The 55,027-nt window shown below is 72.7% G+C and carries 54 protein-coding genes (1 of these 54 cut by a window edge); 23 read left to right on the top strand and 31 right to left on the bottom strand.

Translation table 11 applies throughout. From position 1 onward, the window contains the following. The 3 genes from G407_RS0114995 to xylF all read right to left on the bottom strand — a co-directional run. Positions 1 to 563, bottom strand: partial view of an ATP-binding cassette domain-containing protein gene (locus tag G407_RS0114995; protein ID WP_029031465.1) — the 5' portion only. It extends 205 nt beyond the left edge of the window; the window shows 563 of its 768 coding nt (coding positions 1-563); it begins with the start codon at positions 561 to 563; the stop codon falls past the left edge of the window. Then, a complete protein-coding gene (locus tag G407_RS0114990) occupies positions 560 to 1,861 on the bottom strand; it encodes a sugar ABC transporter permease (RefSeq protein WP_029031464.1) in 1,302 nt (433 codons plus the stop codon). Before G407_RS0114990 ends, G407_RS0114995 begins: the two co-directional genes overlap by 4 nt. A 123-nt stretch (positions 1,862 to 1,984) precedes the next feature. After that, positions 1,985 to 3,016, bottom strand: coding sequence for a D-xylose ABC transporter substrate-binding protein (xylF, locus tag G407_RS0114985; RefSeq protein WP_029031463.1), 1,032 nt, complete (start codon positions 3,014 to 3,016; stop codon positions 1,985 to 1,987). Positions 3,017 to 3,240: 224 nt separating this feature from the next. On the opposite strand from xylF, the gene G407_RS0114980 reads away from it, so the two are divergent. Next, positions 3,241 to 4,527, top strand: coding sequence for an ROK family transcriptional regulator (locus tag G407_RS0114980; protein ID WP_043539888.1), 1,287 nt, complete (start codon positions 3,241 to 3,243; stop codon positions 4,525 to 4,527). Further along, on the top strand, positions 4,524 to 6,251 hold the full coding sequence (locus tag G407_RS27945; RefSeq protein ID WP_084327555.1) for a CRTAC1 family protein: 1,728 nt from the start codon (positions 4,524 to 4,526) through the stop codon (positions 6,249 to 6,251). The genes G407_RS0114980 and G407_RS27945 overlap by 4 nt, the downstream gene beginning before the upstream one ends. 26 nt (positions 6,252 to 6,277) lie before the next feature. On the opposite strand, the gene G407_RS0114970 is transcribed toward G407_RS27945, so the two are convergent. Then, positions 6,278 to 6,802, bottom strand: coding sequence for a disulfide bond formation protein B (locus tag G407_RS0114970; RefSeq protein ID WP_029031461.1), 525 nt, complete (start codon positions 6,800 to 6,802; stop codon positions 6,278 to 6,280). A gap of 142 nt (positions 6,803 to 6,944) precedes the next feature. Between G407_RS0114970 and G407_RS0114965 the strand changes: the two genes are divergently transcribed. From G407_RS0114965 to G407_RS27940, 4 genes are all read left to right on the top strand, one after another. Beyond that, positions 6,945 to 8,849 (top strand): peptidylprolyl isomerase, encoded by a 1,905-nt coding sequence (locus tag G407_RS0114965; RefSeq protein WP_029031460.1) that lies wholly within the window; start codon positions 6,945 to 6,947, stop codon positions 8,847 to 8,849. Next, positions 8,849 to 10,381 carry an anthranilate synthase component I gene (gene trpE, locus G407_RS0114960; RefSeq protein WP_029031459.1) on the top strand — a complete coding sequence of 511 codons (1,533 nt, stop codon included), beginning with the start codon at positions 8,849 to 8,851 and terminating at the stop codon, positions 10,379 to 10,381. Before G407_RS0114965 ends, trpE begins: the two co-directional genes overlap by 1 nt. A 126-nt stretch (positions 10,382 to 10,507) precedes the next feature. Then, positions 10,508 to 10,822 (top strand): SemiSWEET family sugar transporter, encoded by a 315-nt coding sequence (locus G407_RS0114955; RefSeq protein ID WP_245259096.1) that lies wholly within the window; start codon positions 10,508 to 10,510, stop codon positions 10,820 to 10,822. Then, the gene (locus tag G407_RS27940) at positions 10,822 to 11,922 is read left to right on the top strand and encodes a DNA topoisomerase IB (RefSeq protein WP_043539917.1); all 1,101 of its coding nucleotides are present in this window, start codon (positions 10,822 to 10,824) and stop codon (positions 11,920 to 11,922) included. Before G407_RS0114955 ends, G407_RS27940 begins: the two co-directional genes overlap by 1 nt. 2 nt (positions 11,923 to 11,924) lie before the next feature. Here G407_RS27940 and G407_RS27935 read toward each other — a convergent pair whose 3' ends face one another. From G407_RS27935 to G407_RS27925, 3 genes are read right to left on the bottom strand one after another with little or no spacing between them, the layout of a single operon-like run. Next, positions 11,925 to 12,845: a Brp/Blh family beta-carotene 15,15'-dioxygenase gene (locus G407_RS27935; protein WP_052341417.1), complete on the bottom strand. Its 921-nt coding sequence runs from the start codon at positions 12,843 to 12,845 to the stop codon at positions 11,925 to 11,927. Then, the gene (locus G407_RS30580; protein WP_052341416.1) at positions 12,842 to 14,068 is read right to left on the bottom strand and encodes a lycopene cyclase family protein; all 1,227 of its coding nucleotides are present in this window, start codon (positions 14,066 to 14,068) and stop codon (positions 12,842 to 12,844) included. Before G407_RS30580 ends, G407_RS27935 begins: the two co-directional genes overlap by 4 nt. Positions 14,069 to 14,078: 10 nt before the next feature. Continuing rightward, a complete protein-coding gene (locus tag G407_RS27925; RefSeq protein WP_052341415.1) occupies positions 14,079 to 14,972 on the bottom strand; it encodes a bacteriorhodopsin in 894 nt (297 codons plus the stop codon). A 239-nt stretch (positions 14,973 to 15,211) separates the two neighbouring features. On the opposite strand from G407_RS27925, the gene G407_RS0114930 reads away from it, so the two are divergent. Then, positions 15,212 to 15,955: a pyridoxine 5'-phosphate synthase gene (locus G407_RS0114930; protein WP_043539887.1), complete on the top strand. Its 744-nt coding sequence runs from the start codon at positions 15,212 to 15,214 to the stop codon at positions 15,953 to 15,955. Between the two features lie 211 nt (positions 15,956 to 16,166). Beyond that, on the top strand, positions 16,167 to 16,847 hold the full coding sequence (locus G407_RS27920) for a LabA-like NYN domain-containing protein (protein WP_052341414.1): 681 nt from the start codon (positions 16,167 to 16,169) through the stop codon (positions 16,845 to 16,847). 48 nt (positions 16,848 to 16,895) lie between these two features. Here G407_RS27920 and smpB read toward each other — a convergent pair whose 3' ends face one another. Next, the gene (gene smpB / locus G407_RS0114920; protein WP_029031456.1) at positions 16,896 to 17,366 is read right to left on the bottom strand and encodes an SsrA-binding protein SmpB; all 471 of its coding nucleotides are present in this window, start codon (positions 17,364 to 17,366) and stop codon (positions 16,896 to 16,898) included. 7 nt (positions 17,367 to 17,373) lie between these two features. Next, a complete protein-coding gene (gene dapA / locus G407_RS0114915) occupies positions 17,374 to 18,276 on the bottom strand; it encodes a 4-hydroxy-tetrahydrodipicolinate synthase (protein ID WP_029031455.1) in 903 nt (300 codons plus the stop codon). A gap of 264 nt (positions 18,277 to 18,540) precedes the next feature. On the opposite strand from dapA, the gene G407_RS27915 reads away from it, so the two are divergent. Next, positions 18,541 to 20,493, top strand: a complete 1,953-nt coding sequence (locus G407_RS27915; protein ID WP_156917597.1) for a lytic transglycosylase domain-containing protein — start codon at positions 18,541 to 18,543, stop codon at positions 20,491 to 20,493. 21 nt (positions 20,494 to 20,514) lie between these two features. Here G407_RS27915 and lepA read toward each other — a convergent pair whose 3' ends face one another. The 5 genes from lepA to G407_RS0114885 all read right to left on the bottom strand — a co-directional run bounded on the left by lepA (position 20,515) and on the right by G407_RS0114885 (position 26,877). Next, positions 20,515 to 22,320, bottom strand: a complete 1,806-nt coding sequence (gene lepA / locus G407_RS0114905; RefSeq protein WP_029031454.1) for a translation elongation factor 4 — start codon at positions 22,318 to 22,320, stop codon at positions 20,515 to 20,517. Positions 22,321 to 22,597: 277 nt separating this feature from the next. Next, positions 22,598 to 24,349 (bottom strand): cisplatin damage response ATP-dependent DNA ligase, encoded by a 1,752-nt coding sequence (locus tag G407_RS0114900; protein ID WP_029031453.1) that lies wholly within the window; start codon positions 24,347 to 24,349, stop codon positions 22,598 to 22,600. Continuing rightward, on the bottom strand, positions 24,346 to 25,404 hold the full coding sequence (locus tag G407_RS0114895) for a ligase-associated DNA damage response exonuclease (RefSeq protein ID WP_043539886.1): 1,059 nt from the start codon (positions 25,402 to 25,404) through the stop codon (positions 24,346 to 24,348). The genes G407_RS0114900 and G407_RS0114895 overlap by 4 nt, the downstream gene beginning before the upstream one ends. A gap of 45 nt (positions 25,405 to 25,449) precedes the next feature. Continuing rightward, positions 25,450 to 26,397, bottom strand: coding sequence for a 4-hydroxybenzoate octaprenyltransferase (gene ubiA, locus G407_RS0114890; protein ID WP_029031451.1), 948 nt, complete (start codon positions 26,395 to 26,397; stop codon positions 25,450 to 25,452). Positions 26,398 to 26,403: 6 nt separating this feature from the next. Further along, positions 26,404 to 26,877 (bottom strand): hypothetical protein, encoded by a 474-nt coding sequence (locus tag G407_RS0114885; RefSeq protein ID WP_052341412.1) that lies wholly within the window; start codon positions 26,875 to 26,877, stop codon positions 26,404 to 26,406. 204 nt (positions 26,878 to 27,081) lie between these two features. Between G407_RS0114885 and G407_RS0114880 the strand changes: the two genes are divergently transcribed. Further along, positions 27,082 to 27,822, top strand: a complete 741-nt coding sequence (locus G407_RS0114880) for a 16S rRNA (uracil(1498)-N(3))-methyltransferase (protein ID WP_029031449.1) — start codon at positions 27,082 to 27,084, stop codon at positions 27,820 to 27,822. A 21-nt stretch (positions 27,823 to 27,843) separates the two neighbouring features. On the opposite strand, the gene map is transcribed toward G407_RS0114880, so the two are convergent. Further along, positions 27,844 to 28,626, bottom strand: coding sequence for a type I methionyl aminopeptidase (map, locus tag G407_RS0114875; RefSeq protein ID WP_029031448.1), 783 nt, complete (start codon positions 28,624 to 28,626; stop codon positions 27,844 to 27,846). Between the two features lie 80 nt (positions 28,627 to 28,706). Between map and gltX the strand changes: the two genes are divergently transcribed. Further along, positions 28,707 to 30,077, top strand: coding sequence for a glutamate--tRNA ligase (gene gltX / locus G407_RS0114870; RefSeq protein ID WP_052341411.1), 1,371 nt, complete (start codon positions 28,707 to 28,709; stop codon positions 30,075 to 30,077). A 9-nt stretch (positions 30,078 to 30,086) separates the two neighbouring features. Here the strand turns inward: gltX and G407_RS30575 are convergent, their stop codons facing one another. The 4 genes from G407_RS30575 to G407_RS0114850 all read right to left on the bottom strand — a co-directional run bounded on the left by G407_RS30575 (position 30,087) and on the right by G407_RS0114850 (position 33,510). Further along, entirely contained in the window at positions 30,087 to 31,055 is a 969-nt protein-coding gene (locus G407_RS30575) for a DUF2865 domain-containing protein (RefSeq protein WP_029031446.1), read from the bottom strand. Between the two features lie 175 nt (positions 31,056 to 31,230). Further along, positions 31,231 to 31,842: a hypothetical protein gene (locus G407_RS0114860; RefSeq protein ID WP_029031445.1), complete on the bottom strand. Its 612-nt coding sequence runs from the start codon at positions 31,840 to 31,842 to the stop codon at positions 31,231 to 31,233. Positions 31,843 to 31,972: 130 nt separating this feature from the next. Next, a complete protein-coding gene (locus G407_RS0114855; RefSeq protein ID WP_052341410.1) occupies positions 31,973 to 32,362 on the bottom strand; it encodes a response regulator in 390 nt (129 codons plus the stop codon). A gap of 341 nt (positions 32,363 to 32,703) precedes the next feature. Continuing rightward, the gene (locus G407_RS0114850) at positions 32,704 to 33,510 is read right to left on the bottom strand and encodes a response regulator (protein ID WP_029031443.1); all 807 of its coding nucleotides are present in this window, start codon (positions 33,508 to 33,510) and stop codon (positions 32,704 to 32,706) included. A gap of 167 nt (positions 33,511 to 33,677) precedes the next feature. Between G407_RS0114850 and G407_RS27905 the strand changes: the two genes are divergently transcribed. From G407_RS27905 to G407_RS0114835, 3 genes are all read left to right on the top strand, one after another. Next, positions 33,678 to 33,908, top strand: a complete 231-nt coding sequence (locus G407_RS27905) for a NepR family anti-sigma factor (RefSeq protein WP_043539885.1) — start codon at positions 33,678 to 33,680, stop codon at positions 33,906 to 33,908. After that, on the top strand, positions 33,905 to 34,456 hold the full coding sequence (locus G407_RS0114840) for a sigma-70 family RNA polymerase sigma factor (RefSeq protein WP_029031441.1): 552 nt from the start codon (positions 33,905 to 33,907) through the stop codon (positions 34,454 to 34,456). The genes G407_RS27905 and G407_RS0114840 overlap by 4 nt, the downstream gene beginning before the upstream one ends. Positions 34,457 to 34,622: 166 nt before the next feature. Next, positions 34,623 to 34,838: a hypothetical protein gene (locus tag G407_RS0114835; protein ID WP_029031440.1), complete on the top strand. Its 216-nt coding sequence runs from the start codon at positions 34,623 to 34,625 to the stop codon at positions 34,836 to 34,838. Between the two features lie 6 nt (positions 34,839 to 34,844). Here G407_RS0114835 and G407_RS0114830 read toward each other — a convergent pair whose 3' ends face one another. Further along, positions 34,845 to 35,702, bottom strand: a complete 858-nt coding sequence (locus tag G407_RS0114830) for an SDR family oxidoreductase (protein WP_029031439.1) — start codon at positions 35,700 to 35,702, stop codon at positions 34,845 to 34,847. After that, positions 35,699 to 35,995, bottom strand: a complete 297-nt coding sequence (locus G407_RS27900; protein ID WP_043539884.1) for a hypothetical protein — start codon at positions 35,993 to 35,995, stop codon at positions 35,699 to 35,701. The genes G407_RS0114830 and G407_RS27900 overlap by 4 nt, the downstream gene beginning before the upstream one ends. Positions 35,996 to 36,162: 167 nt before the next feature. On the opposite strand from G407_RS27900, the gene G407_RS0114820 reads away from it, so the two are divergent. After that, the gene (locus G407_RS0114820; RefSeq protein WP_029031438.1) at positions 36,163 to 36,636 is read left to right on the top strand and encodes a secondary thiamine-phosphate synthase enzyme YjbQ; all 474 of its coding nucleotides are present in this window, start codon (positions 36,163 to 36,165) and stop codon (positions 36,634 to 36,636) included. Between the two features lie 16 nt (positions 36,637 to 36,652). Here the strand turns inward: G407_RS0114820 and G407_RS0114815 are convergent, their stop codons facing one another. Further along, the gene (locus G407_RS0114815) at positions 36,653 to 37,741 is read right to left on the bottom strand and encodes a GGDEF domain-containing protein (RefSeq protein WP_052341409.1); all 1,089 of its coding nucleotides are present in this window, start codon (positions 37,739 to 37,741) and stop codon (positions 36,653 to 36,655) included. Positions 37,742 to 37,852: 111 nt separating this feature from the next. Next, positions 37,853 to 39,379: a DEAD/DEAH box helicase gene (locus G407_RS0114810; protein ID WP_029031436.1), complete on the bottom strand. Its 1,527-nt coding sequence runs from the start codon at positions 39,377 to 39,379 to the stop codon at positions 37,853 to 37,855. 171 nt (positions 39,380 to 39,550) lie between these two features. On the opposite strand from G407_RS0114810, the gene G407_RS0114805 reads away from it, so the two are divergent. Further along, a complete protein-coding gene (locus G407_RS0114805) occupies positions 39,551 to 40,249 on the top strand; it encodes an alpha/beta fold hydrolase (RefSeq protein WP_029031435.1) in 699 nt (232 codons plus the stop codon). Positions 40,250 to 40,270: 21 nt separating this feature from the next. Here G407_RS0114805 and G407_RS0114800 read toward each other — a convergent pair whose 3' ends face one another. From G407_RS0114800 to G407_RS0114785, 4 genes are all read right to left on the bottom strand, one after another. Beyond that, on the bottom strand, positions 40,271 to 40,546 hold the full coding sequence (locus G407_RS0114800) for a hypothetical protein (RefSeq protein WP_029031434.1): 276 nt from the start codon (positions 40,544 to 40,546) through the stop codon (positions 40,271 to 40,273). Positions 40,547 to 40,642: 96 nt separating this feature from the next. Beyond that, positions 40,643 to 41,002 carry a hypothetical protein gene (locus tag G407_RS0114795; RefSeq protein WP_029031433.1) on the bottom strand — a complete coding sequence of 120 codons (360 nt, stop codon included), beginning with the start codon at positions 41,000 to 41,002 and terminating at the stop codon, positions 40,643 to 40,645. Between the two features lie 160 nt (positions 41,003 to 41,162). After that, on the bottom strand, positions 41,163 to 42,476 hold the full coding sequence (locus G407_RS27895; protein ID WP_052341408.1) for an AMP-binding protein: 1,314 nt from the start codon (positions 42,474 to 42,476) through the stop codon (positions 41,163 to 41,165). 27 nt (positions 42,477 to 42,503) lie between these two features. Beyond that, positions 42,504 to 44,384, bottom strand: coding sequence for an extracellular solute-binding protein (locus G407_RS0114785; RefSeq protein WP_245259095.1), 1,881 nt, complete (start codon positions 44,382 to 44,384; stop codon positions 42,504 to 42,506). 228 nt (positions 44,385 to 44,612) lie between these two features. Between G407_RS0114785 and G407_RS0114780 the strand changes: the two genes are divergently transcribed. Then, a complete protein-coding gene (locus tag G407_RS0114780) occupies positions 44,613 to 45,326 on the top strand; it encodes an invasion associated locus B family protein (protein ID WP_029031431.1) in 714 nt (237 codons plus the stop codon). 79 nt (positions 45,327 to 45,405) lie between these two features. Here G407_RS0114780 and hspQ read toward each other — a convergent pair whose 3' ends face one another. Next, positions 45,406 to 45,735: a heat shock protein HspQ gene (gene hspQ / locus G407_RS0114775; protein ID WP_029031430.1), complete on the bottom strand. Its 330-nt coding sequence runs from the start codon at positions 45,733 to 45,735 to the stop codon at positions 45,406 to 45,408. 95 nt (positions 45,736 to 45,830) lie between these two features. Beyond that, on the bottom strand, positions 45,831 to 46,871 hold the full coding sequence (locus G407_RS0114770; protein ID WP_029031429.1) for an HpcH/HpaI aldolase/citrate lyase family protein: 1,041 nt from the start codon (positions 46,869 to 46,871) through the stop codon (positions 45,831 to 45,833). Between the two features lie 175 nt (positions 46,872 to 47,046). Between G407_RS0114770 and G407_RS0114765 the strand changes: the two genes are divergently transcribed. The 5 genes from G407_RS0114765 to G407_RS0114745 all read left to right on the top strand — a co-directional run bounded on the left by G407_RS0114765 (position 47,047) and on the right by G407_RS0114745 (position 51,374). Further along, positions 47,047 to 48,066, top strand: coding sequence for an AEC family transporter (locus tag G407_RS0114765; protein WP_029031428.1), 1,020 nt, complete (start codon positions 47,047 to 47,049; stop codon positions 48,064 to 48,066). A 20-nt stretch (positions 48,067 to 48,086) separates the two neighbouring features. Next, positions 48,087 to 49,196, top strand: a complete 1,110-nt coding sequence (locus tag G407_RS0114760) for a CaiB/BaiF CoA transferase family protein (RefSeq protein ID WP_029031427.1) — start codon at positions 48,087 to 48,089, stop codon at positions 49,194 to 49,196. A 128-nt stretch (positions 49,197 to 49,324) separates the two neighbouring features. Then, positions 49,325 to 49,993, top strand: a complete 669-nt coding sequence (locus G407_RS0114755; protein ID WP_029031426.1) for a response regulator — start codon at positions 49,325 to 49,327, stop codon at positions 49,991 to 49,993. 12 nt (positions 49,994 to 50,005) lie between these two features. Continuing rightward, on the top strand, positions 50,006 to 50,437 hold the full coding sequence (locus tag G407_RS0114750) for an ion channel (protein ID WP_029031425.1): 432 nt from the start codon (positions 50,006 to 50,008) through the stop codon (positions 50,435 to 50,437). 214 nt (positions 50,438 to 50,651) lie between these two features. Further along, complete coding sequence (locus G407_RS0114745) at positions 50,652 to 51,374, top strand: SDR family NAD(P)-dependent oxidoreductase (protein ID WP_029031424.1); 723 nt, start codon at positions 50,652 to 50,654, stop codon at positions 51,372 to 51,374. 17 nt (positions 51,375 to 51,391) lie between these two features. Here G407_RS0114745 and G407_RS0114740 read toward each other — a convergent pair whose 3' ends face one another. Continuing rightward, entirely contained in the window at positions 51,392 to 52,306 is a 915-nt protein-coding gene (locus tag G407_RS0114740) for a lipid kinase (protein WP_029031423.1), read from the bottom strand. A 149-nt stretch (positions 52,307 to 52,455) separates the two neighbouring features. Here G407_RS0114740 and G407_RS0114735 point away from each other — a divergent pair, with 149 nt between their 5' ends. Continuing rightward, the gene (locus tag G407_RS0114735; RefSeq protein ID WP_029029152.1) at positions 52,456 to 53,940 is read left to right on the top strand and encodes a TrkH family potassium uptake protein; all 1,485 of its coding nucleotides are present in this window, start codon (positions 52,456 to 52,458) and stop codon (positions 53,938 to 53,940) included. 9 nt (positions 53,941 to 53,949) lie between these two features. Here the strand turns inward: G407_RS0114735 and G407_RS0114730 are convergent, their stop codons facing one another. Beyond that, positions 53,950 to 54,900, bottom strand: a complete 951-nt coding sequence (locus G407_RS0114730) for a C45 family autoproteolytic acyltransferase/hydrolase (RefSeq protein ID WP_210163047.1) — start codon at positions 54,898 to 54,900, stop codon at positions 53,950 to 53,952. Positions 54,901 to 55,027 lie beyond the last annotated feature (127 nt).

Genomic DNA, 55,027 nt, shown 5'->3' with positions numbered 1-55,027 from the left:
GCCACCATCCGCGTCTCCTGCGGCCCGAGCGCCGCCGTGGGCTCGTCCATGATCAGGATCTTGGCGTTGAAGTAGACCGCCCGCGCGATGGCGACCGATTGCCTCTGGCCGCCCGACAAAGCCGAGACCGGGGCCGAGAACTTCCGGAAGTTGGGGTTGAGGCGGCCCATGATCCTGCGGGTCTCGGCCTCCATCTGCGCCTCGTCGATCATGCCGATCGCGTTCGTCAGCTCGCGGCCGAGGAAGAGGTTGGCGGAGGCGTCGAGATTGTCGGCGAGCGCGAGCGTCTGGTAGATCGTCTCGATATTGTGCCGGCGCGCGTCGCGCGGGTTGTTGATCTCGACCTTCTCGCCGTTGATCCGGATCTCGCCCGAATCCATCCGGTAGGCGCCCGAGAGGCACTTGATCAGCGTGGACTTGCCGGCACCGTTGTGGCCGAGCAGCCCCACGACCTCGCCGGGATAGAGGTCGACCGTGACCCGGTCGACCGCCTGGATGCCGCCGAAGGCGAGCGAGATGTCGCGCAGCTCGACGAGCGGCGTGCCGCGATCCGGGCTGCTCATGCCTTCCCTCCCGTGCGCTTGCGATAGAGGATGTCGACGAGGACGGCGACGACGAGCACCATGCCCACGACGATGTTCTGGAAGGGCGCGTCGACGCCCACCATCGCCATGCCGGATTGGAGCGACTGCATGATCAGCGCGCCCAGGATCGCGCCGTAGATCGTGCCGACGCCGCCGGAGAGCGCCGTGCCGCCGATCACCGCGGCGGCGATGACGCGCAGCTCGTCGAGCGTGCCGATGTCGTTCGTGTGGTTCGTCAGGCGCGCGGAGGCGACGACCGCCGAGAGCGCGCACAGGAAGCCCATCAGCGCGAAGACCTTGACCGTGAGCATGCGCGTGTTGATGCCCGACAGCTCGGCGGCGTCCGGGTTGCCGCCGGTGGCGAAGACGTAGCGGCCGAAGCGGGTCTTGCGGGAGACGACGGTCATCAGGACCGCCAGCACGATCAGCATCAGCACCGAGATCGGGATGCCGTAGCCCTGGGTAAAGCCTTCCGGAAGCACCTCGCCGCGGGCCACGAACATGCGCTCGAGCCGGCCGGAGGGGATCTGGTAGGCGACGAGGAGGGCGACGAAGCCGAAGATCGTGACCGCGATGAGCAGGCCGATCGCGCCCTCCGCCCAGAGCGGCTTCACCGGCATCTCGTGGGCGACCTTGTTGCGCCGCGAGGCGACCAGCGCCCACAGCGCCGCCACGGTGGCCACGAGGGCGAAGGCCCACGACAGCGTCTCGCCGAGCGTGCCGTTGATGCCGCCGAAGAGGAGGTAGTACTCGTTGAGCGGCCCGATCGTCTGGCCGCTCGTGAGGTACCATGCGACGTTGCGCCACACCAGCAGCCCGCCGAGCGTGACGATGAAGGCGGGAATCAGGAGATAGCCGACGAGCCAGCCCTGGAAGGCGCCGATGGCGGTGCCGGTCATCAGGCCGATCACGATCGCCAGCGCCGCCACCGTCGGGCTGTCGAGCCCCACCCCGAGGAGGTCCGGCAGGATCGCGGTCTGGGCCATCGCCATCACCGCCGAGCTGGTGGCGAGCAGCGAGCCGACCGAGAGATCGATGTGGCGCGTGACGATGATGAAGACCATGCCCGTCGCCATGATGGCCACCGAGACGGTCTGGATCGTCAGGTTGAAGATGTTGCGCGGAGTGAGGAAGCGCCCGTCGGTGATGAAGTTGAAGGCGAGGCACAGCACCACGAAGGCGCCGATCATGCCGAGCAGGCGCGTGTCGATCTCGAGCGCGGCGAAGACGCCCTTCTTCTTCTGCGTCGCGGGGGCGTGGGCGGTGGCGGCGGTCATCGGCGCGTCCTTCGCGGAGGGGCCTCTAGGTCGTCGAGGGTCGCGCCCGCGCGGCCCGGGCCGAAGGCGTCCCGCCGGAGCGGGACGCCTCGCGGGAGGCCGCGCGGTGCGTGGTGTCGCGGATCAGTTGCAGGGGGCCGGGCCGTTCTCGACGCCCTGGCAGAGCGCCTCCTGCGAGATCCAGCCGGCGTCGACGACGACGTCGAGGTTGTCCTGCGTGATCGGGACCGGCTCCAGGAACTTCGCCCACAGCGTGGTGCCGCCCGGCGAGGTCCACTGCTCGGCGCCCTCGATGTCGGACATCTCGGTGCCCTGCGCCATCGCCACCGCGATCTCGCCGGCCTCGCGGCCCAGGTCACGGGCGTCCTTCCAGACGGAGACCGTCTGCGTCCCTTTGGCGATGCGGTTGAGCGCGGCGTGGTCGCCGTCCTGTCCCGAGACCGGGACCGTGCCGTCGAGGCCCTGGGCGGTCAGCGCCGCGACCGCGCCGCCGGCGGTGCCGTCGTTGGAGGCGACGACTGCGTCGACCTCGTTGTTCTGCGCGGTGAGGATCTGCTCCATGTTGCGCTGGGCGTTGGCGGGGAGCCACTGGTCGGTGTAGGCCTCACCGACGATGGTGATGCGCCCGGCGTCGATCGCCTCCTGCAGCACCTCCTGCTGGCCGCCGCGGAGGAAGTCCGCGTTCGGATCGGTGGGCGAGCCCTTGATCATGACGTAGTTGCCCTCGGGCTGGGCCTCCAGCACCGCGCGGGCCTGCATGCGCCCGACCTCGACGTTGTCGAAGGTCAGGTAGAACGCGCGCGGGTCCTCGATCAGACGGTCGTAGCCCACGACCGGGATGCCTTCGTCCGCGGCGGCCTGCACGGCCGGGCCGATGGCCTGCGAGTCCTGCGCCAGGATGATGAGGGCGTCGACGCCCTGGGCGATCAGGCTCTCGATGTCGGAGAGCTGCTTGGCCGAGGACGACTGGGCGTCCGCCGAGACGTACTCGGCGCCGGCCTCCTCGAGCGCGGCGCGGATGGCCGCCTCGTCGGTCTTCCAGCGCTCCTCCTGGAAGTTCGACCAGCTCACGCCGACGGTGATCGGGTCCTGGGCGTGAGCGGCTCCAGCGAAGCCGACCGCGGCGACCGCGGCCATCAGTGCGAATTTGCGCATCGCGTTTCCTCCCGTAGCGCGCGACCCTTGTCGGGCCGCGTCCGGCCTTGCGCCGTGCCGCGCAGACTGTCGCGGATAATTTCAGTTGTCAAAATAAAAATGCCACTCCATCGTGCTCACCCTCAGGATAACGGGGCATGTTCTTCCCGCACTGCACAAAAATCGTTACAAACGCCCAAGACGTCACGGTTCGGGACAGGGCTTTAGTTCAGGAGCGGTAACTAATGCGCGCCGAGGCGGTCGCCGTGGGGAGCGAGGACGAGCGCCAGGGCGTCGGCCCGCTGCTGCGCCCGCTCGCCGAGGGCCAGCGGCCGCTGCGCCAGCAGGTGTTCGAGCGCATCCGCGCGGCGGGCACGCTCGCGCGGGTGCAGATCGCGAAGGACCTCGGGGTGAGCCCCGCGAGCGTCACCGCGGTCACGTCCGAGCTGATGGAGGCGGGGCTGATCGAGGAGGTCGCCGTCACCCGGGAAGGAGACGCGACGAGCCGCGGGCGCCCGCCCGTGGCGCTCGGCGTGCGGCCCGACGCGCGCCACGTCGCGGGGATCAAGATCTCCGATCGCGAGCACACGGCGGTCGTCGTCGACCTCGCGGGCCGCCTCGTCGCCTCCGCCAGCGTGACCGAGCGGCTCGGCGGCCGCAGCCTGGCCGACCTGCTCGAGGCGGCGGACGCGCTCCTCGCCCGCGTCTGCGGCGCGGCGGGCGTCGCGCGCGGCGATCTCAGCGCGGTCGGGCTCGGGGTTCCCGGCTTCGTCGACGCCGCCGCGGGCGTCGTGCACTGGTCGCCCGTGCTGCGCGATCGCGACGTGCCGCTGGCCGCCGCCGTGGCGGAGCGGCTCGGACTGCCGGTCCACGTCGACAACGACGCGAACCTGGTGGCGCTGGCCGAGCTCTGGTTCGGCGCGGGCCGCGCCCTGTCGGACTTCGCGGTCGTGACGATCGAGCACGGGGTGGGCATGGGCCTCGTGGTCAACCACCGGCTCTACCGCGGCGCGCGCGGGCTCGGCACCGAGCTCGGCCACATCAAGGTCCACCTCGACGGCGCGCTGTGCCGCTGCGGCCAGCGCGGCTGCCTCGAGGCCTACGTCGCCGACTACGCGCTGGCCCGCGAGGCGACGACGGCGCTCGACTGGAGCTATGCCGACGGGCGTCCGATGGGGGTCGTGCTCGAATCCCTGTTCGACCACGCCAAGGCCGGCAACGGGGCCGCGCGCTCGATCTTCCGGCGGGCGGGGCGCTATCTCGCGATCGGCCTCGCCAACGTCGTCAACCTGTTCGACCCCGATCTGATCATCCTCTCGGGAGAGCGCATGCGCTACGACTACCTCTACGCCGCCGACACCCTCGCCGAGCTCTCGAGCCTCGTCCTCCCGGCGAGCCGCCCGCTGCCGCCGATCGAGGTCCACGCCTGGGGCGACCTGCTCTGGGCCCACGGCGCGGCGGCGCTCGCGCTCTCGGCGGTGACGGACGCGATGCTCGGCGCCGGCGCTGCCAGGGAAGGCGCGCCGGCATGACGACCGCGACGTGCTTCGCTCCTCCCCCATCGGGGGAGGTGGATCGCCGCGCAGCGGCGAGACGGAGGGGGTGCGCCGCGAGGCGCGCTTCGGCGCAGCCGAAACCGGACGCCTCGAGCCGCGGGATCCCGCCCCCGATCCGCTGGACGGTTCGTCCCCGCCCCGAGGGGGCGGGAGCGGGGGCGGCCGTCGTCGCCCTCCTGCTCGTCCTCTTCGCCGACCCGGCGGCGGCCGCCGAGCCGCGCTTCGTCGATCGAGCGGGCGATCTCCCCGCGCCGCACGTCTACGACGGCGGCTGGGAGCACTTCGTCGGCGGCGGGGTGGCGGTGCTCGACTGCAACGGCGACGCGAAGCCCGACCTCTACGTCGCCGGCGGCGCGAACCCCGCGCGGCTCCTCGTCAACGTCACGGAGGGCCCCGGCGCGCCGATCCGCTTCGCCGAGGGGACGTCCGCGCCGACGCCCACCGGCGTCACCGGCGCCTATCCGCTCGACGTCGACGGCGACGGGACCCTCGATCTCGCGGTGCTGCGGGTCGGGCCGAACCTCCTCCTGAAGGGCGGGCCCGGCTGCGCGTTCGAGGACGCCACCGAGGCCTGGGGCTTCGACGCCGGCGACCGCTGGTCCACCGCCTTCTCGGCCACCTGGGAGGCCGGCCGCGACCGGCCGACGCTCGCCGTCGGCAACTACGTCGACCGCGCCGCTCCGGATGGCCCGTTCGAGGCCTGCGACGTCAACGAGCTGCATCGGCCCGAGGGCGGGCGCTACGGCGCGCCGATCCGGCTCGAGCCCGGCTTCTGCGCGCTCTCGATCCTGTTCTCGGACTGGCGGCGCGCCGGCGAGCCGGAGCTGCGGGTCTCGAACGACCGGCACTACTACGTGCGCGGCGGCTTCGAGCAGATGTGGCGGCTCGACCCGCTGGAGGAGCGCGTCGCCTCCGACGGCTGGCCGCGGATCTCGCTGTGGGGCATGGGCATCGCCAGCCGCGACGTCACCGGCGACGGGCTGCCGGAGGTGATGCTCACCTCGATGGGCGACCAGCTGATGAAGCTCAATCGCGGCGATGGCTGGGAGAACGCGCCCTATTCCCTCGGCACCTACGCCCAGCGCCCCTTCCTCGGCGACGACGGGCGGCCCTCGACCGGCTGGCACGCGGAGTTCGGCGACGTCGACAACGACGGGCGCGCCGACCTCTTCATCGCCAAGGGCAACGTCGACCAGATGCCCTCGAACGCCATGAAGGACCCCAACAACCTGCTCATGCAGACGCCGGACGGCAGCTTCGTCGAGCGCGCGGGGGAGGCGGGCGTCGCGACGACCGATCGCGCGCGGGGCGCTGCGTTCGCCGACCTCGACGGCGACGGGCGGCTCGACCTCGTCGTCGTCAACCGCCGCGCGCCGCTGGAGGTGTGGCAGAACGCGACGGAGGGCACCGGCGCCTGGCTCGCGGTCACCCCGCGCCAGGACGGGCCGAACGGCTTCGCGGTCGGCGCCTTCGTCGAGGTGCGCGCGCAGGGCGGGCAGGCGGTGCAGGTCCAGGAGGTCACCGTCGGCGGAGGGCACGTCGGCGGGAGGGCCGGGCCGCTGCATTTCGGCCTCGGCGATGCGCGGGCCGCGGAGATCCGGGTCGTCTGGCCCGACGGCGCGGTCTCGCCCTGGACGCCGGCGCCGCTCGGGGCCCGCATCGAGGCGTACAGGGCGGGGGAGGGGCTCGCGATCCGTTGAGCGGCCGGGAGCGTGGCGACCGTCGGTCAGATCCGACCGGCCGGGCGGCGCGCGCCCGCCGCGCTCGCGAGCGCCAGCCCGGCCAGCCCCGCCGAGATCAACGCGTTCCAGCCGGCCATCGAGAGACCCAGGAAGCGCCAGGCGGCCTCGGTGCAGGAGACGACACGCACCGTGTCGAGCTGGGCGAGGAAGTCGTTCATGGTCGCCGCCTGCGGCAGGCCCGCGCCGCCGCAGTCGGACGGGCCGGCCCAGAAGCCCCATTCGACGCCGGCGTGATAGGCGCCGAGCCCCGCCGACACCACGAAGACGAGACCGAGGACCGCGAGGAGCCCGCGGCCCACGCCCTCGCGCGGCGCGAAGGCGATCGCGAGGACGCCGAGAGGCAGGGCGATCCAGTACGGCCAGCGCTGGAGGAGGCACAGCGCACAGGGCTGGTAGCCGAGCCCGTACTGGAAGACGAGCGCCGTGGCGATCGTCGCGGCCGCGACGAGCGTGACGAGAAGCGCCACGAGACGGCGATCGCGCACGAGGGGCAGGGGCGAGGCGGTCATGATCGGGGTCGCGCTCCGGTGGGGACGGCCCGCGTCATAACCCGCGCCGGCCCGGCTTGGAAGCGGCGCGCCGCCGCGGGCGGGCTTTCGCGGAGACGTCAGATGCGCTAAGCGCTCCCTCCTGGAACACACGGGACGCCCCATGCTGCAGAACCTTCGCAATGTCGGAAAGACCTGGGTCGGCAAGGCCGTCGCCGGCGTGCTGTTCACCCTCCTGATCCTCTCCTTCGCCGTGTGGGGCATCGGCGACATCTTCCGCGGCGGGGCCTCCACCACCGTCGTGCGCGTCGGCGACACGGAGGTCGACGCACAGACCGTGCGCGACACCTACACGCGCCAGATCCGCCGGCTCTCCGCGCAGCTCGGGCAGCCGATCGGGCCGCAGGAGGCGCAGCTGTTCGGGATCGACCAGCAGGTGCTGGGCCAGATCGTCACCGAGGCGGTGCTGAACGAGCGCGCCGACACGCTCGGCCTGCGCGCCGGCGACACGCTCGTCGCCCGCTCCATCGCCGACGATCCGTCCTTCCGGGCGAACGGCCAGTTCGACCCGAACGCCTTCCGGCGCTTCCTGTCGCTCGCGGGCCTCTCCGAGCAGGCCTTCGTCGCCCAGCAGGCGCGCGAGCTCGAGCGGCGGGCGATCGTCGAGGCGGTCGGTGCGGGCCTCGACGCGCCGGTGACGGCGGAGGAGGCGTTCTGGCGCTACGAGATGGAGCGGCGCGACGCGGACTACCTCGTCCTGCCCGAGAGCCTCGCCGGCGAGATCGCCGCGCCCGACGAGGAGACGCTCGCCGCCTTCTTCGCCGAGCGCCGCGGCGAGTGGCGCGCGCCCGAGTACCGCACCGCCGAGGTGCTCGCGATCTCCCCCGAGGCGATCGCCGACCCGGATGCGGTCGACGAGGCCGCCGTGCGGGCGCGCTACGAGGCCGAAGCCGAGACCCGCTTCGGCACGCCCGAGCGCCGCGTGATCCAGCGCATTCCCTTCGCGAGCGCCGACGAGGCGGCGGAGGCGGCCGGGCGCGTGGCCGCCGGCGAGATCTCGTTCGAGGATCTCGCCGCCGAGCGCGCGGTCGCGCCCGACGTGTTCGAGCTGGGCACCCTCGCCCGCTCCGAGGTGCTCGACCCCGCCATCGCCGAGGCGGCCTTCGCGCTGGAGGAGGGCGCCGTGAGCGAGCCGGTGGACGGCCGCTTCGGGGCGGCGCTCGTGCGCGTCGCCGACGTCGTGCCGGCGGACGTACGGCCCTTCGAGGAGGTCGCGCAGGCGCTCCGCACCGAGATCGCGCTCGACCGCGCCACCGACCGCCTCCGCACCGCCTACGACGAGATCGAGGACCAGCGCGCCGCCGCGATCCCGCTCTCCGACATCGCGCAGGCACGCGGTCTCGAGCTCACCCGCATCGCGGCGATCGACAGCCGCGGCCTCGGGCCCGACGGCGCCCCGGTCGCTCTGCCCGCGCGCGAGGCGCTGCTTCCCGCCCTGTTCGAGACCGACATCGGCGTCGACAACCTCGCCATCCGCACCGAAGGCGGCGGCTACGTCTGGTACGACGTGACCGACATCGCCCCCGCGCGCGACCGCGAGCTGTCGGAGGTGCGCGAGGAGGTCGTCGCCGCATGGCGGAGCGAGCAGGTGGCCGATCTGCTCTCTGAGCGGGCGCGCGAGATCGTCGCGCGGCTCGAGGCCGGCGAGACGCTGGAGACGATCGCGCAGGAGACCGGCCTCGCGGTCGCCCAGGGTCGCGGCCTCGCCCGCGGGCAGGCGGCGGCGCCGCTCGACGAGGGCGCGGTGACGCGGCTCTTCGCCACCCGCGTCGGCGAGCCGGGCAGCGCGCCGCTCGGCGCGACCGAGCGCGTCGTCTTCCGCGTGCTGTCGGCCTCGGCGCCGGACTACATCGTCACCACGCCGCAGGCCGAGGAGATCGGCAGCCAGCTCGCGCAGTTCCTCTCCCAGGACGTGCTCGAGCAGTACCTCGCCTACCTCCAGGACGAGCTCGGCGCCGAGATCGACCGCGAGGCCTTCGAGGCGGCGGTGCGCGGAGGCGCCTTCTGATGGAGGTCGCCCCCGCCTTCGCCGAGGTCGCCGCGGCCTGGGAGGCGGGGCGGGCCTCGCTCGTCGCGACGCGGCTGGTCGCCGACCTGGAGACCCCGGTCGCGGCCTTCCTCAAGCTGCGCCGCGCGCAGGCCGGGCCGGCCTTCCTGCTCGAATCGGTCGAGGGCGGCGCCCAGCGCGGACGCTACTCGATGATCGGCGTCGCGCCGGATCTGGTCTGGCGCTGCCGCGACGGCGCCTGCGCGATCGATCGTGCCGCACTCTCGGGCGAGGGCCGCTTCGAGCCCGATCCGCGGCCGCCGCTCGAGAGCCTGCGCGCGCTCATCCACGAGAGCCGCATCCCCAAGGGCGACCGTCCGGGCGACGACCTGCCGCCGATGGCGGCTGGGCTGTTCGGCTATCTCGGCTACGACATGGTGCGCGAGATGGAGCGGCTCGGGGCGCCCAATCCCGACGCGCTCGGCGTTCCGGACGCGGTGCTCGTGCGCCCGACCGTCATGGTCGTCTTCGACGCGGTGCGCGACGAGATCAGCCTCGTCGCGCCCGTGCGCCCGCGGCCCGGCACCTCGGCGAAGGCGGCCTTCGAGAGCGCGCTCGCCCGGCTCGAGGCGGTGGTCGACGCGCTGGAGGCGCCCCTGCCCGCCGAGGCGCGCGCCGAGATCGCCGAGACCACGACGATCGACGTCGTCTCGAACACGCCGGACGAGGCGTACGAGGCGATGGTCGAGCGGGCGAAGGACTACATCCGCGCCGGCGACATCTTCCAGGTCGTCCTCTCCCAGCGCTTCGAGGCGGCCTTCCCGCTGCCGGCCTTCGCGCTCTACCGCTCGCTCCGGCGCATCAACCCGTCGCCATTCCTCTGCTATCTCGACTTCGAGGACTACCAGATCGTGGTCTCCTCGCCCGAGATCCTGGTGCGGGTGCGCGACGGCGAGGTGACCATCCGGCCGATCGCCGGCACCCGCCCGCGCGGCGCGACGCCGGCGGAGGACCGCGCGCATGCGCAGGACCTCCTGGCCGACCCGAAGGAGCGCGCCGAGCACCTGATGCTGCTCGACCTCGGGCGCAACGACGCGGGGCGCGTGTCCGAGCTCGGCTCCGTGCGCGTGACGGATTCGTTCTTCCTCGAGTACTATTCCCAGGTCATGCACATCGTCTCGAACGTGGTCGGGCGCCTCGACCCGCGCCGCGATGCGCTGGACGCTCTCGTCGCCGGCTTCCCTGCGGGGACCGTGTCGGGCGCGCCGAAGGTGCGCGCCATGGAGATCATCGACGAACTCGAGCGCGACAAGCGCGGGCCGTATGCCGGGTGCATCGGCTATTTCGGCGCCGACGGCGAGATGGACACCTGCATCGTGCTGCGCACGGCGGTGGTCAAGGACGGGCGCATGCACGTCCAGGCCGGCGCGGGCGTCGTCTACGACAGCGTCCCCGCCTCCGAGCGCGTGGAGTGCGTCAACAAGGCCAAGGCCCTCTTCCGCGCCGCCGAGGACGCGGTGCGCTTCGCCAGCCGGGCCCGGCGCGGGCAGTAGCGCGCGCTCCTCCCCGTCGCCGCTCTCCCCCTGGCCGCTCTCCACTTTGCCCGCGACGTCGCGGCGCGGAACGCCGGTCGCGCGCCGCCGTTCTCTCGGCTCCCGGAACCGAGCGAGGCGGCAGGCGTGCTGGCGTTCATCGAAGGAAACCTCCCCGTCGTCGTCGGCACGGTGGCCGGCCTCTGCTCGACGGTGAGCTTCGTCCCCCAGGTCTGGAAGTCCTGGCGCGAGGGCGACACCGAGGCGATCTCCAAGCGCATGTACGTGGTGACGGTCTCGGCCTTCTCCCTGTGGATCGTCTACGGGCTGATGATCTGGAGCCTGCCGATCATCGTCTTCAACGCGCTGAGCCTCGTCCTGTCGGGCTCGGTCCTCGTGATGAAACTGCGCAACCTGCGCCGCCGGCGCCGCGCCGACGCGCGCGTGGCCGGGACGCCGTGATGGGCGCGGCGGCGGAGGAAGCGGTCTCGGAGAGCGGGGTCGTCGACCCGGTCGACGCCGCCCGGAGCGCTGGCCTCACCTACGTCACCGACGAGGAGCCGGGCATCCGGCGGCGCAGGTCCGGGCGGGGCTTCACCTACGTCGATCCGAAGGGGCGCACGATCAAGGACCCCGACGAGATCCGCCGGCTGAAGTCCCTGGCCGTGCCGCCCGCCTATACCGACGTGTGGATCTCGCCGGACCCGAACGGGCACATCCAGGCGACGGGGCGGGACGCGCGCGGGCGCAAGCAGTACCGCTATCATCCGCGCTTCCGCGAGGTGCGCGACTCGACCAAGTTCGAGCACGTCGTCGCCTTCGCCGAGGCGCTGCCGGCGATCCGTGCGCGGGTCGACGCCGACATGCGCCAGCGCAAGCTCACGCGCGAGAAGATCCTCGCCACGATCGTCCACCTGCTCGAGACGACGCTGATCCGCATCGGCAATTCCGACTACGCGCGCACCAACAACACGCAAGGCCTCACCACGCTCGGCGCCGACCACGTCTCCGTGGAGGGCGACAGCCTGCGCTTCGTCTTCACCGCCAAGGGCGGCAAGGAGCGCCGCCTGAAGGTGCGCGACCGGCGCGTGGCGCGCACCGTCCGGATGCTCGAGGACCTGCCGGGGCAGCGCCTGTTCCAGTGGGTCGACGACGACGGCAACCGCCACGCGGTCGAGAGCGCGGACGTGAACGCCTACCTGCGCGAGATCACCGGGCGCGAGATCACGGCGAAGGACTTCCGCACCTGGGGCGGGACGGTGCTCGCGGCGACGGCGCTCAGGGAGTTCGAGGCCTTCGACACCAAGGCCGCCGCGAAGAAGAACCTCAAGGCGGCGATCGAGCAGGTCTCGTCCCGGCTCGGCAACACGCCGACCATCTGCCGCAAGTGCTACGTCCACCCGCAGGTGCTCGACGCCTATCTCGAGGGGACGCTCGTCGAGGCGGTCGGCCGCGAGGCGGGTCGCGCGCTGGCGCAGGAGCTCGACGGGCTCGAGCCCGAGGAGGCGGCGGTGCTCGGCATGCTGCGCGCACGGCTCGCGAGCGAGGCGCGCGCGGCCTGATCTCAGCCGTCGCCGGGCGTCGCCGCGCGCGGCACCGGCGCGAAGCCCCAGCCGCGGGCGCGCGCCGGCTCGACGAGCGCCATGTGCGGCACGGTGAGCGCGGCGAGCCCGACGAAGAGCACCTGCATCGCCCGCGCGTCGAGCGCGACGTCGGCGAGCAGGAACCAGGCGGCGCCCGCGAGCGCCAGCGTGCCGAGCATCGGCAGCGCCGCGATGGCGACGAGCGCCGCGGGCGCCGTCGTCTCCGCTGCCCGCGCCGTGCGCAGGACGTGGCGGGCGGAATGCATCAGGCAGAAATAGACCGCGAAGGCGACGAGCGGCGGCGCGAGGATCGCCACGACGCCCGTCGCGGCGAGCTCGAGCGCCGTGCGACCCCGGTCGCGGTGTGTCTCCCAGACGACGCTGCCGACGAGGAGGAAGACGACGGGCCAGGCGAGGCTCGCGAGCGCGCCGGCCACGAGGGCGCCCGGCTCGGGGCCGACGAGCAGGCCGAAGAGCCGCGCAACCGCGACCTCGTGGAGCAGCGACGGCAGGACGAGCGGGGCGGCGCCCATCGCGAGCCGGCTCGCGACGGCGACGCGGCCCTCCAGGTCGCCGGAGAAGTGGAGCGCCGAGGCGATCAGGAAGCCGCCGAGGAAGAGCACCGGTGCGAGCGCCCAGATCGCCACGACGAGCGCTGCCGCCGCCCAGTAGGCCAGCCCGAACAGAGCCCAGCGCCGGACGCCGGTGAGCCCCAGGAGCCGGCGGGCCCAGAGCGTGTCGAAGGCGCCGTGCGGGACGCCGAGCACCAGCACGAGCGCGCCAACGACGAGGATCTCCGTCGTCGGCGCGAGCGCGGGCAGCGCCGTCGCGCCGAAGCCGACGGCGAGCGCCACGGCGCCGTAGACGACCCCCTGTGCGCGGATGACGTCCTCGGCACTCATCGCGCGGGTTCCCCGATCCGTCCGCGGGCGGCGGCGCCCGCACGGGCGGGCGCGCGGTCGGGGGTCGCCAGCGTGCGCAGGAAGGGCGCCGGCGGCAGCGACGCCGCCATCGCCGCCGCATCGAGGAGGCTCGGCTCGTCCGAGAGGAAGCGCACGAGGCGCGCCGGCGGCGTGCGGCGAAACAGCGAGGCGAAGAGGTCGGGGCCACGCGCCGGGTCGGCGGCGAGCACGCGCACGAACAGGCGATCCATGAAGGCGAGGAGCCGGCCGTCCGGCGCCGCGGCAACCGGGCCGCGGCCGGCGAGGAGCGACGCCGAGCAGGCGTCCGCCCAGGCCTGGATGCGGCGGAAGGCGTAGCCGCTCGACGGGCGCGCGCCGCCCGCCATCAGGCCCGCGCGCACGAGGCCGGCTCCTGTCGGCCCGGGGAGCGGAGGGCCGAGGAGGCCCATCGGCAGGACGCCGTGCTCCTCGCGCAGCACGGCACCGCCGCGCCCGCCCGTCGCCTCGGCGATCGCGTCCGCGAGATCCGCCGCGAGCGCCGGCGGCGGCAGCGGGTCGGCGGCGAAGACCGTCGCCTCGACGAGCGCGCGGTCGGGCGCGAGGGGGAGGACGTAGGCGAAGGCGATCCGGTCGCCGCGGGGCGGGAGGAAGCGCATCAGCTCGACCGTGCCGGGATCGAACGAGGCGCGGTCGCAGGCGATCTCGCGCCCGTGGAAGCTCTGCCACAGCCGTGCCGCGCCCGGCGCCGGCCGGCGATCCGGGCGGGTGTCGACTACCGCGCCCGCGGTGACCGGGCCGGCGCTCGTCTCGACGCGCCAGAGGCCGTCCGGCAGTCGCGTCACGGCCGCGACCCGCGTCCCGGTGGCGAGCTCGACCCGCGGCGCGGCGGAGATCGCCGCGCGCGCCGCGTCGTGGAAGTCTCCGCCGCGGATCATCTGGTAGGGCGTCGACGGCGTCTCGGCCACGCCGCCGCGCCCCTCCCGCGTCGCGACGCGCACCCGCGACCAGGACCGCGCCACGATCCCCTCGTGCCGGTGGCGGCGCGTGCGCCAGAAGCACCAGGTGCGATCGTCGCCGAAGCGCGTGCCGGTGCCGCTGCCGCCGTCGCGCGCCTCGACGACGAGCGTGCGCGGGGCGGCGGGGCCGGCCTCGGCGAGGCGCTCCGCCAGGCTCGCGCCTGCGCAGCCGCCACCGAGGATCACGAGATCGCGATCGGGACGCATCGTCCGCTCCCTACTCGGCCGGCGCGGGCCGGTCCGAACCTCCGGCGCGCTGCGGGCGCTCCACGCGGTCCGGGTAGATCTCGCCGGCGACCGCGAGCGAGGGACCGTAGCCCTCCTCGATGGAGCGGTGCCGCGCGGCGCGCGAGAGCATGATGCCGAAGACGAGCTTCGAGGTGATGTCCGCCGTCGTGAACAGGACCTGGCGCACCACGACCGCCTCGTCCGACACCCACACCGCCGGCACGAGGTACGCGAGCGGATAGAGCGTCCAGGCGCACAGGAGGAGGATCCAGATGCGGCCGAACTCCGTCGACACCTGGTCCGACAGCCGCTCCGGCGGCCGGTGCGTGACCGTGTACACGAGCCAGAGGATGTAGACATAGAACACCGTCGAGACGCCGCCCCAGATCCAGAAGGGCGCGACCGCCTGCGTGTCCGAGAAGCCGGCGACGGCGGGCTCGTAGTACTGGCCGACGTAGCCGGTCCAGATCATCAGGAGACCGGCGAGCGTGAACTTGCCCCAGTTGCTCCAGAAGGCCCGCCCCGAGAAGCCGAGCACGACGAGGAGCTGGGTGAGCAGCATCGGCACGTCGATCGACCAATTGGCGTAGCGGTAGCCGTTGGAGAAGATCATCCCCTCGACGCGAGTCCAGGTCTGCGTCGCGGCCTGAAACTCGAAGCTGCGGTTCCACAGGAGCCAGAGCTGGAAGATCTCCAGCGCCGCCGACACCATGACGACCGCGGAGATGACGTTCGAAAGGCGGTAGCGCGGCGCCACGTTCTCGATCGTCAGCGCGAAATAGACGAGCCCGGCCAGGAAGGCCGCGACCGTCAGGGCGAAGATGTGGCGAATGACGTCGAACTGCCAGTAGCCGTATTCCAGGTAGTTCTCGAAATTGGGCATGTAACCTCCCGCCCGCTCGATCCCTCACAGGCGGGCGGCACCGGCGGCCGCCGGGAGCGACCGGAGCCGCGCCGCTCCGCTTCGATCGAGCCGCCAACGGCCGGGGAGGCGGATCCGTTCGATCGCGGGCCCTCTCCGTGCACGGATCGTCGTGCGACCCGCCGTCGCGCCGCTCGACATCCGCGCCGGGAGCGGTATGGTCCGCGCTCTTCGTGTCGTGGGTATCCTGGAGCTCGCCGATGGCCCGGCTCAGCGTCAACCTGAACAAGATCGCCCTCCTGCGGAACTCGCGGAAGACGGGCGTGCCCGATCCCGTGGCCTTCGTGCCGCTCGCCGCGCGCGCCGGCGCGCAGGGGATCACGCTGCATCCGCGGCCCGACGAGCGCCACGTGCGGCGCGCGGACGTCGACGCAATCGCCGCGGCGATGGCGGACCTGCGTCCCGCCTTCGAGCTCAACCTCGAGGGCTACCCGGACGCGCGCTTCCTCGAGATCGTGCGCGCGGTGCGGCCCGAGCAGGTGACCTTCGTGCCGGATGCGCCCGACGTCTTCACCTCCGACAAGGGCTTCGACCTCGACGCGGCCCAGCAGGCGCTCGTCTCCGACGCGCTCGCGGCCCTCGCCGGCGTCGAGACGCGCATCGTGCTGTTCGTCGACCCGGACCCGGCGGTGGTGCCGCGCGTCGCCGAGATCGGCGCGCACGGCATCGAGATCTACACGGGCTCCTACGCCGAGGCCTGGAAGGCGGGACGCCACGCACCGCTCCTCGACGCGGCCGCCAAGGCGGGGCTCGCGGCGCGCGAGCACGGGCTCGTGGTCAATGCGGGGCACGACCTGAACCTCGACAACATCCCGCCCCTCGTCGCCGCCATCCCGCACCTCGCGGAAGCCTCGATCGGCCACGAGCTGACCGCCGACGCGCTCGCGATGGGCTTCGAGAGCGCGGTGGCCGCCTACGCCGCGGCTCTGCGCGGCGAGAGCTGACGAGGCGCGCGCGGGCGGCGGGACCCGTCGGGCCGCCAAACTGCGCGCCTTGACACCGAAGGGCGCCGCGCGTCTAGTCGGCGCGGTATGTCTCCACGTCCGCGGCGACGAGACTGCCGTTGCGGAAGTTTCTAGGCCGCGGGACCTGCCGATTTCATCCGACGACGAATTCGTCCCGGGTCGCTCGATTGTCATTGGAGAGATTTCAGCCATGAGAGAGCAAGAACGTATTGCCGTGTTCATCGATGGCGCGAATCTCTACGCCACGACGAAGACGCTCGGCTTCGATATCGACTACAAGCGGCTCCTGAAGGAATTCCAGTCGCGCGGTTACCTGCTCCGGGCGTTCTATTATACGGCGCTCGTCGAGGATCAGGAGTATTCCTCCATCCGCCCGCTGATCGACTGGCTCGACTACAACGGCTATCGCGTCGTGACCAAGCCGACGAAGGAGTTCGTCGACTCGACCGGGCGGCGCAAGGTCAAGGGCAACATGGACATCGAGCTGTGCATCGACGCGCTCGAGCTGGCCGACAAGGTCGACCACATCGTGCTCTTCTCCGGCGACGGCGATTTCCGTTCGCTCGTCGAAGCGCTGCAGCGCAAGGGCGTGCGGGTGTCCGTGGTCTCGACCATCTCGACCCAGCCGCCGATGGTCGCCGACGAGCTGCGCCGCCAGGCGGACGAGTTCATCGATCTCGCCCATCTCCTGCCGAAGATCGGCCGCGACCCCGCCGACCGTCCGGCCAGGGACTATTCCGACCGCCCTGCACGCTTCCAGGGCACGCCCGGCAACACCGGCCTCGAGCGCCGCTACGGGATCCGCCAGGGCCAGGGTCCCATCGGCGGCGCCACCGGGCGCGTCGACGAGGACGAGGAATACGAGGACTGAGGTCGTGCCCGGGGCGCGCGGCCACCGTTCGCCTCGGGCACGATCGGGTCAGGAGCCCTTCAGGATGCGGGCCTTCTCGCGATCCCAGTCGCGCTTCTTCTCGGTCTCGCGCTTGTCGTGCAGCTTCTTGCCGCGGCCGAGACCGAGCTCGACCTTCGCGCGACCGCGCTCGTTGAAGTAGATCCGCAGCGGGATGACCGTGTAGCCCTCCCGCTGGGTGGCGCCGAGCAGCTTGTCGATCTCGCGGCGGTGGAGGAGCAGCTTGCGCGGCCGGCGCGGCTCGTGGTTGAAGCGGTTCGCCTGCAGGTACTCGGGAATGTAGGCGTTGTAGAGCATCAGCTCCTCGCCCGAGGGGCCGGCATAGCTCTCCCCGATCGTCGCCTTGCCGGAGCGCAGCGACTTCACCTCCGTGCCGGTCAGCACGATGCCGGCCTCGTAGGTGTCCGAGATCGAATAGTTGAACCGCGCCTTGCGATTGTCCGCCACGACGCGGTGGGAATGGGCGTTGTTCTGCGCCATCTGGCTCTCAGGTATTGATCAGCCCGGCCGCACGCATGGCATCGCGCACCGCCTCCCGCGCCGCGGGCGACGCGGGCACGAGCGGCAGGCGGACCTCGTCGGACATGCGGCCGAGCACGGACAGGGCGAACTTCGCCGGGGTCGGGTTGGTTTCGACGAACAGCGCCTGATGCAGCGGGAAGAGGCGATCGTGCAGCTTCAGCGCGGTCGCGGCATCGCCCGCGAGGCTCGCCTGCTGGAAGTCGGCGCACAGTCGCGGCGCGACGTTCGCCGTCACCGAGATGCAGCCGTGGCCACCATGGGCGTTGAATCCCAGCGCCGTCGAATCTTCGCCAGAAAGCTGTACGAAATCGGGACCGAGCACGGCGCGTTGGTGGCTCACCCGCACCATGCTGGCGGTCGCGTCCTTGACGCCGGCGATGTTGGGAAGCTCGTAGAGACGTGCCATGGTCTCCACCGACATGTCGATGACGGACCGGCCGGGGATGTTGTAGATCAGGATCGGGATCCCGACGGCGGCGTCGATCGCCTTGAAATGCTGATAGAGGCCCTCTTGCGTCGGCTTGTTGTAATACGGCGTCACCACGAGCAGCGCGTCCGCGCCGGCGCGCTCGGCATGGCGCGCGAAATCGATCGCCTCGGTGGTGGAGTTCGAGCCCGCGCCGGCGATGACGGGCACGCGGCCCTTCGCCTGTGCGACGGTGATCTCGACGACGCGCTTGTGCTCGTCGTGGGACAGGGTCGGGCTCTCGCCGGTGGTGCCGACGGGGACGAGGCCGGAGGAGCCGTTCTCGATCTGCCACTCGACGTGGGCGCGCAGCGCCTCCTCGTCGACGGCGCCGTCCGCGAAGGGCGTGACCATGGCGGGGATCGAGCCGCGAATGCGAGAGAGGACGGCATGGGCGGGCATGGAGACGCTCCGGACGATGCGGGGAGGTCCGCGCGGCGCGGGGCGCCGAGCGGGGGCACACACATAGCGCGCGGACGTCGCCCGCGCAAACGCGGCCTTCTCGCGGCGACGGCGCTCGCCGCGGCCCTCCTCGGTGGCTCGCTCGGCGTCCCCGCGGCGCTGGCCGCGACGCCGCTTCCCCCGCCGCGTCCCGACCGGGCGGAAGCGCGAGATCCTGCGGCTGCGCTCGCGCCGGTAACGACGCCCGGCGACGCCGAGGCGGTCGTGCGCGCGGTCTCGGAGATCGACCCGCGGCGCGTCGCGCTCGGCGAGATGCTCAACGCCTATGCCGAGGGACGCATCCTGCTCGGCGATACGCTGGCCGCCGCCTGGGAGACGCTCGTCGCGGGCGATCCGGCCGCGCGGGTCGCCGGCGAGTGGCTCGCGATCCGCGCCGGCGCGGTGCGCGACTTCACCCGCCTCTCGGCCTTCCTGAGCGACAATCCCGGCTGGCCGGAGACGGGCGTCGCCCGCCGGCGGGCCGAGGAGGCCCTCTTCGCCGCCCCGGCACGCCCGGAGGTGACGATCGCCTTCTTCGCGGGCGACCGGCCGCGCACGGCGGAGGGTGCGGTCGCGCTGGCCCGCGCCTTCCACGCCGACGGCGCCGAGGCCGACGCGCGCGCGCTCGCCCGGGAAACCTGGCGCGACATGCGGCTCGGCACCGCAGAGGAGACGGCGCTCGAGACGGAGTTCGGGGCGGCGCTGACGCTCGCCGACCACCGCGTGCGCTTCGAGCGCTACCTCTTCCGCGAGGACTGGACCGGTGCGCGGCGCATGCTGACGCGCTTTCCCGAGGAAGCTCGCGCGGACCTCGAGCTCCTGATCGACATCCGCCGCGCGGTCGTCGCCCGCGCCCGCGACGCGGAGGCGCAGCTCGACGCGCTTCCCGCGCGGCTGCAGGCCGAGCCGTCGGTCGTCTACGCGCGGCTCAAGCACCTGCGCTACCAGGAGCGCTACGACGAGGCCGCGCGTCTCCTCGCCGGGGCGCCGCGCGAGCTCGGGCTGATCCTGGACGGGGACGCCTGGTGGAACGAGCGGCGCATCGTCGCGCGCTCGACGCTGGAGGCCGGCGACAGCGCCCGCGCCTACGCCATCGCCGCCAACCACGCGGCGGAATCGCCCGCGGAGATCATCGAGGCGGAGTGGACCGCGGGCTGGATCGCGCTGCGGTTCCTCGACGCGCCGCAGGTCGCGGCGGGCCACTTCGCCCGCGCCGCCGAGGAGGCGACGCTGCCGATCTCGATCTCACGCATCGCCTACTGGCGCGGCCGCGCCGCGGCGGCGATGGGGGAGGCGGAGGCGGCGCGGGAGCATTATCGGGCCGCCGGCGAGCATCCGATCTCGTACTACGGCCAGCTCGCGCTGGAGGAGCTCGGCGAGACCCGGCTGCCGCTGCGCCGGCCCGAGGGCCTCGACCTCGCCGCCGCCCGCGAGCGGCTGTCGGAGGTGACTGCGGCGCGCGCCATCGCGCACCTGCACGAGGCCGGCTTCTCGGAGCGCACGATCCCGCTCTACTGGGGCCTCGGCGACACGCTCGACGATCCCGCGCTCGTCGCGGCGCTCGGCGAGGCGGCGGCGGAGCGCGGGGACGCCCGCGGGCTCCTGGCACTCGGGCGCGCCGCGGTGAGCCGCGGGCTGCCGCTCGACGTCTACGCCTACCCGACGCTGGGCATCCCGCCCTTCGAGCCGGCGACCGACGCCGTCGACCCGGCGCTCGTCTACGCCATCGCCCGCCAGGAGAGCGCCTTCCATCCGCAGGCGGTCTCGCACGCCGGCGCGCGGGGGCTGATGCAGCTCATGCCGGCGACGGCGCGCGCCACGGCGCGGCGCTTCGGCCTCTCCTACGCGGCCGACAGGCTGCTCTCGGATCCTTCCTACAACGCGACGCTGGGCTCGGCGCATCTCGCCGAGCTGATCGAGCGCTGGGGCGGGTCCTACATCCTGGTGTTCGCAGCCTACAACGCCGGCGGCGGCGCGGTGACGCGCTGGATCGAGCGCTTCGGCGACCCGCGCGGCGGCGGCGTCGACCCGATCGACTGGGTGGAGATGATCTCGTTTCCCGAGACGCGCAACTACGTCCAGCGTGTGATGGAGAACTACCAGGTCTACCGGCGCCTGCTGCACGAGGACCGGCCGCTCTCCATCCGCGCCGACCTCGCCCGCGGCGAGCCGGGGTGACCCCGGCTCGGCCGTCCGTCGTCAGCTGTCCATCTTCAGGGCGGCGATGAACGCCTCCTGGGGGATCTCGACGCGGCCGAACTGGCGCATCTTCTTCTTGCCCTCCTTCTGCTTGTCGAGGAGCTTGCGCTTGCGCGAGACGTCGCCGCCGTAGCACTTGGCGGTGACGTCCTTCCTCAACGCGCGGATGGTCTCGCGGGCGATGATCTTGCCGCCGATCGCGGCCTGGATCGGGATCTGGAAGAGGTGCTGCGGGATCAGGTCCTTGAGCTTCTCGCACATCACCCGCCCGCGGGCCTCGGCCCGGCTGCGGTGGACCAGCATGGAGAGCGCGTCCACCGGCTCCGCGTTGACCAGGATCGACATGCGCACGAGGTCGCCCTCGCGATAGTCGGTGATCTGGTAGTCGAACGAGGCGTAGCCGCGGGAGATCGACTTCAGCCGGTCGTAGAAGTCGAACACGACCTCGTTGAGCGGCAGGTCGTAGACGACCATGGCGCGCTTGCCGACGTAGTTGAGGTCGATCTGCACGCCGCGGCGGTCCTGGCAGAGCTTGAGCACCGCGCCGAGATGCTCGTCCGGCGTGAGGATGGTGGCGCGGATCCAGGGCTCCTCGATCGACTCGATCTTCATGACGTCCGGCATGTCGGCCGGGTTGTGCAGCTCGATGGTCTCGCCGTCGCGCAGGTTGAGCTTGTAGACCACCGACGGCGCGGTCGAGATCAGGTCGAGGTTGAACTCGCGCTCGAGCCGCTCCTGGATGATCTCGAGGTGGAGGAGCCCGAGGAAGCCGCAGCGGAAGCCGAAGCCGAGCGCCGCCGAGCTCTCCATCTCGTAGGAGAAGCTCGCGTCGTTGAGGCGAAGCCGCCCCATCGCGGCGCGCAGGTCCTCGAAGTCGGCGGCGTCGACGGGGAAGAGGCCGCAGAACACCACCGGCTGCGCCGGCTTGAAGCCCGGCAGCATCTCGCTCGTCGGGCGCTTCGATTCGGTGATCGTGTCGCCGACGCGGGTGTCCGCCACCTCCTTGATGGCGGCGGTGATGAAGCCGACCTCGCCCGGCCCGAGCGCCTCGAGCGGCTGCATCTTCGGCCGGAAGACGCCGACGCGGTCGACCTCGTACTCGGCGTCGGTGCCCATCATCTTGATGGTCATGCCCTTGCGCAGCACGCCGTCCATGATGCGCACGAGCACGATGACGCCGAGATAGGGGTCGTACCAGCTGTCGACGAGCATCGCCTTGAGCGGCGCCTCCCGGTCGCCCTTCGGCGGCGGCAGGCGCTGGACGATGGCCTCGAGCACCTGGTCGACGTTGAGCCCGGTCTTGGCCGAGATCTGCACGGCGTCGGAGGCGTCCAGCCCGATCACGTCCTCGATCTGCTCCTTGACCCGCTCGGGCTCGGCGGCGGGCAGGTCGACCTTGTTGAGGACGGGCACGATCTCGTGGTCGGCGTCGAGCGCCTGGTAGACGTTCGCGAGCGTCTGCGCCTCCACGCCCTGCGAGGCGTCGACGACGAGGAGCGAGCCTTCGCAGGCCTTGAGCGAGCGCGAGACCTCGTAGGCGAAGTCGACGTGCCCGGGCGTGTCCATCAGGTTGAGGATGTACGTCTTGCCGTCCTTGGCCTGGTACTCCAGCCGGACCGTCTGCGCCTTGATCGTGATGCCGCGCTCGCGCTCGATGTCCATCGAGTCGAGCATCTGCTCCTGCATGTCGCGTTCGGCGACGGTTCCGGTCAGCTGGATCAGGCGATCCGCGAGCGTCGACTTGCCGTGGTCGATGTGTGCGACGATGGAGAAGTTGCGGATGGTGTCGAGGGTCTCGCGGGTCATGGGTATCCGGGCCGGGCACGCCGTCGCGCGCCGATGAGCTAGCGTGCCCCGGAGATAGCAGCGACCACCGGGTTCGCCAAGGGGAGCCGGGGACGCAGCAGACGATGCTTCTCCTCCCCCATCGGGGGAGGTGGATCGGCGCGAAGCCGACGAGACGGAGGGGGTGCGCCGAAGGCGCTCTTCGGCGAAGCCGAAACCACCAACATCGGCACCACGGGACCCCGCCCCTGGCTCGCTCCGCGAGCCGTCTCCGCCCCGAGGGGGCGGGAGCGGGCGCTCACCCGCCCGTCGGGTGCTGCTCCGTCTCGCCCTTCGCCAGGATCGCCTCGAGCGTCTCCAGCCGGTCGGCCTCCGCGGTGGGCTTGTCCCAGCGGATGCGCGAGACGCGGGGGAAGCGCATCGCCACGCCGGACTTGTGGCGCGTCGAGCGCTGGAGGCCCTCGAAGGCGATCTCCAGCACGAGGCCTGTCTCGGCCGTGTGCGTCACCTCGCGCACCGGGCCGAAGCGGTTCGTGGTGTTGTTGCGCACGAAGCGGTCGAGCTGGGCCAGCTCGGCGTCGGTGAAGCCGAAATAGGCCTTGCCGACGGGCACCAGCTCCGCCCCGCCGCCGGCGGCGTCGCGCCAGACGCCGAACGTGTAGTCCGAGTAGAAGGACGAGCGCTTCCCGTGCCCGCGCTGGGCGTACATCATCACGGCATCGACGGTGTAGGGCTCGCGCTTCCACTTGAACCACAGGCCCTTGGGGCGGCCGGGTACGTAGGGGCTGTCGAGACGCTTGACCATGACGCCCTCGACGGCGTCCGCATCCGCGCCGGCGCCGTGGGCGGCGGGGTCCGCGCGCGCCGCGGTCAGCGCGTCCCAGCTCGCGAAGGGCACGAGGGGCGAGAGGTCGAGGCGCTCCGGCGCCCGGCGCGCGACGAAGGCCTCGAGCCGCGCGCGCCGCTCGGCGAAGGGCAGGGCGCGCAGGTCCTCCGCGCCTTCCGCCAGGAGGTCGTAGGCGCGAAGGTGCGCCGGGTACTTCGTCATCAGGGCGTTCGAGACGCTCTTGCGGTTGAGCCGCTGCTGGAGGACGTTGAAGCTCTGCACGCGACCCTCGATCAGCACCAGCAGCTCCCCGTCGATCGCCGCCTCCATGCCGGCGAGCGCCGCGACGAGATCCGGGAAGGCGCCCGACACGTCCTCGCCGGTGCGCGAGTAGAGCCGCGTCGTGCCGGCGAACGATGCCGCCTGGACGCGGATGCCGTCCCACTTCCATTCCGCGGCGAAGCCGTCCGCGTCGAGCGTCTCGAGGTCCTCGAGCTCGAGGGGATGGGCCAGCATCGGCGGGCGGAAGGGCGCGGGATCGCGCGAGACCGGCCGCGGCCCGCGCCCCTCGACCCAGGCGAAGAGGTCGATGTAGGGCGGCGCGAGCCCGTGCCAGACCTCCTCGATCGCGTCCGGCTCCATCTCGCCCAGCGACGCGAGCGCCGTCTTGGCGAGGCGGGCGGAGACGCCGATGCGCAGCGATCCGGTGATGAGCTTGAGCAGCGCCCAGCGCCCGGTCTCGCCGAGCGCGTCGAGCAGGCCGGCGAGGCGGGCGGGAAGGTCGGACTTCGAGGTCGTGGCGAGCGTCTCCACCACCTCGGAGAGGGAGGGGGGCGGCGGGCGGTTGTGGCCCGGCACGGGATGTGCCGCCGACCGTGCCGACCTGCGCGATGCGCTCCCCTCTCCACGAGGGAGAGGGGAGTTCCGTCGGGATTCCGGCGGCGCATCCGCGGGCGCCGGCCAGAGCAGCGCCGTCGTCTCGGCGAGGTCGCCGACGTAGGAATAGGACATCTCGAACAGGACCGGGTCGCAGCGCTCCTGGATCAGCGCGCGGATCAGGTTCGGCTTCGCCTCGCGGAAGGACAGCTCGCCGGTGAGCGCAGCCAGCGCGAAGCCGCGCTCCGGGTCCGGCGTCGCGCGGAGATAATCCGCGATGAGGCGGATCTTGGCGTTGCGGCGGCTTTCGTAGACGAGCCGGTCGAGGAGGGCGGCGAAGGCGTTCACGGGGAGGCCTCGCTCTCCACCGCGGCGGCGGGGGCGGCGAGGTCGCCGCTATCCTCCCCCTCGTCGCCGTAGCCCAGCATGTGCAGCGGGCGCGCGGAAATCCCCTGCGTCCCGCACCAATGCACCAGCGCGTCCTCCTGCCCGTGGGTGACCCAGACCTCCCCGGCACCGGTCTCGAGGATCGAGGCCTTCAGCTCGTCCCAGTCGCAATGGTCCGAGATCACCATCGGCAGCTCGACGCCCTTCTGCCGGGCGCGGGCGCGCACCCGCATCCAGCCCGAGGCGAAGGCGGCCACGGGGTCGGGGAACTTGCGGGCCCAGACCTCCTGGATGGCGGAGGGCGGGCAGAGGACGACCTCGCCGGCGAGCGTCGCCCGGTCGGCGGCGGCGACCTTCACCACCTCGCCCAGCGGCACGCCCAGATCCTCGTAGAGCCCGCAGAGCTTCTCCATCGCGCCGTGGATGTAGATCGGCCGGTCCCAGCCGGCCTCGCGGAGCAGCGCCATCACCCGCTGCGCCTTGCCGAGCGCGTAGGCGCCGACGAGATGCGCGCGCTCCGGGAAGAGGGCGAGCGAGGCGACGAGCTTGTCCACCTCCGCCCGCGCGTCCGGGTGGCGGAAGACCGGCAGGCCGAAGGTCGCCTCGGTGATGAAGACGTCGCAGGAAACGATCTCGCAGGGCAGGCAGGTCGGGTCGTAGCCGCGCTTGTAGTCCCCCGAGACGACGAGCCGCGTGCCGCCGGCCTCGATCACGATCTGCGCCGAGCCGAGCACGTGGCCCGCCGGCACGAAGCGCACGGCGACGTCCCCCTGCCGGATCGTCTGCCCGAGCGCCGCCACCTGCGTCGCCCCGGCGAAATCCTCGCCATAGCGCACCGCCATGATCGCGAGCGTCTCGGCGGTGGCGAGTACGGCGCCGTGGCCGGCGCGGGCGTGGTCGGAATGGCCGTGGGTGACGAGCGCGCGCGGTACCGGCCGCACGGGGTCGACGTGGAAGCCGCCCAGCGGGCAGTAGAGGCCCTGGGGCGTGAGGGTGAGGATGTCCGTCGCGCGCATGCCGGGGGATATGGGGCGCCGGCGCGGGATCGGCAGCCCCGCGGCTCAGACGAGCGCGGCGAGCACCAGCCCCACGAAGAGGATCAGCCCCGCGTCGCGGTTGGCGCGAAACAGCATCAGCGAGCGGCGTCCGTCGGAGGGGTCCAGCGTCGCGACCTGCCAGGCGAGGTGGGCCGCAAAGGCGGCGAGGCCCGCCCAGGCGAAGGGGCCGGCGCCGACGAGGGCGAGCGCGCCGGCCATCAGCGCGATCGAGGCCGCGTAGCACACGCCGATCGCGAGCCGCACCCGCGCGCCGAAGAGGCGGGCGGAGGACTTGATGCCCGCGATCTCGTCGTCCTCGATGTCCTGGAGCGCGTAGATCGTATCGTAGCCGACGACCCAGGCGATCGCGGCCGCGTAGAGCAGGACCGGCGCCGCCGCGAGCGAGCCGAAGGCCGCCGCCCAGCCCATCAGCGCGCCCCAGGAGAAGGCGAGGCCGAGCACGATCTGGGGCAGCCAGATCACCCGCTTCATGAAGGGGTAGGTCAGCACGATCGCCACCGAGGCGAAGCCCGTGGCGACCGCGAACCAGTTGAACTGGAGCAGCACGGCGAGGCCGACCGCGCACTGGGCGAGCACGAAGGCGGAGGCGCCCGTCAGGCTCACCCGGCCCGACGGCAGCGGCCGGTCGCGGGTGCGGGCGACGCGGGCGTCGAGATCGCGGTCGACGATGTCGTTCCAGGTCGAGCCCGCGCCGCGCATCGCCACGGCGCCGATCAGGAACAGGGCGAGGTGCCAGGGATCGGGGTACGGCGCCCCGGCGGCGAGCGCCGCGAGGGCTGCGGACCACCAGCAGGGCAGGAGCAGCAGCCACCAGCCGATCGGCCGCTCGATCCGGGCGAGGCGCAGGTAGGGCCGCGCCGAGACCGGCGCGATCCGGTCCGCCCAATGACCGGTGACCGCGTCCGGCAGCGACCGGTCCGCACCGCCGCGGAAGAGCCCCCCTCTACGCACGGCGGATCACAGCGCGCCCTGCGGGATCGGGAAGCGGCCGGTGAGGCCCGGTCCGCCGAACTGGTTCGACTCGGCCGCCTCGCGGGCCTGGCGCTCGGCGTTGTTGAGCTGCGCTGCGACGCGGCAGGCGTCGGTGCGCATGCCGCCGACGCGCTCGTGGTCCTGGCGGACGTTCTGGGCGAAGTCGTTGGGGATCTGGCACCAGGCCTGGTTCTGGTCGATGAAGTCGACGAGCTTCTGGCCGTTCTCCTCGAGCGCGCGCAGCGCCGAGCAGGCGGGGCGCGGATCGACGTTCTCCTCGCCGAGCGCCTCGAGGCGCTGGACGATGGAGCGGCGCTCCTCGAGCAGCGGCCCGACGCTCCCGCAGACGTCGGCCTGCGCGTGCGCCGCGGTCGGCACCAATGCCGGCGCCGCCGCGCCGAGCGCGAGCGCGAGCGCGACGGCGAGCGTCGCGATGGAGATCCGGGTCCTCGTCGCCATGGTCCTCGCCAGGAGCCGTCCGCCCCTGCCCCTCGCGCGCGGGAGAGCGCGCTCGCTTGCATCAACGCATCGTCCGCGAGATACCAGATCCCGTACCGGCACGCCAGCGGGCGTGCCGTCGCGGACGCCCGGCTTCCACACCACGCCAATGTGGCGAGATTGCCGTTCGCGTTCCATGTTCCCATCCCTTGCCGGAGCCGGACCTTGGCCGCCTACGATTTCGCCGCCGCGCGCCTCCATCTCGACGCGCCCCTCGCGCTCGGCGCGCGGCTCGCGCTCGACCGGGCGCAGGCGAACTATCTCCTCAACGTGCTGCGGCTGGGCGCGGGCGCGGACGTGCTCGTGTTCAACGGCCGCGACGGCGAATGGCGCGCCCAGGTCCAGCCGGAGGGCCGCAAGAGCGCCACGCTGCTGGCGCTGGCGCAGACCCGGCCGCAGACGCCCCCGCCGGACCTCGCTTGGCTGTTCGCCCCGCTCAAGCACGCGCGGCTCGACTACATGGCGCAGAAGGCGGTGGAGATGGGCGCGGGCTCGCTGCGGCCCGTGCTCACGCGCCGCACGCAGGCGGGCCGCGTCAACCTCGAGCGCATGCGCGCCAACGTGATCGAGGCGGCCGAGCAATGCGGCGTCCTCTCGCTGCCGCCCGTCCACGAGGAGGCGAAGCTCGACGCGGCGCTCGCGGCGCTCGAGCCCGAGCGGGTGCTCGTGTTCTGCGACGAGGACGCGCCCATCGCCGACCCGCTCGCCGCGCTCGCCGCCGCGCCGGACGGGCCGCTCGCCGTGCTGATCGGGCCCGAGGGAGGCTTCGATCCCGCCGAGCGCGAGACGCTTCTGGCGCGCGAGCGCGTCGTGCGATTGTCGCTCGGCCCCCGCATCCTCAGGGCCGACACGGCCGCCGTCGCGGCGCTGGCCCTCGTCCAGGCGGCGCGGGGGGACTGGCGCTGACGCGCTGCGGGCGTCGCCGGCTCACCCGGGCAGCGTGAAGATCTCCACGCCGTCCTCGGTCACGCCGACCGAGTGCTCGAACTGAGCCGACAGCGACCGGTCGCGGGTGACGGTGGTCCAGCCGTCGGCGAGCGTCTTCACCTCGGCGCGGCCGGCGTTGAGCATCGGCTCGACGGTGAAGAACATGCCGGGCTCGAGCCGCACGCCCCGGCCGGGCAGGCCGTAGCTGAGCACCTCGGGCGGGGCGTGGAAGGCGCGGCCGAGCCCGTGGCCGCAGAACTCGCGCACGACCGTGTAGCCCTTCGCCTTCGCCACCGCCTCGATCGCGGCGCCGACGTCACCGAGCGTCGCGCCGGGGCGTACCCGGGCGATTCCGGCCATCATCGCCTCGTGTGCGGCCGCGACGAGGCGGCGCGCCTTCACCGAGGGCTCGCCGACGCTGAACATGCGGCTCGTGTCGCCGTGCCAGCCGTCGAGGATCGGCGTCACGTCGATGTTGAGGATGTCGCCCTCGGCGAGGATCTTGCCGTCGTCGGGCACGCCGTGGGTGACGACGTGGTTCACCGAGATGCAGGTCGCGTGGGCGTAGCCGTGGAAGCCGAGCGTCGCCGGCACCGCGCCATGGTCGCGCATGAAGCCCTCGCAGAGCCGGTCGAGCGCGCCGGTGGAGACGCCCGGGCGGACGTGGGCCGTGATGAAGTCGAGCGTCGCCGCTGCGAGCCGCCCGGCCCGCCGCATCGCCTCGAACTCCTCCGGCCCGTGCAGGGGGATGCCCCGCGGGCGCTTCTCGCGTACCTCGTCCATGTCCTCTCCTTCGGATCGCGGCGACCATATCACGCGCGCCGCGTTTGTCGCCCGTCCCTCGACGCGCTAGAGACGGGCGCATGACCGCCCCGACCAGCACCGCCTCGACCTCGCCCGCACCCGTCCTGCGCTTCGCGCCCTCGCCGACGGGCCTCCTCCACATCGGCAACGCGCGCACGGCGCTCCTCAACGCGCTCCTGGCGCGCCGGGAGGGCGGCACCTTCGTGCTGCGTCTCGACGACACCGATCGCGAGCGCTCCAGGGAGGAGTACGCGCAGGCCATCGTCGCGGACCTGGCCTGGCTCGGCATCCCGCCGGACGTCACCGTGCGCCAGTCCGAGCGCATCGCCCTCTACGACGCGGCGGGGGAGCGGCTGAAGGCGGCGGGGCGGCTCTACCCGTGCTTCGAGACGCAAGACGAGCTCGAGCGCAAGCGCCGCCTCCAGCTCGCCCGCGGCCTGCCGCCGATCTACGACCGCGCCGCGCTCGCGCTCTCAGGGGAGGACCGCGCGCGGCTCGAGGCGGAGGGCCGCCGGCCGCATTGGCGCTTCCGGCTCGACCACCGCGCCGTCGCCTGGACCGACCGCGTGCGCGGGGAGGTGAGCGTCGCGTGCGACTCGCTGTCCGATCCCGTGCTCGTGCGGGAGGACGGCAGCTACCTCTATACGCTCCCCTCCGTCGTGGACGACGCGTCGCTCGGGGTGACGCTCGTCGTGCGCGGGGAGGACCACGTCACCAACACCGCGGTGCAGATCCAGATCTTCGAGGCGCTGGGGAACGCCGTGCCCGCCTTCGGCCATCACAACCTCCTCACCACGGCCGGCGGGGAGGGGCTGTCCAAGCGCCTGGGGCACCTGTCGCTGCAGGGGCTGCGCGAGGCGGGGCTCGAGCCGCTCGCGGTCGCCGCCCTCGCGGTGCTCGTGGGCTCGTCGGACGCGGTGCGCCCGGTCGCGTCGCTGGAGGAGCTCGCGGCGCTCGTCGACCTGGGTCACGTGTCGCGCGCGCCCGCCCGCTTCGACGAGGCGGAGCTCGCCGCCCTCAACGCGCGGATCGTGCACGAGATGTCCTTCGAGGCGGTCGCGCCGCGGCTCGCCGCGATGGGCGTCGGCGGCGGCGCCGCCTTCTGGGAGGCGGTGCGCGGCAATGTCGGCACGCTCGCCGAGGCGCGGGACTGGTGGGACGTCGTCGCGGGCCCGGTCGTGCCTGTCGTCGAGGATGCGCCCTTCTGTGCCCGCGCGGCGGAGGCGCTCCCGCCCGAGCCGTGGGACGCGGGCACCTGGAAGAGCTGGACGGACGCGGTGAAGGCGGCGACCGGCGCCAAGGGCCGCGCGCTGTTCATGCCGCTGCGCAAGGCGCTCACCGGCCGCGACCACGGCCCGGAGCTCGCGGCGCTGCTGCCGCTGATCGGCCGCGACAAGGCGGCGGCGCGGCTCGCCGGGGACACGGCCTGAGGCGACGCCTCATGCGTCGGGTGCGGGGATCACCTCGGGCGCGACGACGCGCACGCGCCGGCGGCCGTCGCGCGTCTCGATCTCGCGCCACTCCCCCTCCGCGATCCCGAAGAAGGGGATCGACACGCCCGGGCCGCCGGGCACCGGCGCCGCGGGCGCGGTCTCGCGCGGCTGCGACAGCTCCCGGGCACGGGCCTCGTCGACGATCTCCGCGCCGCCGCCCAGCAGCGCCTCCGCCTGCGCGAGCGCCTCGGACCAGCTCTGGCCCGGCACGCGGCAGGAGCACGCCGCGTCGTGCGACCGGCGGAACGCCAGCGCATTGGGCAGCGCCATGTAGGACTGGCCGTCGGCGGAGATCGCCTGCTCGATCGACGCGCCCTGCGGCTTGTAGAACAGCGCGGTGGGGGCGGACGGGCACTGCGCCTGGCACAGCGCGCCGGCCTCGCGCGAATCGCGCGGCGTGCTCGCGAGCGGGAAGAACGAGCCGTCGCAGGTACGCACGCACACGGCCTGTCCCGCGATCGGCCGGGCCTCGTCGGGAAAGCCCGGGCCGTCCATGAAGGGCTCGTTCGGCTCGATCCAGGTATCGAGGACGCCCGGCTGCCCGCCCGGGACCCCGCCGGGGCCCTGCGGCGTGCAGTACTGCTCGATCGCCGAGAGGAGCGCGGCACGCCGCTCGTTGCCCGAGCGCGAGGACTCGACGAGCAGGCGCTGGTAGTTCGCTTCCATGGCGCCGAGCCGCTCGTCGGCGGCGGCGCATTCCGGCGAGGTCGGCGCGCCGAAGATGAGGAAGCGCGACCGCCCGCAGTCGAGGCTCTGCACGTAGCGGCGCATCTGCTCGAGCTCCATCGCCTGCTGGCGCGCGAGCGCGCCGTAGTCGCGCCCGCCGCCGGCGTCGATCTGCGCGAGCTCGGCGCGGTAGCGCGTGCACGCGTCCTGCGCCAGCGCCGCCGCCGGCAGGAGGAGGGAGATCGCCATCGCGAGTGGGCCGAGAAGGGAGCCGATAAGTGAGCCTTGCCGCATCGCACCGCCGTGGTCGTGGCGCGCGCCCGCGATTCGCGGGCCGCATCGCAGGACCCTTATAGCGCCCCGGATGGCCGCAACATGAACGAATGGCGCCGATGGCCGGGCACGGCGTGCGGTCCCCGCCGCGTCAGAGCGAGGCGAGGCACAGGGCACGCGCGGAAACCGCGCGGCCGCCCTGCGCGAGCGGGCTCACCGGGCTCTCGCAGCCGACGGCGAGGGTTTCGTCCGGCTCGGGCGTCTCGACCTCGCGGGGCGTCTCGACCTCGCGGGGCGTCTCTACCTCGCGGGGCGTGCGGCGGGGCAGCTGCTCCGGGAGCCGCGGCGCGCCGCCGGCGGGCGCGGCGAGGAGCCGCGGCAGGCCGGCGCCGCGCGCGACCGTCGTCGTGCGCTCCGCGGGATCGTGCTGCAGGACGAGGCGACCCTCGGTGTCGAGCACCGCGAGCGCGCCGCCGTCGAGGAGGACGATCTCCGAGGCTTCGAGATCGGGAGCCTGCAGATCGAGCGGCCCGGCGAGCGGGAGGGAGGGCCGGGCGAGCGCCGCCGACTTGCGGGCGCCCGCGCCCGACTGCTCCAGGACGTCCGCATGCGCGTCGCCGGGCACCGGCACCGAGACGAGGATCTCGAGGGCTCCTGCGAGCCGCGTCCAGGCGGCGCGCAGCTCGTGGGGCGCCGCGACCGCGCTCGTGAGCACGAAGGCGCCGAGATAGGTCGAGAAGAGGAGCGCGGCGAGGCGCAGCATGCCGAGGGCTCCGGCCGCGCGCCGGCTCCGGCGCGCTCTCGTTCAGGGTCACGGGAACATTGAACGGCGAAGCCGCGCGGTGGTTCCGAGGGGATGCGCCGGGGCGATGCTCCGGACGGCCGGCGCGCCGCTAGGCCGTGGCCAGCGCCTGCGCGAGAGCCTGGGCCAGCGCCTCGCGGGTGTAGGGCTTGCGCAGGCGCGGCACACCGACGAAGGCGGGGTCCGGGCCCGGGTCGGCGTAGCCGGAGGCGACCACGACGGGCAGGCCGGCCGCACGGGCGGCGCGCGCCACCGGCGTGCCGCTCTCCCCGTCGAGATCGAGATCGAGGACGAGCGCGCGCAGGTCCGTCCGGGCCGCGAGCAGCGTCTGCGCCGCGGTGGCGTCGCGCGCGACGAGCACCTCCTCGAAGCCGAGCTCGCGCAAGGTATCCGCCGTGTCGAGCGCGATGATGGCGCTGTCCTCCGCGAGGAGGATGCAGCCGAAGAAAGCCGCGCCGACGTTCTCGGTGCCTGCGACCAAGACATGCTCCCTGAATGGGACTCCCGAAAGGTAAGGCTTCACCATCGAGAAGGTTTCGCCGGCGGAACGTTTCGCCGGCGCGCCCGTTCACCGGCCACCTGGCCAGATGGTCCTCCCCGCATTCCCCTCGAGCTTGGCCAGCAACTTTTGCACGGATCGGTCCGGCCGATCCGTTTCTTTTTTTGCCGTCCCGCCGTCCGTCCATCGCGGGCGCGGCGCACGGCACGAAGCCGCACGTTACGATGCGACTGCGTACCATGCCACATCGCGGCGCAGGGTGCGTGCACGAAAAAGGGCCTCCCGCGGGAGGCCCTCGTCCGCACGCCCCGCGGCGACTCGGCTCAAGCCGAGGCGCGCTGGGGCCGGCTGCGGTGTGCGCTCTGCTGGAAGAACAGCGCCTGGCTGATGACCGCCGACACGTTCGCCGGCTGGAACGGCTTGGCGATGAGGAACGCGGGCTCCGGCCGCTCGCCGGTGAGGAAGCGCTCGGGATAGGCGGTGATGAAGATCACCGGGACCTGGAACGTGTCGAGCAGGTCGTTCACCGCGTCGAGCCCGGAGGATCCGTCGGCGAGCTGGATGTCGGCGAGGATCAGGCCCGGGCGCTTCGAGCCGGCGAGCGCGAGCGCTTCGTCGCGGGTGCGCGCGACACCGGTGACGTTGTGCCCGAGCCCCTCGACGAGCGCCTCGAGGTCCATCGCGATCAGGGGCTCGTCCTCGATGATCATGATGTCGGTGACGATGTCGGCGGCGAGCTCGCGGCCGGCCTCCTCCACGAGGGACCGCACCTCGTCGACCGGCACGGCGAGGACGCGGGCCGATTCCTCCTCGGAGAAGCCCTCGAGCGAGGAGAGCAGGAAGGCCTGGCGCGGCAGCGGCGTGATCTGGCCCAGCCGCGCCTCGGCGGGCAGGTCGCGCTCGACGCCTTCGGCGCGGCCGTTGACGGACAGCGAATTCCAGATGCGGGTGAAGACCCGGAACAGGTCGACCTTGATGTTGCCCTGGCGATCGATCGTCTCGGGTTCGCTCACGAGCGCCTCCAGCGTCGCGGCGACGTACGCGTCGCCCGCCTGCTGGCTGCCGGTGAGAGCGCGGGCGTAGCGGCGCAGGTACGGCAGGTACTGGACGACGAGCTGGGCTGTCGACATGCATATCCCCTTGTGGAGTCGCGGTTCGGCGTTGGTCCTGTCCGCCTCCAACGCGCGCGAGCCGAAAAGGTTCCCCCGATCGGCCCTGCCGATGGAACCCTTTGCCGGTCCAGGACGTTGGGGCCCGCGAGCGCTCGTTATCACGCCTCGAGGATGAGGGTCACGTAATGAAAGTCAACAAGGGCACGGGGGTCCACGAGCTCGGCTCGCGCGAGGTGCGCGGCAGAGAGCCGGGATCGGCATCGGCCGATCCGAGGCTCGACCGGGCCATACAGTCGCGCATCGGCGACCAGCTGCGGGCCATGTATTCCGAGCTGATGGATCAGCCGGTTCCCGACCGTTTCAAGGATCTGCTGGCGCAGCTCGAGAACCAAAACAAGACGGAGAACTCGCGATGACCCAGCCGGAACCGGCGCTGCGCGACGCCCTGCTCGCGGCCGTTCCGAGCTTGCGTGCGTTCGCGATCTCGTTGACGGGGCAGGTGGACCGAGCCGACGATCTCGTCCAGGACACGCTCTTGCGCGCCCTGTCGAACATCGATCGCTTCGAGCGCGGCACGAACCTGAACGCCTGGCTGTTCACCATCCTGCGCAACCTCTTCCACTCCGAGTACCGCAAGCGCCGCCGCGAGGTCGAGGACGCCGACGGCTCTTACGCCGCGCGCCTGAAGGCGCAGCCCGAGCAGGGCGCGCGTCTCGACTTCGAGGACTTCCGCGAGGCGCTCTCCACGCTGCCGCCGGACCAGCGCGAGGCGCTGCTGCTCGTCGGCGCGTCCGGCTTCTCCTACGAGGAGGCCGCCAACATCTGCGGCTGCGCCGTCGGCACGATCAAGAGCCGCGTGAACCGCGCGCGCTCGCGCCTGACCCAGCTCCTGGCGGTGGACGGCGACGAGGATCTCGGTGCGGATCGCATCACCCGCGCCGCGCTGCAGGCCGCCAGCGGCTGAGCGCCCGCAGGCACGGAGAGGCCCCGAAGAGAGCCGTGCGGGAGACCGCGCGGCTCTCGCGCGTTCGAGGCTTTTTTCTTTCGAGGCTTTCGTTTCACGACGGGCAAGCCTCGCCGTGAAACCATCGGGCGGCATCGGCGTTGGCCCGTACCGCAGGAGGCCGCACATGACGACCAGCGATCTGCTCACCCGATTCGGTGCCGTGTTCCTCGTCCTGGCGCTCGTCGCCTCCGCCATCGCCGCCGCGAGCCCCTCGGCCCTGCCGGGTGCGATCGCGACCATCGCCGGCGCGCTCGCCCTCACGACGCTGCTCTTCGCCCGGGTCGCGCCGGAGCGCCGACGCCGGCTCGCGCCCGTGCGCGCGCCCCGGCGTCGCTTCTGAGCGCGATCAGCTGCCGATCGCGTCTCCGCCGTTGGGGTGCAGGAACTGGCCCGTGACGTAGGAGCTGTCCGCGCAGGCCAGGAACAGGAAGCAGGAGGCGACCTCGTTGGGCTGGCCCGGCCGCCCCATCGGCGTCTTCGTCCCGAAGTCCTGCACGTGCTCGGCGGGGAAGGTCGCGGGGATCAGCGGCGTCCAGATCGGGCCCGGCGCGACACCGTTGATCCGGATGCCGCGCGCCGCGAGCGGCTTCGCCAGCGAGCGGGTCAGCGCCATGATCGCGCCCTTCGTCGCCGAGTAGTCGACGAGATGCGGCGAGCCGCGCACGGCGGTGACCGAGCCGCAATTGACGATGCGGCCGCCCGCGCGCATGTGCGCCAGCGCCGCCTGGATCATGTAGACGTAGCCGAAGATGTTGGTCCGGAACGTCGCCTCGAGCTGCTCGGGCGTGATGTCCTCGATCGCCTCGGTCACGTGCTGCTCGGCCGCGTCGTTGACGAGGACGTCGAGTCGCCCGAAGGCCTCGACGGTGCGCGCCGCCGCCTCCCGGCAGAAGGCGGGGTCTCGCACGTCGCCGGGAAGGCGCAGGCAGCGGCGCCCCTCGGCCTCGACGGCGGCCGCGGTCTCGGCGGCGTCCTGCGCCTCCTCCAGGTAGACGATCGCGACGTCGGCGCCCTCGCGCGCGAAGGACACGGCGGTGGCGCGGCCGATGCCGCTGTCGCCGCCGGTGATCAGCGCCGCCTCGCCGGCGAGGCGCCCCGAGCCGGGAAAGCGCGGCGCGTAGTCCGGCCGAGGCGACATGGCGTGCTCGCGGCCGGGCTGGGTCGGCTGGTGCTGGGCCGGAGGGCCCCCGCGCTCTGCGGTCATCGCGTCGCCTCCTGTCGCTGCGCGTGGTGCGGGTTGGGGTTCGTCGGTCCGCCGGGGAGGTGGTCGGGGGGCATGCGGCGACCGGGATCGCGCACGGTCGGATCGCCGTCCGGCTCGGGCTCGTCCTCCTCCGGCAGCGGCGGGACCTCGCCGGGCAGGCGACCGCCGGGTGGCAGCGGCGGCGGGCGCTTCGGCGGGTCCAGCGGCACGCTGCCCGGGTCGGGCGTTCGGTTGCCCGGCGCCAGCTCCACGCCGGCGAGCGGTTCCTCGAGGTTTCGCACGAGGCGATCCATGGCGGCCCTCCCGTCTCGATGTTCCGGGGGCTAAGCGCGGGCGTCGGACGGGGTTCCGCGGGAGTGGCCCGTCGGGAGGGGCACCGAGGGGAGGGGCCCGTTCGGGGTCGACCCGGGGGCGTCCGGCGCGCTAGGCTCGGTCACGGATCGGAGGAGAGGCGCGGGCGATGGCGGAGAGACGAAGCCGGAGCGGCGCCCCGCGGGCGCTCCATGCGGGCGCGGCGACGCGCCAGGCGATGTTCTCGACCACGATCGAGACGCCCGGCCCGGGCTTCGTCGAGATCACCCGCGAGGCGCGCGCCTGCGTGCGCGAGAGCGGCGTCACACACGGGCTCGCGACGGTCTTCTGCCGTCACACCTCGGCCTCGCTCGCGATCCAGGAGAACGCCGATCCGGAGGTGACGCGCGATCTCGTCGACGCGCTCGACCGGCTCGCCCCGCGGGACCGGCGCTGGCGCCACGGGTCGGAGGGGCCGGACGACATGCCGGCCCACGTCCGTGCCATGCTGACGGGTGCGTCGCTCGCCGTCCCCGTCCTCGACGGGGAGCTCGCGCTCGGGACCTGGCAGGGGCTGTATCTCGTCGAGCACCGCGACCGGCCGCATCGGCGCGAGGTCGTGCTCGTCGTGCAAGGGGCTTGAGTGCGGAGGATGCCGCTCAGGCGACCTCGGCCTGGGGCACCGCCTGGTGCGCCTCGTGCGCACCGGCGAAGTCGTCGTCGGTGTCGCAGACGGTGCGGTTGCGGCCGGCGCGCTTGGCGGTGAACATGCACTGGTCGGCGCGCTCGAGCAGCGACACCGCGGTGTCCCCCTTGCGCATGCCGGCGCAGCCCACCGAGATCGTCACCTTGCCGAGCGACTCGCCGGTGGAGCGCTTCACCAGCTCGCGGCTCATGACGCTCGTGCGCACGCGCTCGGCGGCGGCGCGGGCGGTCTCCACCGTGGTGTCGGGCAGGATGATGCCGAACTCCTCGCCGCCGAAGCGCGCGAGCGTCGCCTTGGTCTTCACCTGCTCGCGCATGGTCATGCCGACGAGACGCAGCACCTGGTCGCCGGTGAGATGGCCGTAGGTGTCGTTGAAGCGCTTGAAATGGTCGATGTCGATGACGATCAGCGCCAACGGCGCGCGCTCGACGATCGCCTGGTCGAGCGTCTTGACCAGCATCTCCTCGAAATGCTTGCGATTGGCGATGCCGGTGAGCGGATCGGTGAGCGACTCGATGCGCACGGCCTCCAGCGTCTCGCGCAGGACCTCGATCTCGCCGCGGGTCTCGCGCAGGCGCGCCTCGAGAGTCTTGTTGGTGGCGCCGACGTCCTTCGTCGCCGTGACGAGGGCGGCGACCAGCTCGCGGATGCGCCGCTTGTCGATGGTGATGGCGAGGTCGTTGGAGAAGGCTTCGAGCGATTCGCCGTACTTGGCGGTGGAGCCGAGCGCCATCTCGAGCATCTCCATCACCTCGTCGATCTCGCCGATGACGGTGGCGCCGGCCTTCTCCGCCTCCTGGGCGAAGCGCTGCGGCGCGAGATGCTCGTCGAAGAGGGAGGCGACGTCGTCGTCGCGCACGTGACCGCTCTGGGCGGCGATGCGCTTGATGGCGTCGTTGATGACCGGCTTCTGCCCGGTGACGTAGGTGTACCAGACCTCGTAGGACCGTGGGCTCGCAGACGAGCCGTAGGTCTTCATCAGATCCAGGGCGCGATGCCCTACCTGGAACGTCCGCTCGAGATCCTCACCAGCTGCCGTCATCTGTTCCATCCCGCAAGGCGCACAACCGATAATCTGGCGGCGCGTCGGCCCCGGGAACGCAGATTGGCTCCAAACAACGAAAAGTCGGTTAATGCTTACGCAGGCCGAATGCTATTTCTTCGACTTGATCACGACAGGCCGCAACAGGAAGGCGGGGATATGATCCCCGAAGCTCGGCGTGTCGAGCTGCTCCTCCTCGCGGCGCGCGCGGCCGCGCGCCGGCCGGGCGGTCCGCTCGGCGTCCCGCTGGGGTTCGCGCCGGGGTTCTCGCCTGGGCTCGCGCTGGGGCTCGCGCTGGGGTTCTCGCTTGGGCTCGCGTCGGGGCTCCGCGGGCTCGCGTTCCGGCGCGGGCGCGCGCACGGCCTGCGGCTCGGCAGCGCGGGCTTCGCCGGCGCTCTCGCGACGCCCGCCGCGCCGCGAGCGCGAGGGAGCCTCCTCCGCCTCGCCCCGTCCGCCGCCGCGGCGTGGGCCGCGCTCGCGGGAGGGACGCGCCGGGGCGTGCCCGGCCTCCGCCGTCGTCGGGCCGGACCAGACGACCGCATTGCCGATGAGCTTCTCGATCGCCGACAACGACCTCTCGTCCCCGGGCGCGACGAGGGTGAAGGCCGCCCCCGAGCGCCCCGCGCGGCCGGTGCGGCCGATGCGGTGGACGTAGTCCTCGGCGTGGTGCGGGACGTCGTAGTTGAAGACGTGGCTCACCATCGGGATGTCGAGCCCGCGGGCGGCGACATCGCTCGCCACCAGGATCGTCGCCTCGCCGGTGCGGAAGGACTCGAGCGCCAGCATGCGGGCGCGCTGGTCCATGTCGCCGTGCAGCGCCACCGCGTTGAACTTGTGGCGCTGGAGCGAGCGGTGGAGCACCGCGACGTCGCGCTTGCGGTTGCAGAAGATGATCGCGTTCTGCAGGTCGACGGCATCGCGGATCAGCCCGCGCAGCGTCTCGCGCTTGGCGGCCGGGTCCGAGCCGGTGGAGACGAGGCGCTGCGTGATCGTCTGCGCGGCCGAGGCCGGGCGGGCCACCTCGACCTTGACCGGGTTCGACAGGAACTTCTCCGACAGCCTCTGGATCTCCGGCGGCATCGTCGCCGAGAAGAACAGCGTCTGGCGGGTGAAGGGCGTGAGCTTCACGATCCGCTCGATGTCGGGGATGAAGCCCATGTCGAGCATGCGGTCGGCCTCGTCGATGACGAGGAGCTCGACGCCGGTCAGGAGCAGCTTGCCGCGCTCGAAATGGTCGAGCAGGCGCCCCGGCGTGGCGATCAGGACGTCGACGCCGCGGGTGATCTTCACGTCCTGGTCGCCGAAGGACACGCCGCCGATGAGCAGCGCCACGGAGAGCTTGTGGTTGACGCCGTAGCGGACGAAGTTCTCCTCCACCTGCGCCGCGAGCTCGCGCGTCGGCTCGAGGATGAGGGTTCGCGGCATCCGCGCCCGGGCGCGCCCGGTCTCCAGCATGGTGAGCATCGGCAGCGTGAACGCCGCCGTCTTGCCCGTGCCCGTCTGGGCGATGCCGAGCACGTCGCGCCGGGCGAGCACGTGGGGGATCGCTTGGGTCTGGATCGGGGTCGGCTGCGAGTAGCCCGCAGCGCCGACGGCCTGCAGGACCTTGTCGCTCAGCCCGAGTTCATCGAAGGACATGAAGATGGAGAACTCTCGCGGACGTGCCGCTTTCTTGACGTGCTCGCCCCGCACGGCGACGAAAGGGGCGGGCTTCTCGACATCCGCCCGCCGTGAGGCGGCGGCCGTGCGAGGGGACCATAGGTGCTCGAAACCCCTTGTCAATCGTCTGCAGGCCACGCGGAGGCCGAAATGGAACACTTCGTCCTGATTCCCGGCCTCCTGTGCACGGGAGCGCTGTTCGCGCCGCAGATGCCGGTGCTCGCGCGGCACGGGAAGACGCATGTCGCGGACACCACCCGGGACGACACGATCGCCGCGATGGCGCAGCGGCTGCTCGCCGAGGCTCCGGAGGGTCCGCTCTCGCTCGTCGGCCTGTCGATGGGCGGCTACGTCGCGCTCGAGGTCGCGCGCCGAGAACCGGGGCGCGTGCGGCGCCTCGCGCTCCTCGACACGAGCGCGCGGCCGGAGACGCCGGAGGCGAGCGAGACGCGTCGGCGGCTCGTGGCGCTGGCGCAGGCCGGGCGCTTCGAGGAGGTGATCGACCTGCTCTGGCAGCGCCTGCCGGCGCCGGACCGGCTCGCCGACGCGCGCCTGCGCGCGATCGTGACGGACATGGCCCGGGAGGTCGGGCCGGACGCGTTCGCCCGCCAGCAGCGCGCCATCATGGCACGCGCGGACCAGCGCCCGCTGCTGCCGAGCCTCGAGATGCCGACCCTCGTCGCCGTGGGGGAGAGCGATGCGATCACGCCGCCCGGGGTCGCCGAGGAGATGGCGGAGGCGATCGAATGGGCGACGCTCACGCGCATCCCCGCCTGCGGCCACCTCTCGACGCTGGAGCGGCCGGAGCGGGTCGAGGCGGCGCTGGAGGCCTGGCTCGGGGCGACCTGATCCGCCGAGGGCCGGCGCCGATCACCGGGCGGGGGCGTCGCCGCAGGGGTCGAGGCGCACGCGATCGAGACCGAGCGAGCCCGTGATCAGCGGCTCGCGCCCGACGTCGCGGTCTGCGGCGAGCCGGGCGAGCGCGTCGCGGTCGAAGCCCTGCGAGACCCAGTCGGCGGCGATCCAGCTCAGCGCGCCGACGACGATCACGATCTTGAGCGTCGTGAAGATGATCGAGGGACGGCCCGAGCCGAACATGAGCGCCTCCAGCGCGGACTTGAGAACGGAGGCATCATGCGCGCCCATGGTTAAGGTGGGCTTGCCGGCAGGCGCGAATTTCGAGCGATCGGGGGCGGGCCCGACACGCGGCGGGCTCGGTGTCCGACGTGCCGCGACCGAGAGTCAGCGCGCGGGGCCCGCGAAGGCGCCGGTGCCGACCTGGCTCTCGAGGATGCGGGCGAAGGCGCCGGACGCCGAGAGGCTCGCCGCGTCGACGACGATGACGGGCGGCCCGGCGTCGCCGCGGCGTTCGGACAGGCGGTCGGCCAGGTTCTGGAAGCGCGCCCGGGACGCGGCGCTGGCGCCGCGGGGGATCTGCACGACGATCGCCGAGGGCGTCGGGATCACGGCGAGGACCTCGTCGGCGGCGTCGAGCGAGGCCGTGACGGAGGCGTAGCCCAGCTCCGCGAGCTCCGCGGAGAGCGCGGCGTCGGCGTCGCGGTCGCCGTCGTCGACGATCAGGATGCGTTGGAGAGGGGTCATCGTCCCGGCCGGTCTCGCGACCCCGTCGTCCGGAGCCGACTCATCAACGCACATTTCGCATCACCGTTCCACCCCGAAAGCTCCGCACGGGCGCTGAAATTGTGCGCTGCGGCGTGCCGCCTGCGTCGTCGCCGGCGCCGCCGGTCGCCCGGCGCGGGGGTCAGGACACGCCGATCACGATCCCGGCGAAAACGTCCGCGCGCCAAGAGGTTTCGCGCCAGTCCGGCAGATCCGCCTCGACCTGCCCGCGCACGACCCGCCGCGCCTGCGTGGATGCGCCGCGCACCGAGAGGCGGCCCTCGTCGTCGCGGCGCACAAGCGGGTCCGCATCGGCCCCGGAGCGGGCGTCGAGGCGCAGCGCCACCTGCCCCCCGCGGGCCCGCGGGTGGGTGAGGAGCGCCCACGGCTCGAGCGCCAGGACGTCGACGATCGGCCCCGCGGCGGCGGCACGCGCCCGGAAGCGCGTCGGAGCGGCGTGCAGGAGGACGAGGCCCCGCACGCTCGCCGGCAGCGCCGTCGCGGCGAGCGCGCCCTCCATCCAGCCCGGCGCCACGAGCCGCGTCGGCTCCCCGCGCGCGAGGCTGGCGGCGAGCGCCGGGCCGTCGAAGAGCCCGTGCAGCTCGAGCGGCGCGCCCGTCAGGAGCGCGGCGACGAAGCCGGTGGCGAGGCCCATCAGGTCGTCGGGGGCGACGAGATGCACGATCCGCTCGTGCGGCTGGTACTGCGCGACCTCGAGGAAGGCGCGGGCCGCCGCGATCCAGGAGGAGGCCGGCCGAAACGCGGCCTCGATCTCCGCGCCCCGCAGCGCGAGGGTGACGATGCCGGGCTCGCGCGCCGCCGACCCCTCCGGGGTGCGGCCGGCCCTGTCGCCGGCGCTCTCGCCGCCGCCGGCGAGGATCGGGCGCTCGTCGATCATCACCCGGTCGAGATCGAGCACGCCGTCCGGGGGCTGCGGGCCGAAGGCCGTGACGAAGCGCAGGCCGTAATAGCCCATGGCGATGTCGCGGAAGGTCTCGGCGGGCTTGAGCGCGCCGACGGCGCTCTGCGTCACCACGGCGACCGCGCCGGTCGCCTCCACCGCACGGGCGAGGTCGTCGCGGGGCCAGGCGAGCGGCAGGAGGCAGGGCGTCAGGCCCGCGCGCTCCAGCGCGAGCAGCGTCAGCAGGGTCTCGGAGCCGGCGGGCAGGCATACCGCCACCGGGGCCTCCGGCGCCAGCCCGAGGCCCGCGAAGAAGGCCGCGAGGCGCTCGATCATCGGCAGCGCCGCGCCGTAGCTCCAGGCGATGCGCGGGCGCCCGCACCAGGCCTCGCGCCCCGCCTGGTCGACGAAGGCGAGCACGCCGGGCGTCTGCGCCGCGCGCTCCGCGAAAAGCCCGCCGAGCCCTGCCGGCCGCGCGGTCACCGCCGTCGCCGCCGTCGCGTGGTCGCGCGCGCCGCCCGCCTCCCGCGCACCCTCGATCGCCGTCGCCGCCATGCCCCCTCCCTCGCTGCGCACCCGCGCTCAGCCTCCGCTGCGGCGCCAGACCTCGATCGGCAGCCCGCGCAGCGGTGCCGGGTCCGGCCGCTCGAGGCCCGCGTCGTAGGCGAGCCAGGTGTTCGCCTGGATGTGGAGCGGCACGACGTAGATGCCCGAGATCAGCAGCCGGTCGAGCGCCCGCACGGCGTCGACGAAGTCGTCGCGCTCGGTGGCGGCGAGCATCGCCGCGATCATCGCGTCGATCCCCGGCTCGCGGGCGCCGGCGAAGTTCAGCGAGCCGGAGCGTTCGGCGGCGGCGCTCGTCCAGCGGTTGACCTGCTCGTTGCCCGGCGACAGCGAGGCCGGCCACGTCCACTGGATCATGTCGTAGTCGAAGTCGGCCAGACGGCGCCAGTATTGCGCGTCGTCCACGAGCCGGATCGACATGGCGATGCCGACGCGCCCGAGCGCATCGGCGAAGTTCAGCGCCAGCCGCTCCTGCTGGCGGTTGACCGCCAGGAACTCGAAGGTCATCGGCGCGCCGGTCTCGGCGTTGCGCATGACGCCGTCCTGGAGCCGCCAGCCGGCCTCGGCGAGGAGGCGCATGGCCTCGCGGATCTGGGCGCGGTCGCGGCCCGAGCCGTCGCCCGTCGGCGGCTGCCAGGTGCCGTCCATCACCTCCGGCAGGACCGCGTCGGCGAAGGGCGCGAGCAGCGCCTGCTCCGCCTCGCTCGCCGGGCGCCCACGGGCCGAGAGGTCCGACCCGTCGAAATAGGAGCCCGCGCGCTGGAAGAGGCCGAAGAGCAGGTTCCGGTTCACCCACTCGAAATCGTAGAGATGGCCCAGAGCCTGCCGCACGCGCCGGTCGGCGAAGATGTCCTTGCGCGTGTTGAAGACGAAGCCGTTCATCCCCTGCGGCGTGCGCTGGGGCACTTCCTCCTTGACGATGCGCCCGTCCCGCACCGCCGGGAAGTCGTAGCCGGTCGCCCAGCGCGTGGCGTCGCCCTCGACGCGCAGGTCGTAGACCCCGGTCTTGAAGCCCTCGAACATCGTGTTGGCGTCGCGGAAGAACTCGTAGCGGATCTCGTCGGGCTTGTTCAGCCCGCGGTTCACCGGCAGGTCCGCGCCCCAGTAGTCGTCGCGCCGGCGCAGCACGACGCGCTCGCCGGGCACGACCTGGGCGAACGCGTAGGGCCCCGAGCCGATCGGCGGCGTGAGCGAGGTCTGGTCGAAGGTCTCGGGATCGATCGTGTGGGTCGCGAAGATCGGCATCATCGCGATCAGCAGCGGCAGCTCGCGGTCGCCGCTGTCGCCGAAGTCGAAGCGGATCGTGTGGTCGTCGATCACCTCCACCGCGGCGACCTTGCCGAAGTTGCCGCGGAAGTAGGGCTTGCCCTTCTCGCGCAGGAGCTCGAAGGAGGTCTTCACGTCCTGCGCCGTCAGCGGCGCGCCGTCGGAGAAGGTGGCGCGGGGGTCGAGCGCGAACTCGGCGAACGAGCGGTCCTCGGGCATCACGACGCTGCGCGCGACGAGGCCGTAGAGCGTGAAGGGCTCGTCGAGGGAGCGCTGCATCAGGCTCTCCCAGACGAATTTCTGGGCGAGGTCCGGCGCCACGCCGAGCACGATCGTCGGGTTCAGCCCGTCGAACGTGCCCTGCAGCGCCATCGCGACGCGACCGCCCGTCGGCGCGTCCGGCGCCGCGTAGGGGAAATGGCTGAAGTCGGGGCCGAGCTCCGGCTCGCCGTGCATGGCGATGCCGTGGCGCGGCGCCAGCTCCTCGGCGGAATACCCGCTCGTGTCCTGGGCGGCCACCGGCGCGGCGATCAGTGTCGCGACCAGCCCTGCGGCGAGCGCCGCGCGGCGCAGGCCGGACGCGAGCGCGGGCAGGATCGTCGGCTGGCGAAGGGGGTGCGGGCGTGTGGGCACGAGGCTCTTCCTCCGTCGCGGCTTCGGGCGGGCGCGATTCGGCGCGTTTACGCTAGCATAGACGAGAATAGCGTTAACGACTGGAATATGCCGGCGCGAGCCGCTAAAAGGGCGCGGGCCGCGCCACGCCATCGCCTCAATGCGCGACGATGAGCGGCGCGCCCGGGCAGGACGAGCGCCTCGCCCGCCCCGCCACACCTTCCTCCGGACGTGAAAGAGGACTTCAGGATGTCGTTTCCGGCACGAATCGCGCGCAAGCGGGGCCTCGGCTTCGTGACCGCCCTCGCCGTGGCGGCCGGCGCGCTCGCGCCGCTCGCGGCCTCGGCCCAGACCGCCCCTGCCCCCGCCCCCGCCCCTCAGGCGCCCCAGCCCGGCCAGCCCAACGTGGTGCCGGTGGTGCCCGAGCCCTCGCAGACGGGCTGGACCAAGCTGTGCGGCCAGGACCAGGCGTCCGGCGCCGAGATCTGCTACACCACCCGCGACTTCGTCTCCGACCAGGGCCAGCCCGTGCTCGCGGTCGCGATCTACGACATCGACGCGCCGGAGGGGCAGGAGGACCAGCTCGTCGCCCGCTTCCTGATGCCGCTCGGCCTGCTGCTGCAGCCCGGCATCCGCTTCGCGGCGGACCAGAACGCGGCGACGAACGGCGCCTACGCGGTCTGCTTCCCGAACGGCTGCTTCGCCGAGGCGCAGATCACGCAGCAGATGGTCGACCAGATGAAGGCGGGCGCGAACCTCAACATCTCGGTGCAGAACCAGAACGCGCAGGTCGTGACCTTCCAGGTCCCGCTCACCGGCTTCACCGCCGGCTGGGACGGCGACCCGATCGACCCGGCCGAGCTCGAGGCCCAGCAGCGCCGCCTGCAGGAGGAGCTCCAGCGCCGCTCCGAGGAGCTGCGCCAGCGCCTCGAGCAGGAGAGCGGAGCCGCCGCCCCGCAGTGAGCGGCACCGCCCGCCGACGAGAGACGAGACGCCGGGCCTCGCGCCCGGCGTTTTTCGTGGCGAGACGGACGTCGGCGGCTCAATTCGCCGCCACCGCCTTCGCCCGGTAGCTTCCGTCCGCCCCGCGTTCGAACATGTTGGCGATCATCGGGTGGCGCAGGGGCTCGTCGGAGGTATCGGGCACGAGGTTCTGCTCGGAGACGTAGGCGACGTACTCCGTCTGCGCGTTCTCGGCGAGCAGGTGGTAGAACGGCTGGTCCTTGCGCGGGCGCATCTCGGCGGGGATGGCGAGCCACCATTCCTCGGTGTTGGCGAAGACCGGGTCCACGTCGAAGACGATGCCCCGGAACGGATAGATCCGGTGGCGCACGACCTGGCCGATGGCGAACTTGGCGACACGAAGCGTCATTGGCGAGCCTCACCTCCAGCCCGCCAAGATAGGCCGCGTGCGTCGAGCTTTCAAACCCGAGCGCGCGACATGCGCACGCGCGCCTCCGCCCGGCCTCAGAGCCCGTAGGCGGCGCCGAGCTCGGGGTCCTTGCGCGCCACGATTGTCGCCAGGTCGAAGATGACCTTCGCCTGCTTCCAGGTGGCATCGTCCTGCATCTTGCCGTCGATCATCACGGCCCCGGTGCCGTCGGGCATCGCATCGAGGATCTTCCTGGCGAACAGCACCTCCTCCACCTCCGGCGCGAAGACACGCTCGGCGATGGCGATCTGGCTCGGGTGCAGCGACCAGGCGCCGGCGCAGCCGAGGAGGTAGGCGTTTCGGAACTGCGCCTCGCAGGCGTCGGGGTCCGAGAAGTCGCCGAAGGGACCGTAGAACGCCGAGAGCCCGTTCGAGACGCAGGCGTCGACCATGCGCGCGATCGTGTAGTGCCACAGGTCCTGTTGGGCCGAGGCGCGCGGCGCATCGCCGCCGGGATCCGAGAGCACCCGGTAGTCCGGATGGCCGCCGCCGACGCGCGTCGTCTTCATGCCGCGCGATGCGGCCAGATCGGCGGGGCCGAGGCTCATGCCGTGCATGCGCGGCGAGGCGGCGGCGATGGCGTCGACGTTCTTCACCCCCTCGGCCGTCTCCAGGATGGCGTGGACGAGGATCGGCTTCTCCACCCCGTGCCGCGCCTCGAGCTGGGCGAGGAGCTGGTCGACGTAGTGGATGTCCCACGGCCCCTCGACCTTGGGCAGCATGATCACGTCGAGCTTGCTCCCCACCGCCGCGACGATCTCCATCACGTCGTCCAGGAACCAGGGGGAGTTCAGCGCATTCACGCGCGTCCAGAGCCCGGTGTCGCCGAAGTCGCTGTCGCGCGCCATGGCGATGAAGCCCGCCCGCGCCGCCTCCTTGGCGTCCGCGGGGATCGCGTCCTCCAGGTTGCCGAGGATCACGTCCACACGGCGGATCAGCTCCGGCACCTTGGCACGGACCTTCTCGACGTGGGGCGGCACGAAGTGGATCATCCGCTCGAGCCGCACGGGCAGCTCGCGGTAGGGCTCCGGCGCGCCGAGCGCGAGCGGCTGGTAGAAGCGGCGGGGGCTCTTCATGCGGATCTCCCATGGCTGGCGAGGAGAGGACATAGCCCGTGCCCGACCACGGGACCATTAGCCGATGGACGGCTGCCATGCGACCTTTGCGATTGCGGACCCGCCGTTTCCTTGCGAGAGAGGGCCCCGCGTCGCCAGCCCTCGCGCCTCCCCCGCGCAGCCTTCGGAAAAGCCCATGTCCGACCTCGTCGGGCTCCTCGACCTCCTCGCCCCCTTCTTCGGCCTGATCGCGCTGGGCTGGGCCTGCGGACGCTTCGTGCCGCGCCCGGCGAGCGGGCTGTCGTGGATGCAGTTCTTCCTCATCTACGTCTCGCTGCCGTGCCTGTTCTTCCGGCTGATCGCGGGCGAGCCGCTCTCCGAGCTGGCGAACTGGCCGTTCATCGCGGTCACCACGCTTTCGACCTACATCGCCTTCTCGATCGCCTTCGCGGTGGGCATGCTCGTGACCCGCGACATGCCGCAATCGGTGATGCAGGGGGTCGCGGGCTCCTACTCGAACATCGGCTACATGGGCCCGCCGCTCGTGCTCGCCGCGCTGGGGCCGGCGGCGAGCCCGCCGGTCGTCCTGATCTTCGTGTTCGATTCGCTCCTTCTGTTCTCGCTCGTGCCCTTCCTGATGGCGGTGGCGGGCGTCGAGAAGAAGGGCATGCTCGCCACCGCCGGCGAGGTCGCCTTCCGGATCGCGACGCACCCGTTCAACGTGGCGACGATGATCGGCGTCGGCGCGAGCTACTTCGCCTGGACGCCGCCCACCGCCATCGACAAGATGACGCTGTGGCTCTCGAACGCGGCAGCGCCCAGCGCGCTGTTCCTGCTCGGCGTGACGGTGGCGCTCCGGCCCGCGCCGGCGCCGGCGGCGCCGGCCGGGACGAAGACCGCGAGGCCCGGCGAGCGCGCGCGGAAGATCCCCGTGGAGGTGCCGATCCTCGTCGTCGTCAAGCTCGTCGTGCATCCGCTCATCGTCTGGGTGCTGCTCTCCGTGGTGGGCGACTTCGCCCCGCCCTGGGTGTTCGCCGCGATCGTGATGGCGGCGCTGCCGCCGGCGCTCAACATCTTCGTGATCTCGACCCAGTACGGCGTCGGCGTCGAGCGCGCCTCGGCCTGCGTGCTCGTGGGCACGATCGCGTCCGTCGTGACGCTGACGGGCTTCCTCTGGCTGATCGAGACGGGCATGCTCCCGCACGACCTGTTCTGAGGCCGGGAGGAGCCGACCGCATGGCCGCACGCCGCCTGCCGCTCGAGGGCGTCACCGTCCTCGATCTCTCGACCCTCCTGCCCGGGCCGCTCGCGACCCTCATCCTGGCGGAGGCGGGCGCGCGGGTGATCAAGATCGAGCGGCCGGGCGGGGAGGACATGCGCGGCTTCGCCCCGTTCGTCGAGGGTCGCTCCGTTCCCTTCGCCATGCTCAACGCCGGCAAGGAGATCCTCCCGCTCGACCTGAAGGATCCCGCGGACCGTGCGCGGCTCGAGGCCCTCGTGGGCGAGGCGGACGTGCTCGTCGAGCAGATGCGCCCCGGCGTGATGGACCGGCTCGGGCTCGGCCGCGACGCGCTCCGCGCGCTCAACCCGCGCCTGATCGTCTGCGCCATCACCGGCTACGGGCAGGAGGGGCCGCGGGCGGGGGAGGCGGGGCACGACATCAACTACCAGGCGCTCGGCGGCCTCCTTTCGCTGGCGCCGGGCGCGCCGGACCACCCGGCGACGCCGGCCGCGCTCGTCGCGGACATCGCCGGCGGCGCGATGCCGGCCGTGATCGACGTCCTGCTGGCGCTGCGCCTGCGCGACCTCACCGGCGAGGGGACCTTCCTCGACGTCGCGATGACGGACGCGATGGCGACCTTCGCCTGGCTGGCGCGGGCGCAGATGGCGGCGGCGGGGCGTGCGCCCGGGCCGCACGACGGGCTGCTGACCGGCGGAAGCCCGCGCTACGGGCTCTACGCCACGGCGGACGGCGGCTACGTCGCGCTCGGCGCGCTGGAGGACAAGTTCTGGGCGCGCGCCTGCGAGGGGCTCGGCCTCGCGCCGGAGCTGCGCGACGACGCCCGCGACCCCGCCGCCACCAAGGCGGCGATCGCGGCGATCGTCCGCGCCCGCGACGGCGCGCACTGGCGCACGAGTCTGGAGCCGCTCGATTGCTGCGCGACCGTCGTGCGCACGCTGGAGGAGGCGGCGTGCGACCCGCATTTCGTCGCTCGCGGGCTCTTCGCCGGGCGCGCGGAATGGGACGGGATCGCGATGCCGCTGTGCGACGTGCCGCTCGCGCGCGCGGTGCGGCGCGATCCCGACGCGCCGCGCAGGGTCGAGGCACCGGCGGAGCGGGGCTGAGCGGCGGCATGCGAGGCCGATTCGGCGTGCCTGCGTGTTCGCCCCCTCTTGCGCCGGCTGCGGAATTCCGCTTTCCGTCGCTCGAGGCCCGGCTCGGCCGGGCCGCGGGGCGGGTTCGGGAGGTGCGCGTGGAGAAGGCTGGCACGACGATCGTGATCGCGGACGACCATCCGCTCTTTCGCGGCGCGCTGCGCCAGGCCGTCACCGGCGTCCTCGCCGACGCGCGGGTGATCGAGGCGGGCGGGCTCGACGAGCTCACCGCGACGCTCGCCGACGTGTCCGACGTCGACCTCGTCCTGCTCGACCTGACGATGCCGGGCGTCCAGGGCTATTCCGGCCTCATCTACCTGCGCGCCCAGCACCCGGACATCCCGGTCGTGATCGTCTCGGCCAACGAGGATCCGGTGGTCATCCGCCGCGCCGTCGGCTTCGGGGCGTCGGGCTTCATCCCGAAGTCGCTCGACACCGCCGCCATCGGCGCCGCCGTGCAGGCGGTGCTCGCCGGCGACAGCTGGACGCCGCCGGACGTCGATCTCGCCGCGGACGACGACGACGAGGCGGCCGAGATCGCCAAGCGCATGGCGACGCTCACGCCCCAGCAGGTGCGCGTGCTGATGATGCTGTCCGAGGGGCTCCTCAACAAGCAGATCGCCTACGAGCTCGGCGTCTCCGAGGCGACCGTGAAGGCGCACGTCTCCGCCATCCTGCAGAAGCTCGGCGTCGAGAGCCGCACGCAGGCGGTGATCGCGGCCTCCAAGATCGGCGCGACGGCGAAGGCACCCGCGCCGATCGCCTGAGAGCGCCACGCCGTGCTCGCCACGCTCGCCATCGCGACGGCGCTCGTCTGCGCCACCGTCACGATCCATTACGAGATCCTGCGGCGCGTCTCCCTCGCGCTGCCGCGCCTGCGGCTGCGACGGCCGCTGCGCATCCTGGTGGTGATCGCGGCGGTGCTGCTCGCGCACCTCCTCGACGTTGTGCTCTATGCCGCCGCCTTCGCGGCGATGCACGACCACGGGGGGCTGGGGCGGCTCGAGGGGGCGCTGACGGGCGGCTTCTCCGACTTCGTCTACTTCTCGCTGACGAGCTACACCACGCTCGGCGTCGGCGATCTCTGGCCGACGGGCCCGATGCGGCTCCTCACCGGGATCGCGGCGCTCAACGGCCTCGTGCTGATCGGCTGGTCGGCCTCCTTCACCTACCTGGAGATGGAGGAGCTGTGGGGCCGCCGGCGCACGTGACGCCGAAGGCTCGTCTCGCACGCCGTTGCAGCCGGCAGCCGATGAACATCAGGTCGTCGCCTGGCTCATGCATGAAGCGCATGCGGATGCGGGATGCATATCGCGCCACATGCAGACGTGGCAGCCGCCCGCTTCCGTGCTAGCTTCCCGCTCGCTCCCTTCGGACGAGGCTCCCGTGCAAGAACCCCGCATTCCCAACGCTCCCCGCCGCATCATGCTCCTGACCGGAGCGAGCCGCGGCATCGGCCATGCGACGGTCAAGCGCTTCTCCGCCGCCGGCTGGCGCGTCATCACCGCGTCGCGCCACGCGTTCCCCGAGAACTGCCCCTGGGAGATGGGGCCGGAGGATCACCTCCAGGTCGACCTCTCCAGCGCCGAGGACACGATGCGCGCCATCGCCGACGTGCGCAGCCGGCTCGAGCTGGAGGGCGCCGTCCTGCACGCGCTCGTCAACAACGCCGGCATCTCGCCCAAGGGCCCCGGCGGGTCGCGGCTGAGCGCGCTCGGCACGCCCTTCGAGACCTGGGCGCACGTGTTCCAGGTGAACCTGTTCGCCACCGTGCTGCTGGCGCAGGGCCTGCGTGCGGAGCTCGAGCGGGCCCGCGGCTCGATCGTGAACGTCACCTCGATCGCCGGCGCCAACGTGCATCCCTTCGCCGGCGCCGCCTACTCCACATCCAAGGCCGGGCTCGCGGCGCTGACCCGCGAGCTCGCGAGCGATTTCGGGCCGCTCGGGGTGCGCGTCAACGCGATCTCGCCGGGCGAGATCGACACCTCGATACTCTCGCCGGGCACCGAGAAGATCGTCGAGCAGATCCCCATGCGCCGCCTCGGTACGCCCGACGAGGTCGCCAAGGCGATCTACTTCCTGTGCACCGACGCGAGCTCCTACGTGAACGGCGCGGAGCTGCACATCAACGGCGGCCAGCACGTCTGAGCTGCGCCTCGGCTCGGTCAGGGCGCGAACACGCGGATCGCCCGCGGCCGGATCGAGAAGCGCGCGGGCGTCGTCGCGACGATCTCGCCGTCGGCGTTGACGTCCCGCGGGGTGCGGGTGCGCACCTCGAAATCGACGCAGCGCTCCGTGCGCACGTCCGCCCAGGCCCCGTGGGCACCCTTGGCGAAGCAGCGCAGCATCAGCGCGAGGCGCCAGACGTTGCGGGTCTCGAGCGAGTAGAGGTCGAGCGTGCCGTCGTCGATCGCCGCCGTCTCCTCGACGACCATGCCGCCGCCGTAGTAGCGGCCGTTGCCCACCGCGACCTGGTAGGTCTTGGCGCGCACCTCGCCGGAGCCCGACACGATCGTCGCCGTGAAGGGCCGCGCCCGTATCGCCACGCGGATCGCCGCTAGCGCATAGGCGAGCCGTCCCCAGATGCGCTTGCGGCGCTTGCACAGGGCCTTGGCGAGATCCACGGAGAGCCCGATCGAGGCGACGTTGAGGAACGGCCGCCCGTTCACCACGCCGAGGTCGACGGGGCGCGTGAGCCCGGCGGCGACCGCGGCCATCGCGGCGACGGGGTCGGCCGGGAGGCCGAGCGTGCGGGCGAAGTCGTTGGCCGTGCCGCAGGGCGCGACGCCGAGCGGCAGGCCGGTCTCCAGGATGCCGGGCAGCGCCGCGTTCACCGTCCCGTCGCCGCCGCAGACGACGACCGCGTCGACCTCCCCCGCGCACCGCCGGATGTCGTCCGACACCTCGCGGGCCGCCGAGAACGTCTCCGCGAGCACCGCGATTCCGTGCCCTTCGAGGGCGGCGGCGACCGCGTCCAGGCACGCCGCGCCGCGCCGGCTGTGCGGATTGACGAGGAGGAGGACGCGGGCGGGACGACCGTGGGCGTCGGGGGCGGGCCGGCTCTCGGCGAGGACGGACATGGGAACGGGACTCCGGAGCGCGACGGCGCCACGAGCGTTATGGTGCGCGGCCGGTGGCTTTTGAAGGCCCGGCGACGACCACGGCTCGCCGGCGCTTCCACCGAGCCGGGTCCGTGCTAGAAGCGGCTCCGTTCACGCGAGCCGTTCCCATGCAGCGCACGAAGAGCCTCGGCCTCACCGTCCCCGCCCTCGCACCGGTCGCCTCGCTCGTCGGCGGGACCCTGCTCGCGCTGGCGGCCGCGATGGTGCTGCCGATGGCGGTCGATCTCTGGGCTCGAAACCCGGACTGGCGGGCCTTCGCGGTCTCCGCGGGCCTCACCGCGGGCGCGGGCGCGCTCCTGGTGGTGGCGGGGCGCGGAGGCCTGCGCGGCGGGCTGACGATCCGCCAGGCCTTCATCCTCACGCCCGCGACCTGGACGGCGGTCGCCCTGTTCGCGGCGCTGCCGCTCTACGCCTCGGACTATGCGCAGCTGCGCGACAGCTTCACCAACGCCTTCTTCGAATCGATGTCGGGGCTCACGACCACGGGCTCCACCGTGATCGTCGGGCTCGATTCGGCGCCGCCGGGCGTGCTCCTGTGGCGCGCGATCCTGCAATGGCTCGGCGGCATCGGCATCATCGCCACCGCGATCGCGATCCTGCCCGCGCTCGGGGTGGGCGGCATGCAGCTCTTCCGCACCGAGTCGTCGGATCGCTCCGAGAAGGTGCTGCCGCGGGTGCGCGACATCGCCGCCGCCATCGCTGCGGTCTATGTCGGCCTCACCGCCCTGTGCGCGGCGCTCTACTGGCTCGCGGGGATGACGCCTTTCGACGCGGTGGCGCACGCGCTCACCACCGTCTCGACGGGTGGCTATTCCACGACGGATCTCTCGATGGGCGGCTTCGGGCCCGGGACCCAGTGGATCGCCATCGCCTTCATGCTGGCGGGTGCTCTGCCCTTCGTGCTCTACATCCGCCTCCTGCGCAGCGAGGGCGCGGTCTTCCTCGACAGCCAGGTGCGCACGCTCGTCCTCCTCCTCGTCTGCGTCTCGACGCTGCTCGCCACCTGGCTCGTCGTCACGCACGGCTACGCGCCGGGAGAGGCCGCGCGGCACGCGGCGTTCAACGTCGTCTCCGTCGTGACGACGACGGGCTACGCCTCGACCGACTATCTCGTCTGGGGCAATCTCGCGGTCGGTCTCTTCTTCGCGCTGACCTTCATCGGCGGCTGCACCGGCTCGACCTCGGGCGGCATGAAGATCTTCCGCTTCGAGATCATGGCGCAGATGCTGCGCGCGCATTTCCGCCGGCTGATCTACCCGCACGGCGTCTTCCCGCGCACCTATGCGGGGCGGCCGCTGCCGGACGACGTCGTCGCCTCGGTGGTGGTGTTCTTCTCGCTGTTCTTCATCTGCTACAGCCTGATCACCCTGGTCCTGATGGCGATCGGCCTCGACTTCGTCACCGCGATCAGCGCCTCGGTGACGGCGCTCGCCAATGTCGGCCCCGGGCTCGGGCCGATCATCGGGCCCGCCGGCAACTTCGCGCCGCTGCCGGACGCCGCGAAATGGGTGCTCACCTTCGCCATGCTGCTCGGGCGGCTCGAGCTGTTCACGGTGCTGATCCTGCTCACGCCCGGCTTCTGGCGCGAGTGAAGCCCCACCTCAGCCCGGGATCTCGCGCGCGCCCTCCTCGAAGGCGCCGACGGCTTGAGACCACGCCGGCCGGTCCGGCCAGAGATAGTCGACGGCGCCGGCGGCGGGGCGAAGGACGGCGGTGTAGAACGTGCCCATCACGCCCGCGAAGTCGCGCCTCAGGATCGGCGGGGCGAGGAAGGCGCGGATCATCTCGGCGCGCCCGGTGCCGGGCGTCTCGCGCAGGCGGGTCAGCAGATCGCAGCGAAGCACCGTCTCGCTCGCCGCGTCCCCCGCCGGCCACTCCGGTGCGCGCTGGTGATTGGTCACCACCGGACGGTCGAGCACCAGGGGCTCGCGGTCCGGTGCGAGCATCGCCACGGCATGGGCGCCGGTGCGGTCGAGCACGACGATGTTCGTCGCCATGGCGGAGGGGATGCGCGTCAGCGCCGCGATCGCCTCCGGCACGGTGGCGCAGGTCTCGAGCACGTAGCGCACGAGCCAGGGATTGCCGAAGCCCGCCCCGACCACCGGCCGCCCGCCGAAGGTGAGCGCGGCGGCGAGGCCCGCGTCGTTGACGCCGTCGAGCGCGCCGAACAGCGCCTCGCTCGAGGCGATCACCGTCGGCCCGCCGGCCCAGCGGCCGTGCTGGAGCGTGCCCTCGAAGAATCCCGAGGTGAAGTCGTAGTTGCGGATCATCACCGGCTCCGCCTCCGGCGCGATCGCCACCGAACACCCGGTCACCACCGGCGGGGGCGCCCACCCGGTGAGGAGGGCGTGCGCGGCGGGATCGTCGCCCGCGAGCGCGCAGGCGCGCTCCCAGGCCGGGACGAGCTCGGGCATGTGCGCGGCGAGCGCGGCGCGGCGCGCGGCGAGGGGCGGGTCGTCGGCGGCGGGCGCGAACCAGGGGCGATAGCGCGGCCAGAGCGCCTCGAACCGCGCCTGCCACTTCGGCCCGGGCCGCTCCTCGGATATCGCCACGAGCCGCATCGCGCTCCCCTCCGGCCGGCGTTCGAGCCGGCAGCGTAGAAGAAGTTTTTCGCTCCGCGCAACCGGACCGCCGTTCTTGCGCGGTGCCCGCTTCCGGGCTAGCACGTCCGGGTGCCGG

Source organism: Salinarimonas rosea DSM 21201 (assembly GCF_000429045.1).
In the GTDB taxonomy this organism is placed as follows: Bacteria; Pseudomonadota; Alphaproteobacteria; order Rhizobiales; family Beijerinckiaceae; genus Salinarimonas; species Salinarimonas rosea.
The sequence above is the reverse complement of the archived record's forward strand: the minus strand, read 5'-3'. Positions and strand labels throughout refer to the sequence as shown.

Bases quoted from the DNA above. Each gene is read 5' to 3' on its own strand.
- gltX (WP_052341411.1), top strand. From the start codon at position 28,707: ATGACCGCCCCGACCAGCACCGCCTCGACCTCGCCCGCACCCGTCCTG.
- lepA (WP_029031454.1), bottom strand. From the start codon at position 22,320: ATGACCCGCGAGACCCTCGACACCATCCGCAACTTCTCCATCGTCGCA.
- G407_RS30580 (WP_052341416.1), bottom strand. From the start codon at position 14,068: ATGCGTCCCGATCGCGATCTCGTGATCCTCGGTGGCGGCTGCGCAGGC.
- G407_RS0114830 (WP_029031439.1), bottom strand. From the start codon at position 35,702: ATGACCGCAGAGCGCGGGGGCCCTCCGGCCCAGCACCAGCCGACCCAG.
- dapA (WP_029031455.1), bottom strand. From the start codon at position 18,276: ATGCCCGCCCATGCCGTCCTCTCTCGCATTCGCGGCTCGATCCCCGCC.
- G407_RS0114780 (WP_029031431.1), top strand. From the start codon at position 44,613: ATGTCGTTTCCGGCACGAATCGCGCGCAAGCGGGGCCTCGGCTTCGTG.
- G407_RS27905 (WP_043539885.1), top strand. From the start codon at position 33,678: ATGAAAGTCAACAAGGGCACGGGGGTCCACGAGCTCGGCTCGCGCGAG.
- G407_RS0114895 (WP_043539886.1), bottom strand. From the start codon at position 25,404: ATGCGCGCGACGGACATCCTCACCCTCACGCCCCAGGGCCTCTACTGC.
- G407_RS0114815 (WP_052341409.1), bottom strand. From the start codon at position 37,741: ATGACGGCAGCTGGTGAGGATCTCGAGCGGACGTTCCAGGTAGGGCAT.
- smpB (WP_029031456.1), bottom strand. From the start codon at position 17,366: ATGGCGCAGAACAACGCCCATTCCCACCGCGTCGTGGCGGACAATCGC.
- xylF (WP_029031463.1), bottom strand. From the start codon at position 3,016: ATGCGCAAATTCGCACTGATGGCCGCGGTCGCCGCGGTCGGCTTCGCT.
- G407_RS0114835 (WP_029031440.1), top strand. From the start codon at position 34,623: ATGACGACCAGCGATCTGCTCACCCGATTCGGTGCCGTGTTCCTCGTC.
- G407_RS0114770 (WP_029031429.1), bottom strand. From the start codon at position 46,871: ATGAAGAGCCCCCGCCGCTTCTACCAGCCGCTCGCGCTCGGCGCGCCG.
- G407_RS0114735 (WP_029029152.1), top strand. From the start codon at position 52,456: ATGCAGCGCACGAAGAGCCTCGGCCTCACCGTCCCCGCCCTCGCACCG.
- G407_RS0114885 (WP_052341412.1), bottom strand. From the start codon at position 26,877: ATGGCGACGAGGACCCGGATCTCCATCGCGACGCTCGCCGTCGCGCTC.
- map (WP_029031448.1), bottom strand. From the start codon at position 28,626: ATGGACGAGGTACGCGAGAAGCGCCCGCGGGGCATCCCCCTGCACGGG.
- G407_RS0114980 (WP_043539888.1), top strand. From the start codon at position 3,241: ATGCGCGCCGAGGCGGTCGCCGTGGGGAGCGAGGACGAGCGCCAGGGC.
- G407_RS0114820 (WP_029031438.1), top strand. From the start codon at position 36,163: ATGGCGGAGAGACGAAGCCGGAGCGGCGCCCCGCGGGCGCTCCATGCG.
- hspQ (WP_029031430.1), bottom strand. From the start codon at position 45,735: ATGACGCTTCGTGTCGCCAAGTTCGCCATCGGCCAGGTCGTGCGCCAC.
- G407_RS0114965 (WP_029031460.1), top strand. From the start codon at position 6,945: ATGCTGCAGAACCTTCGCAATGTCGGAAAGACCTGGGTCGGCAAGGCC.
- G407_RS27925 (WP_052341415.1), bottom strand. From the start codon at position 14,972: ATGCCCAATTTCGAGAACTACCTGGAATACGGCTACTGGCAGTTCGAC.
- G407_RS30575 (WP_029031446.1), bottom strand. From the start codon at position 31,055: ATGGCGATCTCCCTCCTCCTGCCGGCGGCGGCGCTGGCGCAGGACGCG.
- G407_RS27920 (WP_052341414.1), top strand. From the start codon at position 16,167: ATGAGAGAGCAAGAACGTATTGCCGTGTTCATCGATGGCGCGAATCTC.
- G407_RS0114765 (WP_029031428.1), top strand. From the start codon at position 47,047: ATGTCCGACCTCGTCGGGCTCCTCGACCTCCTCGCCCCCTTCTTCGGC.
- G407_RS0114805 (WP_029031435.1), top strand. From the start codon at position 39,551: ATGGAACACTTCGTCCTGATTCCCGGCCTCCTGTGCACGGGAGCGCTG.
- trpE (WP_029031459.1), top strand. From the start codon at position 8,849: ATGGAGGTCGCCCCCGCCTTCGCCGAGGTCGCCGCGGCCTGGGAGGCG.
- G407_RS0114850 (WP_029031443.1), bottom strand. From the start codon at position 33,510: ATGTCGACAGCCCAGCTCGTCGTCCAGTACCTGCCGTACCTGCGCCGC.
- G407_RS0114800 (WP_029031434.1), bottom strand. From the start codon at position 40,546: ATGGGCGCGCATGATGCCTCCGTTCTCAAGTCCGCGCTGGAGGCGCTC.
- G407_RS0114930 (WP_043539887.1), top strand. From the start codon at position 15,212: ATGGCCCGGCTCAGCGTCAACCTGAACAAGATCGCCCTCCTGCGGAAC.
- G407_RS27895 (WP_052341408.1), bottom strand. From the start codon at position 42,476: ATGGCGGCGACGGCGATCGAGGGTGCGCGGGAGGCGGGCGGCGCGCGC.
- G407_RS0114840 (WP_029031441.1), top strand. From the start codon at position 33,905: ATGACCCAGCCGGAACCGGCGCTGCGCGACGCCCTGCTCGCGGCCGTT.
- G407_RS27940 (WP_043539917.1), top strand. From the start codon at position 10,822: ATGGGCGCGGCGGCGGAGGAAGCGGTCTCGGAGAGCGGGGTCGTCGAC.
- G407_RS0114745 (WP_029031424.1), top strand. From the start codon at position 50,652: ATGCTCCTGACCGGAGCGAGCCGCGGCATCGGCCATGCGACGGTCAAG.
- G407_RS0114970 (WP_029031461.1), bottom strand. From the start codon at position 6,802: ATGACCGCCTCGCCCCTGCCCCTCGTGCGCGATCGCCGTCTCGTGGCG.
- G407_RS27945 (WP_084327555.1), top strand. From the start codon at position 4,524: ATGACGACCGCGACGTGCTTCGCTCCTCCCCCATCGGGGGAGGTGGAT.
- G407_RS0114860 (WP_029031445.1), bottom strand. From the start codon at position 31,842: ATGCTGCGCCTCGCCGCGCTCCTCTTCTCGACCTATCTCGGCGCCTTC.
- G407_RS0114740 (WP_029031423.1), bottom strand. From the start codon at position 52,306: ATGTCCGTCCTCGCCGAGAGCCGGCCCGCCCCCGACGCCCACGGTCGT.
- G407_RS0114810 (WP_029031436.1), bottom strand. From the start codon at position 39,379: ATGTCCTTCGATGAACTCGGGCTGAGCGACAAGGTCCTGCAGGCCGTC.
- G407_RS27900 (WP_043539884.1), bottom strand. From the start codon at position 35,995: ATGGATCGCCTCGTGCGAAACCTCGAGGAACCGCTCGCCGGCGTGGAG.
- G407_RS0114795 (WP_029031433.1), bottom strand. From the start codon at position 41,002: ATGACCCCTCTCCAACGCATCCTGATCGTCGACGACGGCGACCGCGAC.
- G407_RS0114990 (WP_029031464.1), bottom strand. From the start codon at position 1,861: ATGACCGCCGCCACCGCCCACGCCCCCGCGACGCAGAAGAAGAAGGGC.
- G407_RS27935 (WP_052341417.1), bottom strand. From the start codon at position 12,845: ATGAGTGCCGAGGACGTCATCCGCGCACAGGGGGTCGTCTACGGCGCC.
- G407_RS0114760 (WP_029031427.1), top strand. From the start codon at position 48,087: ATGGCCGCACGCCGCCTGCCGCTCGAGGGCGTCACCGTCCTCGATCTC.